Source organism: Streptomyces sp. NPDC059695, assembly GCF_042733785.1.
Taxonomy (GTDB): Bacteria; Actinomycetota; Actinomycetes; order Streptomycetales; family Streptomycetaceae; genus Streptomyces.
Genome location: NZ_JBHWFF010000033.1, coordinates 8,589 through 59,928, shown reverse-complemented (window position 1 = coordinate 59,928; position 51,340 = coordinate 8,589). Strand labels below are relative to the sequence as shown.

Here is a 51,340-nt window from a genome sequence, read left to right as displayed (position 1 = left end):
CCAGCAACCCCGCATTCACCCCCCCCCTTTATCCCCCCCCCCCCGGGCGGGGCCCCCCCCCCGGGGGGGGGGCCCGCACCGGCTTTTCCCTTGTCGTCACTGGTTCGGTACTCGTTCGGCGGCACAGTCGTGCGCCGTCCGGTGCAACGGCGTACGCCCCTGCGAGGGACAGGTCGAGCGGCAGATTCACTCGAACGGAGGCGTGGCGCTCCGTAGTTCTGCGGTTGCGGAGGGCTATACCCGCAGGCACCGTCAGAGGGCAGTTGTCCGACGCATAAGGAAAAGGAACACATATGCGTCCCCTGGCCACACGCCGTCTCTCCGCCCTGGCGATATCCGCCGCCCTCGCTCTCGGCACGGCGGGACCCGCCTTCGCCGGCGAACACCACCCGCCCACCGCGGCCGAACGGGCCGCGCGCACGCCCCTTCCGGACGCCACCGCCCCGCCCGCGCGGGCCGACGCGCCCGGCGAACCCGGCTCGGTGAACGCCTCCGTGACCGAACTCGTCACGGCCGCGCTCACGTCCGGCTCCGGCCGGCCGTCCGCGGCCGACGTCGAGGCCTTCAAGGCCGAGATCGCCGCGGCGGTCGAGGAGGCGAAGGCCACCGCCCCGGCGCCCCTCCCGGACACCCCCGCACCGGACACCCCCGTGCCTGCTCCCTCGGCCGACCTCCCGGTGGCACCGCCCGCGGGCGTCGCGGACGGCGCCCTCGCGGGCGTCGGGAAGGCGGTCACCGCCCTGCTCGCCGCCGTCGGCTCCGGAGCCGGCGGCGGAGTCGTCCCGCAGGTCACCTCCACCCTGACCTCGCTGGTCGACCTGGCCGTCGCCGCCGTGCTCGGCAGCGGGCCGCCCGCACCGGGCCTGGCCGGACTGCCCGCCCTCCCGGCGCTCCCGGCCGCCGTGCCCGAGCTGCCGGTCACCGCGCCGGAGCTGCCCGTCGCCCCGCCCGTCGCGGCGTCCGACCTGCCGGTCAAGCCCCCGCTGCCCGTCCGGTAGTACCCCGCGCGTCCGCACCGGCCCGGTGTCCCCCGGGCCGGTGCGGACGTGTGCGATCGGCAAATAGCACCGGCCCGCATCGATCGGGTGCAGTACCGAGAAATCCTTCCTCCCGGAGTTTCCGGGGCGCCCACTCCTCGTTACAGAAGCAGAACGATGTACAGGATTCGGCCAAGAACCCTGTACAGAACGTGACTTGAAAGTACAGAGGAAGGATTCACTCCATGAAGCCCACCAAGGTCGCCGCGGTCGTCGCCGGTTCGCTGATGGCCCTGGGCGCTGCCGCGCCCGCCATGGCCGCCGAGGCGATGACCCCCACCAGCCTCAACGGTGGACTCGAAGCGATCGCCGCCAACGGGCTGAAGAGCGACATGCTGAGCAGCACCACGGACGGCTCCCCGGTCCAGACCGTCACCAAGGCGGCGGACCAGCTGAACACCGCCACCAAGGGCGCCCCGCTGCTCGGCGGCCTCCCGGTCCCCGGCGGTCTTCCGCTGGGTGGCTGACACTCCCTCAGCAGCACAGCCCGAACGGGCATTTGCGGAGGCCTTCGCGGCACCGCTCCTCACGGTCGGCTGATCGAATGATTTTCTGATCAGCTGCCGTGTGGCCCCGGAACCACACCGGGCGCCGACCCATACCCTCAGGCCGATCCCATAGGAACGTCGGTGCGGATCAGGCCGGTCGGAGCGAGGGGGGATCCTCGCCGGTCTCTCCCTTTCTCCAGAGGAAGAGCGGTATGCGGTCCATCATCAGCAGGAAAGTACTCACCGCGGCGGCAGCGACCGGCATCCTGTCGCTGAGCGGCGGTTTCGCCCTGGCCGCGAACGCCCACCCCGGTACGGGCGACGGGCCCGGCTCCGGCGCGGCCGGTCAGGTGCAGGCGCCCCTTCCCGCGGACGTCTGCGGCAAGAGCGCGGAGCTCGGCGACTTCGTCGCGTCGGCCGTCGGCGACCTCTGTGCCCACGCGGAGGAACCCGGCGGCTACGGCGAGGAGCCGGGCGGGCCGTCGGAGCCCCCCACGCATCCGCCGACGCACCCGCCCACGCATCCGCCGACCCACCCGCCGACGCATCCGCCGACGACGAAGCCTCCGACGCATCCGCCGACGACGAAGCCCCCGACGCATCCGCCGACGACGAAGCCCCCCACGCACCCGCCCACGACGAAGCCTCCGACGCACCCGCCGACGACGCCTCCCCCGCACACCACGCCCCCGCCCCACACGACGCCGCCGGGCCACCCGGGCGGGCCGGGCGACTGTGAGGACTCGGGCTACGGCGAGGACTGCGAGCAGCCCTCGCACCCGCCGACCACGCCGCCGCCGACCACCACGCCTCCCACCCACACCACCCCCCCGGGTCACCCGGGCGGGCCCGGTGACTGTGAGGACTCGGGCTACGGCGAGGACTGCGAGCACCCGACGACGCCCGGTCACCCCGGCCAGCCGCAGCTTCCCGAGACCGGCAGCAGCGAGCCCGTCCTCATGGGCGCGGCCGCGGTCAGCGCCGCCCTGATCATCGGCGGCACCGTCGTCTACCTCCGCGGCGGACGGATCGCCCGCCGGCACTGACCCCGCACGCCGGCGCCGCGTCAACCAGGGCCCTCGCCTTCACCGGTGAGGGCCCTCCGCGTTGCTGCACACGGGTTAGTCCCGCGACGTTTCGGCCGAGAGACTCGTTCTCCTCACATGACTCTGCGTTCTCACGCGGGCATGGGTCTCCTCATGACCGCACTCGCCTCCGCCGCCCTGGCCTCTCCCGCCGCCGCCGTCGAGGCACCGGTGACCGTCCCGCTCCAGGGCCTGGAGCCGGTCCTGCCGATGGACGCGCCGACCGTGGCGACCGGCGTTCCCGTACCGATGCCCGGCGCGCCCACCGGCTTCCAGAAGGGCCTCGGCACGCTCCCGGACGTGGCCCTGCCCAGCGTCCCGTTCACCGGCACCCTGCCGGAGACCGTCGTCGACGCGCCGCTGCCCGAGGTCCTCAAGGGCAGTGAGCCCGGCCGCGCCCTGTTCAGCAGCCCCCATTCGGAGATGCGGACGGCCACCCCCGGGGCCGTCGTGGGCAACCCGGTGGAGGCCCCGCGCGGCAACGGGCTCGCCGGTCTGCCGGGTCTCGCGGAGCCCCGGCTCGGACTCCTCACCCCGGTGCTCGGCGGAGCCCTCGACCCCCAGCTGGGTCTGGCGCCGGACGCGGGCTGACCCGTACCGGTCCGCTCATTCGTACGACCATTGACCGGGCGGGTGAAGACACGATTCTTCCCCGCCACCCCAAGGGCTCCCGGTCGTTGCAAGAGAAGGCTTGTCGCATGGCCGCGGCCCGCGGGCCGAAGGTGTTCCGTCGCATCCGGCGGCGGACGCGTTCGGCTCGCGGGCCATTTTCTGATTTCCCTTCGTCCCGTTCGGCCCAAAGGCCGTGACCCGATCCGGGGACCGGCGTTGAACGGAAGTGACGGCCGTGATCCCTGCGGTCGCTTTCCAGTCCAAGGAGTTCTTGATGTCTCGCATCGCGAAGGCTGCCGCTGTTCTCGCCGGCACGGGTGCCGTTGCCCTCAGCGGAGCCGGCCTGGCCGTCGCCGACTCGGGCGCCGAGGCCGTCGCCGCCCACTCGCCCGGTGTCGCCTCCGGCAACGTCGTCCAGGTCCCGGTCCACGTCCCGGTCAACCTCTGCGGCAACACCGTCAACGTCATCGGTCTGCTGAACCCGGCGTTCGGCAACACCTGCATCAACGCCGACGGCGGGCACGGCGACGGCGGCTACGGCGGCTGATCCCCCTCGCTCCCCACGGATGTCCCCCCGGCCGCCGGCCGGGGGGACATCCGTGTGCGGGGCTCAGGCGTACCGGTAGATCCTGCTGTGGTCGAATATCGACGCCGGGGTCACGCCCCAGGGCGCCATCGGCTCGTGGCGGGCGGCGACCTTGCGGTACTGCGCGTCGCCGAGCGGCGGGGGCTCCGCCGGCAGATAGGCGGCCCCGGGGTTGCGCTGCTGCCAGCGCGACCAGACCAGGTCGACGAACGAGTGGTGCAGCCAGAAGACCGGGTCGTTCACCGAGCCGCCGCCGAGCATCAGTCCGCCGACCCACCGGTGCACCCGGTTGTGGATCCGGAACCGTTCGTTGCCCCGGCCGGGAGCCCAGCCCTCCAGGGCGTTGCGGAAGCCGGTGGCGCTCGTCGAGTTCCAGGGGGCCGCGTCGTACACCCGCTCGCGCATCACCGTGTCGAGCTGGGCCGGTGTGGGGAGCGTGATCGGGTCCTGGGGGCGGCCGAAGTCCCTGGTCAGATAGCGCGCGTCGGTCATCGACTGGGTGATCGTCCACCGCCCGGTGGACGCCGCGAAGGGGCCCGTCATCACCTGGAGGTCGGCCCGGCGGCCGTTGCCCCCCATGAAGTCCTCCCGCCAGATCGAGGAGGCCGGGGAGTTGTCCCGGGTCCAGTCCCAGTAGGGGACGGAGACCGTCGGGTCGATCCGGCGCAGCGCCGTCTCGAACTCCAGCAGGAACTTCCGGTGCCAGGGCAGGAAGCTCGGCGTCATGTGGGCGATCCGGAGCCTCCCCCCGCCGTCGGCCGTGTAGTGGTCGATGTGGGTGCGGACGAAGCGGTCGTACGCGCCGGTCCGCTTCAGCTCCAGGACGGCGGCGACGAATCTGCGGCGCTCGGCGCCGGTCAGATCACGCTGGTTCTTACGCGTGTACACCACGCGGGCTCCCTCCCGTCGGGTCGGTGGGGACGCCGTGGGCGGCCGCGAGCGGGGAGAGCCGGGCGGTGCCCAGCTCGTCCACGGCCGCACGGGTGGCCGCCAGGGGCGTCGGGCAGGACTCGTAGTGGTCGATCGGGCTGACCCAGCCGCCGTCGGCGCAGCGCATCAGGTGCAGCGGCCGGCCGTCGACGAGGGCCGTCGGCTCGCCGCCGGGGCCGGAGAAGCCCAGGAGGCGCCGGCCCCGGTACATCTCGTCGAAGGCGTGCGGGTCGCGCGTACCCCCCGATGCGGACGGGCCCGGTTCAGGCCGGGCCGCGACACGGCCGAGCGCACCACCCGTGAAGGCGGTGACGGCCAGGGCGAACAGGGACCGCAGTGCGACGCGGCGCGGGACGATCATCAGTGATCTCCTGGTGGTCGGCTTATGCCCTTAGGGCACAACGATGAAAACCCGGGTTCGTTGCGCCGGATATGCCAGCGGCGTGAATGTCGGCCGTTCGAGTGAATTCGGCGCGGGGAAAGGGTGGTTGGAGGTCTAGCATCCGGATTCATGACCACTTCCAACGTCGTCTCCTCGGCGCGCAGCGCCTCTCCGCTGGGAACTCTCACGGTGATTCCGTGGTCCAGCGAGCCCTCCGCCGACTCGGCGGGGACGCCCTTCCTGATGGCGTATTCGCTCGGCGACGGCCGGGACGGGCCGGAGGCCGGTCAGCAGGCGATGCGCGCGGCCCTGGAGTCCATGGGCCTCTCCGTCGGCGACCGCCTCTTCGACCTGGAGAAGGACGCCGGGATCAAGGCCTCGCTGCTCGTCGAGGGCGGATCGGCCGTGCTCACGCTGCCCTTCCTGAAGGTGCAGTGCCCGGTGCCCGACGAGTGGCAGGCGGCGGCCCGCGAGCAGGGCAAGGTCTACTTCATCTGCTCCGTGCGGCCCTGGTCCGAGGGCGTGCCCGGGCAGCCCGTCGACGAGGCGCGGCTGAGGGCCTTCGTCTCGGACGAGGAGATGCTCGCCGACAGCGCCCACGTCCTGCTGCCGGTCCGCCGCATCCAGGGCTGAGCGGGAAGGGGCGGCGTCATGGCGACGGTGGGCGTACGGGGCGGGGTGCCGGGCCAGCGGCAGGACGAGACCGCACGGGAGACCGGCGGGCCGATCGGCGCGAGCCGGGCCCTCGCCTGGCTGCTGCTCGTCACCGGGTCGGCGGGCGTGCTCGCCGGCTGGGTGATCACGATCGACAAGTTCCTGCTCCTGGAGGACCCCGGTTTCCAGCCCGGGTGCAGCCTGAACCCGGTCGTGTCCTGCGGCAACATCATGAAGAGCGAGCAGGCGGCGGTGTTCGGTTTCCCGAACCCGATGCTCGGTCTCGTCACGTACGCCGTCGTCGTCGCCGTCGGGGCCGGGCTGCTCGCCGGGGCCCGGTACCGGGGCTGGTTCTGGCTCGGCCTGAACGCCGGGACGCTCTTCGGGGTCGGCTTCTGCACCTGGCTGATGTACCAGTCGCTGTACGAGATCAACGCGCTCTGCCTGTGGTGCTGCCTCGCGTGGGTCGCGACCATCCTCATGTTCTGGTACGTCACCGCGCACAACGTCAGGGAGCGCGTGCTGCCCGCTCCGGCCGGGCTGCGGACCTTCCTCGGCGAGTTCACCTTCGCCCTGCCCGTCCTGCACATCGGGATCATCGGGATGCTGATCCTGACCCGCTGGTGGGACTTCTGGACCGGCTGACGTGCGCCGGACGTCCTCCCGGCTCTCCCGGGTCACCTGGCCGCGGGCCGCACTCACCGTGCTGCTCGCGGCCGTCGCCGTCCTCCTCCTCGTCCCCGACGGGCTCGTGCCCGGCGGCCGGCACGCCGCGGAGCGGACCGTGCCGGAGACGGCGCCCCGGCCGCTGACGGGCGTGCCGTCGGGGTTCTTCACCGGCTCCGACGAGGCCGGGGTGCGGCGGATCGCGCAGGTGCAGCAATGGCTGGGCGGTGAATCCCTGACGGTCGGTCACACGTATCTGCCGGGCGACCGCTGGTCCAACATCGAGGGGCATCCGGCGCTCTTCGGCCCGTGGGCGCGCTGGAAGGCCGGGCGGCCCGGGCGCCTCTTCGTGCTGAACGTGCCGCTGCTCGACCGCAACGAGGCCGGACTGCCCGACGCCGAGGTGCGGGCGGGGCTGCGGCGCGGCGCCGGCGGCGCGTACGACGGGCACTTCAGGACCCTCGGGGAGCGGCTCGTGGCGCACGGGCTCGGCGACGCGGTCCTGGTGCTCGGCTGGGAGATGAACGGCACCACGTACAGCCATCGCTGCGGCCCGGACCCGACGGCCTGGAAGGCGTACTGGCGGCGGGTGGTGGAGGCGCTGCGGGGGGTGCCGGGGCAGCGGTTCCGCTTCGACTTCACGCCGAGCCGGGGGCTCGACGCGATCGCCTGGCCGCTCTGCTACCCGGGCGACGACGTCGTCGACATCATCGGGATGGACGCCTACGACCAGCCCGCCGGGCTCTCCTTCGAGGAGCAGGTGGACGAGGAGTACGGGCTCGCGCACCAGGTGCGCTTCGCGGCGGCGCACGGGAAGCCCGTCTCGTACCCGGAGTGGGGGCTGTTCAGGAACGGCGACAACCCGGCGTACGTGCGGGGGATGCTCGACTGGTTCGCGGCGCACCGGCCGGTGTACCAGACCGTCACCGACTACTGCCCGCACGGGGTGTGGGAGTGCGGGGACCATCCGGAGTCGGCACGGATCGTCCGGGGTGCGCTGGGGGCTCCCGGCCGGTCCTGAGGACGCCGGTGGCCCTACGGGTCCGTCAGGCCGGTCTTCAGGGTGTCGACCGTGCGGTTCAGGAGGGCCACGAGGTCGTCGCCGCGGCCGTGCTCGGCCCAGTGGACGGTCGCCTCGCGCAGCGCTCCGAGCACCGCCGCCGTGAAGATCCGCACCTCCAGGCCGTCCGCGTCCCGGCCGGTGCGGTCGGCGATCGCGCGGGCGAGCCGGCGGCCGGTCGCGGCGGTGGTCTCGGTGAGGCGGGCGCGTACGGCGGGGATCTCCACCATGAGCCGGGCGCGCAGCCGGGTCTCCTCGGGTTCCTCGGCGAGGGCCGTGCGGACTGCTTCGACGACGACCGCCCGGAGCGATTCGAGCGGTTCCTCGGCGGCGGGGCGGGCGCGCAGACGGGCTTCGAGGAGGTCGTCGTCCTCGTCGGTGAGGAGGATGTCCTCCCGGACCGGGAAGTAGCGCGCGACGGTGGACGGGGAGACCTCGGCGGCCTCGGCGATCCGATCGGTGGTGGCGGCGTCCCAGCCGTGCTCGGCGGCGAGCCGGTACGCGGCTCCGCGGATCGCCGCGCGGGTCTTCGCCTTCTTGCGTTCGCGCAGGCCGGGTAGGTCGGTCATGACCTTCATGGTCCCAGGTCAGGCGTGCTGGTACGCCACCAGGGAGATGCCGACGTAGTGGACGATGAAGGCCGCGAGGGTCAGCGAGTGGAAGACCTCGTGGAAGCCGAACCAGCGCGGGGAGGGGTTCGGGCGCTTGATGCCGTAGATGACGCCGCCCGCGCTGTAGAGCAGTCCGCCGACGATCACGAGCACGAGGACGGCGATGCCGCCGGTGCGCATGAAGTCCGGCAGGAAGAAGACGGCGGCCCAGCCCATCGCGATGTAGCAGGGCGTGTACAGCCAGCGAGGGGCGCCGACCCAGAAGACGCGGAAGGCGATGCCGGCGGCGGCCGCGGCCCAGACCGCCCACATGAGCGGCTTCGCGGTGGAGTCGGGGAGCAGCAGCAGGCTGAGCGGGGTGTACGTGCCCGCGATGATCAGGAAGATGTTGGCGTGGTCGAGGCGCCGGAGCACGGCCTCGCCGCGCGGGCCCCAGTCGCCGCGGTGGTAGAGCGCGCTGATGCCGAAGAGCAGGCAGGCGGTGAGGACGTAGATCCCGCAGGCGATGCGGGCGCGGGGCGAGTCGGAGAACGTGACGAGCACGAGGCCCGCGACGATCACGGCGGGGAACATGCCCGCGTGCAGCCATCCCCTGAGCCGGGGCTTCGTCGGGAGCGGCAGGGAGCGCTCGGTCGGGGTCACTTCCGGCGTGGCTGCAGTCATGGAAAAGATCCTAGCTACGCACCCGTAGGTACCCGGACATGAGTGGCGATGCTCACGTGTGCACCCCCCTGGACATATGGGCGAATCCGTCGGATGATCAAATGAGTGCGGTCGGCACCGGATGAGCAGCTACGACGCATCCGGGTCGCAGCCCCCACGGGGCATACAGCGAATACACCCCTCAACAAGGAGCAATCGTGGCGCGCGACAACGCGGCTCCCCTTCCCACCCAGCACCAGGAGCTCGTCTCCTGGGTGAACGAGATCGCCGAGATCACCCAGCCGGACAACATCGTCTGGTGCGACGGATCCGAGGCCGAGTACGAGCGCCTGTGCGAGGAGCTCGTCGCCAAGGGGACCTTCAAGAAGCTCGACCCGGTGAAGCGCCCGAACTCGTACTACGCCGCCTCCGACCCGTCCGACGTCGCGCGCGTCGAGGACCGGACCTTCATCTGCTCCGAGAAGGAGGAGGACGCGGGCCCGACCAACCACTGGAAGGCCCCCGCGGAGATGAAGGACATCTTCGCCGGTGAGAAGGGCATCTTCCGCGGCTCCATGCGCGGCCGCACCATGTACGTCGTGCCCTTCTGCATGGGCCCGGTCGGCTCCCCGCTCTCCGCCATCGGCGTCGAGATCACCGACTCCGCGTACGTCGCCGTCTCCATGCGCACCATGACCCGCATGGGACAGGCCGTCCTCGACGAGCTCGGCACCGACGGCTTCTTCGTCAAGGCCGTCCACACCCTCGGCGCTCCCCTGGAGGAGGGCCAGGAGGACGTGCCGTGGCCCTGCAACTCCACCAAGTACATCTCGCACTTCCCCGAGAGCCGCGAGATCTGGTCGTACGGCTCGGGCTACGGCGGCAACGCCCTGCTCGGCAAGAAGTGCTACGCGCTCCGCATCGCCTCCGTCATGGCACGTGACGAGGGCTGGCTGGCCGAGCACATGCTCATCCTCAAGCTCACCCCGCCCCAGGGCGAGGCGAAGTACGTCGCGGCCGCCTTCCCGTCCGCCTGCGGCAAGACCAACCTGGCCATGCTGGAGCCCACGATCTCCGGCTGGACCGTCGAGACCATCGGCGACGACATCGCCTGGATGCGCTTCGGCGAGGACGGTCGCCTCTACGCGATCAACCCCGAGGCCGGCTTCTTCGGCGTCGCGCCCGGCACCGGCGAGCACACCAACGCCAACGCCATGAAGACCCTCTGGGGCAACTCCGTCTTCACGAACGTCGCGCTCACCGACGACGGCGACGTGTGGTGGGAGGGGATGACCGAGACGGCCCCCGCGCACCTCACGGACTGGAAGGGCAACGACTGGACGCCGGAGTCCGAGACCCCGGCCGCCCACCCCAACGCCCGCTTCACCGTCCCGGCCGGCCAGTGCCCGACGATCGCCCCGGAGTGGGAGGACACCAAGGGCGTCCCGATCTCCGCGATCCTCTTCGGCGGCCGCCGCGCCTCCGCGGTCCCGCTGGTCACCGAGTCCTTCGACTGGAACCACGGCGTCTTCCTCGGCGCGAACGTCGCCTCCGAGAAGACCGCCGCCGCCGAGGGCAAGGTCGGCGAGCTGCGCCGCGACCCCTTCGCCATGCTGCCGTTCTGCGGCTACAACATGGGCGACTACATGGCCCACTGGGTCAAGGTGGGCGCGGACGCCGACCAGGCGAAGCTCCCGAAGATCTACTACGTGAACTGGTTCCGCAAGAACGACGCGGGCAAGTTCGTCTGGCCCGGCTTCGGCGAGAACAGCCGCGTCCTGAAGTGGATCGTCGAGCGCCTCGACGGCAAGGCCGAGGGCGTCGAGACCCCGATCGGCATCCTGCCGACCGCCGGGTCCCTCGACACCGAGGGCCTCGACCTGCCGGCCGAGGACCTGGAGTTCCTCCTCAAGGTCGACCGTGACGTGTGGCGCGAAGAGGCCGCCCTCGTCCCGGACCACCTGAACACCTTCGGCGACCACACGCCGAAGGAGCTGTGGGACCAGTACCACGCGCTCGTGGAGCGCCTGGGCTAGTCCCCTCCGAACTCGTGGTGGGCTGCCCCGAAACACCGCCCTGACCAGTGGGGTCACGACGGTCCATCACGACGCAACCGGCCCCCGGAGCCCCCTCAGGCACCGGGGGCCGGCGCATGTCCGGCTACAGGACCGGCTGGTTCGCCTCGACGGTCGCGATCGCACGGCGGCAGGCGTCACGGAACGCCTCGAACTGCCCGTTCGACTTGTCCCAGGTCGCCGCGCGCCGCGAGCGGGAGCTGTAGTCGCCGAAGAGGCTCTGGCGCAGCTCCGTCGTCATCTCGATCTGGGCGCCCTTGCGGAGCATCGTGAGGTTGCACGGGTTGGTGACGTGGCTGCCGTTGAAGTCCTGGAGGCGGTTCGCGTACCGGGAGTCGAAGGCGTCGACCACCGGGAAGCCCGCCCTGTCGATCTCGTACACCAGCGCCGCGCGGAACTCCGCGTTGAGCCCGCCGACGACGGCGAGGCGCGGGTCGCTGCTCGGCGGCCAGATCATGAGCTCGGGCATGCCCAGCTGGTCGTACTGGCAGCCGTGCAGCGACAGCACGTTGAGGTGGCTCGCGGCGAGCGACAGCGCCACGTGGTCGTCGCAGTTCCTCGACGTGACGTGCAGCGCCTTGTTGCCCGTGGAGAGCAGCCCCTCGAACAGGAAGTAGTCGTACGTGGCCGGGAGGAGCGCCGGCGCGGTCGGCGTGATGTCGCCCGGGTCGTAGCCGGCGATGCCCAGGGCGAGTTCGCTCGTGCCGATCTCGATGCCGCCGCCGTGCAGCGCGAGGATCGCGGTGCGCGGGTACCCGGCCTTCGTGGCCAGGTCGAAGTCGGCGGCCTGGTGTCTCCGGAAGCGGCGGCCGTAGGTGGTGCCCTCGACGAGCGCCGGATCCTTGTACAGGGCGGTGTTCGAGGCGTACTCGCCCGGGTCGGCGGCGGCGGCGGCCGGCGCGGCGGCGGCGAGCTGGCCGACGAGCGGGGCGCCCCCCGTGGCGGCCGCGGCGAGAGCGGTCAGAACGGTGCGGCGGGACGCGGGACGCGGTGAAGATGTCATGTCCGCAACCTAGTTGATCTTGGCGTGCCGCCGCCGGGAATCATCTCTCCTCCACGTACCGGGTGTGGGTCTCCTGCCGGATCGCCTCCGCCTCCCGCAGCGCGGCCGCGATCGCCGTCATCTCCTCGTGGAGCGCGGTCAGCTGGCGTTCGAGGTGGCCCTCGGGAGCCTCGGCGCCCGGGGTGAAGCGCGACCACCACCGGGTCCGCACGAAGGCGTCCACGGCCTCCGGGACGTCCTGGCGGACCGCGCGGGCCAGGACGTGGAGGTGGTCGGGGTCGCTCACCCAGCCCGGTTCGAGCAGCGCCTCCACGAGGGTGGCGAGCTCGGTGAGCCGGTCCCGGAAACCCGGCGGCAGGTCCACCTCGGCCAGGTAGTCGCGCAGGGTCGTGAAGTCGGACCGCAGGGCGTCGAGCTGCTCGTCCGCGCTCGGGAAGCGCGGGGTGTCGGGGCGCTCGGGCGGGGCGATCAGCGCGCCCGCCGCGTACAGGCCCGCGACCACCAGCGGCCAGAGCCCGCCCGCCGCGCCGGTGAGCGCGATCCCGACGCCGGCCAGGGCGCAGACGCTGCCGGTGAGGTTCTTGCGGGACTCGACGTACCCGAGCAGACGGCTACTGGTACCCACGGATCTCCTCGAACGCGCCGTCGAGCGAACCCCGGGTGGCGTCGAAGAGCTTGCCCCCCGTCAGGCTCGCGATGTGGTCGAGCTCGCCCCGGTCCGAGTCCCCGAAGAGGATCGGGAAGACCGGCGTGCGCTGCTGCCCGGCCGGGAGCGAGCGGAAGAAGGTGTCGAAGGCGGCCGCCGGGTCGCCGTCGGTGTTCTCCCCGTCCGTCATCAGGACGACCGAGGTGAACGTGTCGTCCCCCGGGGTCCTGCCGAGGAAGCGGTACGCCTCCTGGACGCTGGTGTAGATCGCGGTGCCGCCGGACGCCGAGAGCCGCTGGGAGTCGGCGCGGATCGCGTCGAGCGCCGCCTTCGGCGAGGCCGGGTCGACCGTGTGCGTACGGACCTCGCCCTGCTTCACCGAGGAGCCGAAGGGCATCAGGGTCACCTCCTCGCGGTCCCGGAAGTCACCGGTCAGCTCGGCGAGCGCCGCCTTCAGGCGGTCGAGCCGCTCGCCGCCCATGGAGCCCGAGGTGTCGAGCACGTAGACCGTCCGGGACGGCCTGCGCAGGGTGTTGTCGTACGCGTCCAGCAGACCGTCGGCGACGGCCCGGCTGCCCGGGAACGGCAGCTCCCTGCGCTGGTCGCGGGCGAGCGCGGGGGCCGGCCGCACCCCGGCGACCACCGGGCGGCGCAGGGTCGTCTCGGTGATCCTCCGCTGGGCGTCCGGGGTGCGCAGCCAGGTGGTGAGCCGGGCCGCCGCCTCCTTGGCCTCGGGGCGGGCGGAGGTGAGCAGGGTGAGCGGGTAGTCGGCGGTCACGACGCCGTCCGACGGCCGGATCACGGTCAGCTTCTCGGGCGCCGACAGCAGCACGGACTCGTAGTTCACGAGGGCGTCGACGTCGGTGCGGCGGGCATAGGCCGTGGCGAGCCAGCCCGAGGAGCCCGAGGTCAGCTTCTGGCCCGCGAAGAACTCCTTGAGCTTCGGCGTGGCCCCGGCGACGTCCCGCTCGGTGAGGGCGGACTGCGCGCCGGAGAGCCCGGAGGCGACCGAGACGAGCGCCGAGAAACCGGAGTTGGAGCGCTTCGGGTCCGTCATGCCGTACGTCAGCTTCCCGTCGGCGACCGCCCGGTGCAGCTGCGACCAGGTCACCTTCGCCGGGTCCCAGCCGAGCCGGGCGACGGCGGCGGGCCGCACCCCGAGCGCCACCGGCGAGGTCATCACCGGTGTCTCGTTGGTGATCTTCTTCGCCGTGTCCGGGCGGAGCCGGAGGTAGTCGTTGGAGGAGAGCCAGACCGCGTCGTACGCCTGGTCCGCCTCGCCGGACGCGATGCGTTCGACGGCGTCCAGGGTGCCGGCGTAGGTGGGGCGGACGGTGATCCCGGTCGCCTTCGCGGCCTCGTCGAGGACCGGGCCCATGTCGGCGAGCTCGGAGGAGGCGAGCACCCGGAGGGTGCCGGTCCGGAACTCGGTGCTGTGGTCGTCGGGGCGGTCGTCGCCGCCGCCGGAGCAGGCGGTGGCGAGGAGGACGAGGGCGAGGGCGGAGACCGCGTGGGTCCAGGTGCGGGTTCTCATGCGGGGCCGCCACCCTCCGGGGCGCCGGTGCGGCGGCTGCGCTCCAGGTGGGCGCTCGCCTCCTGGAGCTCGGACGTCAGCGAGGCGACCGTGGCCGCCATGGACTCCGTCGCCCGCGCCTTGTACGTGTCGATGGCGTCGAGCGTCCGGTAGATCTGCTGGAAGGCGGTACGGAGCGTCTCCTCGCCCACCGCCGGGTTCGCCGCAAGGACCTGGATCTCCCCGGCCTGGCCCTCCAGCATGGCGGCGTTGCGCCGGATGATGTCCTCCGTCGTCGAGCGCAGCACGGTCACCTGCTCGGTGACCTTGCGCTGGTTCTCCAGCGCCGAGGCCAGCATGACCGCGATCCGCAGCGCCGACAGGGTCGTCGTCGCCGCCCGGTCCACGCCCTTGATCAGTTCGTCGTTGTTCCGGCGGACCACGTCCATCGCCAGGTATCCCTGGGCGCAGACGGCGAGCTGGGTCAGCAGGTCCTGGTGCTTCTGGCGGACCGGGAAGAGCAGGTCGGCGCGGAGCGTGTCCGCCTGCGCGGGGTCCGGGGTGAGCGCGATGCGCTCCTCCACGGCCGCGTCGAGGGCGTCGGCGAGCACCGCGTACTCCTGGAGCTTGCCCATGGTCTCCCACAGCCGGGCCCGCTCCGTCAGCAACGCGGCGTTGTCGCGGCTCAGTTCGTCCTGGCCGCTGCGCAGCGCGCCGACGATCCGGTTGAGGGTGGCCTGGGAGGAGGCGTACGCGGCGACGTGGTCGCGCAGCCTGTTGCCGCCGGGCAGCTTCGACAGCAGGCCCTTGAGGCCCTTGGCGGGCGTGTCCCGGGGATCCAGGTCCTCGACCGTGCGCCGGAGTTCGACGAGGGAGGAGCCGACCCGGCTCTGCGCGCCGCCGCCCTCGCCGAGGGAGCGGACCGTGCGGTCCAGCATCCGGTTCGACTGCTGCGCGGCGGTGCGCATCTCGCCCGTGCCGAGCGCCGCGATCTCACCGACGCGGCCGGCGAACTCCGGGGAGCGCGGGTCGAGTCCGGAGAGCGAGCCGACGTACTCGACGGCCCGGCGGGACATCTCCGTACGGACCGACTCGTCCAGCGGCACCAGACCGGAGGCCTGCTCGGCGCGGACCGCCGGCACGGGCTCGGGCGGGGTGAGGACGAGCGGGGTGTCGTGCTCGGGCGGTGTCAGGGCCATCGTCCTTCTCGGATCCTCGGGCGTGGTCATGCGGTGTCCCCCTGGTCGCGGGCCCGCAGCGCCATCGCGTGCAGCACCTTGCCGGTGGGCACGGGCGCCTGGCGGACTCCGGTCAGCGTCTGGTTGAGGTAGGCGGTGTGGCCTTCGGTCGCGGCGGTGAACTCGCTCGCCGCGCCCTGCGGGCGGAAGCCGTGGCGGACCGCGAGCCGGCGCAGCTCGGGGTCGGTGGAGAGGAGTTCACCGAGGGTCCGGCCGTTCTCGGTGAGCGGTACGAGCGTGTGGTCGCTGTTGACCGTGGTGTCCGGGTAGAGGACGACCAGGTCGCCCATGGGCCGCCCGGCGAGCAGCTGGGAGGCGACCTGCGACTCGTACACGAGGACGAGCGGGTTGCCGACGCCGCTGACGAAGTCCCGGAAGGGCGCGTCCGAGCCGGACTGCTGCGCGCCCTGGACCTGGATCAGTTTCCGCATCAGCGGTGCGGTGCGGGTGACCGCGGCCTTGTCGCCGGCGACCCGCCCGCCGTCGGCGACGTAACTCGCGGCGGCGAGGTAGAGGGCGCCGGAGCTGGAGGCCACCGGGTCGGTGGAGGTGATGAAGAGGGTGCCGCTCAGCTCCGCGTGTCCGGCGGAGCCCCTGAGCTGCTGCCAGGTGCGGTCGGCGCGGGCCGCCGCCAGGTAGGCGTCCATCTTCAGGGTGCCGCTCGTGCCGCGCGGGCCGAGGGTCGCCAGGCCGTTGCCGGCGAGGACCTGGGCGGCGGCGCTGTGCGCGACGACGACGAGCGGCGAGTAGAAGGGCCGCAGCGGGGCCGAGAGTGCCTTGTCCTCCGCGGTCACCTGGGCCTTGGCGCGCAGCGCGTCGGCCGGTGCCTTGGAGGAGGGGAAGGCGAAGTCGTAGCCGCCGAGGGGCAGTTCCTCCATGTCCCAGGACCCGGAGGTCTCGGTGTTCACGGTGAAGCCCTTGGCGGCCAGGGCCTTCACGACCAGGGGATCGGCGAAGAACTCGGCCTTCTCCGATCCGATGACTCCTCGCACGGTCTTCGTTGCCGTGCCGGTGTCCTTGTCGCCGCCCGTCACGAGGACGGCGGCCACGCCGCCGAGGAGCAGGACGGCCAGGACGATTCCCAGGATGCGTCTCACGCGGGCAGCGTGCTCGCGGAAACCCACATTCCAGGGGGAGTCAGGTGTACGGGGGGTGAAGGAGCGATCCCGGTACCGAACCGGAGGGGCGCCCGCCGTATCCCGGTGGTTCGGGTGGCTCCGACGCCCGGGTGGTGGGCGCCCGGGCCGCGTGGTTCGTGCCACGCGGCCCGGGGCCGTCAGGGGGCGGCGACCGCCGCCAGGGTGGGCTCCCCGGCCAGCGCCGCGGTGTGCGCGTCCATCCGCCCGGCGGCGAGGATCGCGGCGGCCGTGTCGGCCCGGGAGGCGGCGACGACCAGTGCGCGGCCGGCGAGGGCGTGCGCCTTGCGGTGCAGGTCCTGCGCGGGCGAGCCGCTCAGTCCGGCGTGCCGCGCGGGCGGGGCGCCGCGCAGCCGTGCCACCTGCCGGGCGATGAGCTCGCCGGCCTCCGTGTCGCCCAGCTCGTCGGTGACGGCGAGCAGGGCGGCGAGGTGTCCGGCGAGCTGGATGTCCAGCTCCTCCTCGCGGGAGCGGTGCGGATACGCGTCCTGGGCGTCGTCGGCCATCCGGTGGACCGACTTGGTGCGGATCGGTTCGTACATGGGGATGGCCTCCTGCGGTTGCTCTGCGGCCATCCTAGCTTAGATCCGGTCTAAAGTTGAGTGTCGTCTCGTTCGGGGGTCAGGGCTGGCTGTAGCCGTCCAGGAACCGGCCGATCCGCGTCACCGCGTCCGCCAGGTCCGCGGCCGCCGGCAGCGTCACGACCCGGAAGTGGTCGGGCTCGTGCCAGTTGAAGCCCGTCCCGTGCACCACCATGATCTTCTCGGCCCGCAGCAGGTCCAGGACCATCTGCCGGTCGTCCTTGATCTTGTAGACGTTCGGGTCGAGGCGCGGGAAGAGGTACAGCGCGCCCTTCGGCTTCACGCACGTCACGCCCGGGATCTGCGTCAGCAGCTCGTACGCCGTGTCCCGCTGCTCCAGGAGACGCCCGCCCGGCAGCACCAGGTCCTCGATCGACTGCCGGCCCTGGAGCGCCGCGGCCACCGCGTGCTGCGCCGGCATGTTCGCGCAGAGCCGCATGTTCGCGAGGATCGTGAGGCCCTCGATGTACGAGGACGCGTGGTGCTTCGGGCCGCAGACCGCGAGCCAGCCGGAGCGGAAGCCGGCCACCCGGTAGTTCTTGCTCATCCCGTTGAACGTGAGCACGAGGAGATCGGGGGCGATCGCGGCGGTCGGGGTGTGCGTGGTGCCGTCGTAGAGGATCTTGTCGTAGATCTCGTCCGAGCAGACCACCAGGTCGTGACGCCGGGCGATCTCCGTCAGCGAGCGGAGCATCTCGTCGTCGTAGACGGCGCCCGTCGGGTTGTTCGGGTTGATGATCACGATCGCCTTGGTGCGGTCGGTGATCTTCCGCTCGATGTCCGCGAGGTCCGGCATCCAGTCGGACTGCTCGTCGCAGCGGTAGTGCACGGCCGTACCGCCCGCGAGCGAGACCGACGCCGTCCACAGCGGATAGTCCGGGGCCGGGACGAGGACCTCGTCGCCGTCGTCGAGCAGGGCCTGCATCGACATCTGGATCAGCTCGGAGACGCCGTTGCCCAGGTAGATGTCCTCGACGGAGAGCGGGATGCCCTTCGTCTCGTAGTGGCTCATCACCGCCCGGCGGGCCGAGAGCAGCCCCTTCGCGTCGCCGTACCCGTGCGCCTCGGAGAGGTTGCGGAGCACGTCCTCCAGGATGGCGGGCGGACACTCGAAGCCGAAGGCGGCCGGATTTCCGGTGTTCAGCTTGAGGATGCGATGACCCGCGGCCTCAAGCCGCATCGCCTCTTCGAGCACCGGACCCCGGATTTCGTAACAGACGTTGGCGAGCTTCGTGGACTGGATCACCTGCATGACGAGAGCTTACGGCGGGGGCGTCCGCGACGCGGCGTGTTTTGGGACACGTCGGACAGCGCCGCACGTGGGGCGGGGTGTGACCCGGATCGCATCAGCCGTGTCGTGCTCCCTACAATCCCGGCCATGAGCCACCACGACCCCGGCGCCGCCGGACCCCGGCGCGCCCGCCGCCGCCACGCCCCCGCCCGCCGGGGCCGGGGAGCGCTGTGGCTGCTCGCCGGGGGCGGCGCCACGGTCCTCGGACTCGCCGCCGCGCTGCTCGCCGGCGGCCTCGGCACCGGCGGCGGCACGCGGTCCCCCGCCGAGGGCGGGGCGGACGGGCCGCCCGTGATGATCCAGGCCGACCCGTCCGACGGGACGCCCGGCACCCCGGGCGAGGGAGCCTCCGGCACCTCCGCGGTCCCGGTCGGTGACGGGTCCGCGCCCGGCGGCCGTACGGGCACGCCGTCCGTGAAGACCACGGCCACCGCTGCTCCCTCCGGGTCCACGCCCCCCGTCCCGGACGCCCCGCGGACGTCCCCGCCCGCCGCCACGGCCTCGCCCACCGCCCCGGACGCCGAACGGCCGGGGAAGCCGGGGAAGGGACGGGGAGCCGGCAAGCGGCCGAGGTAGCGGCGTCCGCCGCGGGTCCCGGGGCCGGTTCCGGTCCCGGGACCGGGGGCCGCCCGGGCCGCGGCGGCCGACCCCGTCCGGCGTGCGCGGTGAGCCCGCCGCCGGCCCGGTCCGGGGACGTCCCTCCGGTCTCGAATCGGGGGACCCGGGGTCGCCGGGATAGGTTGGCCCGTCATGTGGTCTTTCAGTGCTTCCGGATGCCGGTGGCTGGGTGCGGGTGGGGCGCTCGCCGTCGCCGTCGGCGGCTGGGCCGCCGGAACACTGCCCGTCCGCGGGGGAGGAGCGCTGTGGGAGCCGCGCGGCTCCGCGCTCACCGTCGTCGGCGCCGTCCTCGCGTACCTCGGTCTGACCCTGCTCGTCGCCGCCTGGTGGCGCTACGGCGTCCTCCTCGCCCGGGGCCTGCGGGACGGGGTCCTCGCGACCCTCGCCTGCTGGACCGCGCCGCTGCTCCTCGCCCCGCCCCTGCACAGCGCCGACGTCTACAGCTACATCGCCCAGGGCGCGATGGTCCTCGAAGGCCACGACGTGTACGGCTCCGGGCCCTCCGTCCTCGGCCCCGGCGACCTCGGGTGGGACGCCGCGGCGAGCGTCGGCGGGAACTGGACCGACACCCCCGCGCCGTACGGACCCGCCTTCCTCCTCCTCGCCGCCGCCGTCGTGAAGGTGACCGGCGGGGCCGTCGTGCCCGCCGTCCTCGGCCTGCGCCTGATCGCCGTCGGCGCGCTCGCCCTGACGGTCTGGGCGGTCCGGGGGCTCGGCGGCGGGCCCGGCGGCCGGGACGGCGCGCTCTGGCTCGCCGCCCTCAACCCGCTGCTCCTGATCCACGTCGTCGGCGGCATGCACAACGACGGGCTGATGATCGGCCTCATGCTCGGCGGTGTCCTGCTCGCCACCCGGGGGCGGTGGGTGCTGGGCTCCGTCCTCGTCGGCCTCGCGATGATGGTCAAGTCCCCCGCGGCCGTCGCCCTGCTCTTCATCGGCGTGCTGCTCGCGCGCGGCGGCGGCGCGCGGGCCTTCCTGAAGGGCCTCGTCCTGCCCGGAGCCGTCGCGGGGGCCGTCGCGGCGGGGGCGTCGCTCCTCGCCGGGACCGGGTTCGGGTGGCTGCGGACGCAGAGCGTCGCCGCGGCCATCCACACCCCGCTGTCCCTCACGAGCGACCTCGGGCTCGCCCTCGGGCTGCTGTCCGGGGGCGAGGCGGAGCCCGTGAAGAGCGTCGTCCAGAAGCTGGGGCTCGTCGCGGCCCTCGCGGTCGTCGCGGTGCTCGCGTGGCGCGCGTACCGGGGCCGTCTCGACCCCGTCCTCGGCCTCGGGCTCTCCCTCGTCGCGCTCGTCGCGCTCTCGCCGATGGTCCAGCCCTGGTACCTGCTGTGGGGGACGGTCGTCGTCGCGGCGGCCGCCTGGCGCGGCCGGGCCGGCCAGGTCCTGGCCGTGCTGTCGGCCGCGCTCGTCTACGAGACGCAGCCCTCGGGGCACACGCCGTGGTACGGCTTCGTGCTGGCGGGACTCGTCCTGGCGGCGGGTCTGGTGTGGGTGCGGCGGGAGCCGTGGGCCGCCGGCCCCCTGCCGCGTCCGCCCGTGCCGCCCCAGCGCACCCGCGCCGCGCGGGAGGCGACGAGGGCCGCCGACTCAGCGGAGCTGCGTCCTCCGCACTGACCGGCCCGCCAGGACGTCCGTCCGGCGGCCGTCCTCCATGACGAACCTGCCGTCGACCAGGACGTGCGGGATGCCCACCGGAAGGGTGCGGGGGTTCTCGTACGTCGCCCCCGACGCGACCGTCGCCGGGTCGAAGAGGACCAGGTCCGCCACGTACCCCTCCCGCACCAGGCCCCGGTCCGGGAGCCGGAGCCGGGCCGCGGGCCGGGAGGTGAGGTGGGCGACGCACTCCTCCAGGGACAGCACGCCGAGCTCGCGCACGTACCGCCCCAGGTACTCGGGGAACGTGCCGTACGCGCGCGGGTGCGGCTTCAGCCCCTGGAGGATGCCGTCCGAGCCGCCCGTGTGCACCCGGTGGCGCATGATCGTCCGGACGTTCTCCTCATGGCCCACGTGCTGGAGGATCGTGGTGCCGAGCCGGTCCTCGACCAGCAGCCGGCGTGCGCTCGCCCAGCCGTCGAGCCGGCGGCCCACGTGGTCCGTCAGGGCCGGGTCCGTCACGCCCGAGACCTCGATCGTGGCCCAGTCGACCGGCACGCCGTGGCAGCCGTCCGAGCCGAGCTCCTCCAGGTGGTGCCGGATCCGCTCCGCCGTCGCGCCGTCGCGCAGCCGGGCCAGGGCGGCCTCCGGACCGCCCTCGCTCGCCCAGCTCGGCAGCAGCGCGAGCAGCGTCGTACTGCCCGGCGTGTACGGGTACGTGTCGAGGGAGAGGTCGGCGCCCGCGTCGAGGGCCGCGTCGAGGAGGGCCAGGAGCTCGCGGGCCCTGCCCTCGTTCACGCCGAAGTTCATGGTGGCGTGGGCCAGGTGCAGGGCGCAGCCCGCCTCCCGGGTCAGCGCCACCATCTCCTGGTACGCGCGGAGCGCCCCCGCCCCGTACGAGCGGTGGTGCGGGCAGTAGTAGCCGCCGTACTCCGCGACCACCCGGCACAGCTCGGTGAGCTCGGCGTCCGGCGCGTACATCCCCGGGGTGTAGGTGAGACCGGACGACATGCCGACCGCGCCCTGCTCCAGGCCCTCGGCGACCAGCCGCCGCATGCGGTCGAGCTCGGCCGCCGTCGCCGGGCGGTCCTCCCAGCCCATCGCGTACATGCGGACCGTGCCCTGGGGGACGAGGTACGCGGCGTTCACGGCGATGCCCCGGTCGAGCCGGTCCAGGTACTCGCCGACCGTGCGCCAGTCGAAGTCGACGGTCGTGTCCCCGGGCGCACCGCCGTTCCAGCCCGTGATCGCCCGGCGGACCTCGGCGAGCGTGCGGTCGTCCACCGGCGCGTACGACAGGCCGTCCTGGCCCAGCACCTCCAGGGTCACGCCCTGCGCGGCCTTCGCGCTGTGGTCCGGGTCGCGGAGCAGCGCGAGGTCGCTGTGGGCGTGCATGTCGATGAAACCGGGGGAGAGGACGAGGCCCTCGGCGTCCAGCACCCGGCGGGCGGTCGGGCGCTGACAGCCCGCCGCCGCGGCCTCCTTGACGATCGAGGCGATCCGGCCGCCCTCGATCGCGACGTCGGCCCGGTAGGAGTCGCCGCCGCTGCCGTCGACGACCTCCGCGTCACGGAAGACGAGGTCCATGTCCCTGCCCCCTCTGCCGGTCAGAAGAACGTGCGGATGTGGTCGACCACCGTGCCGTCCGCCTCGACGACCGGGATCAGCTGCCACTTGTCGAAGATCGTGCAGGGGTGGGACAGGCCCATCCCCACCCAGTCGCCGACCTCCAGGTCCGCGCCCGGCCCGGTCGCGAGCCAGGCGTGCTGGTCGGAGAGGCCCGTCACGGTGATGCCCTCGGCGGGGCGGATCCCGCCGGTGCGGCCGTCCCGGACCACCTGGGCCTCGGGGAGGTGCAGGTCGTGGGCGGCGTCCCGCTTGCCCGCGTTGGTGAAGGCCTGCTCGGCGGTGGGACGGGACACGACCTGGGACCAGAGACGGAAGGCGGGCTGGAGCGCGCCCTCCTCGGGGATCCGGTTGAAGGGGGTGCGGTCGCGGTACTGGCCGTCGTCGTGGGAGACGTACGCGCCGGAGCGCAGCAGCTTCAGGACGGGGAGGGAGAGGCCGGGGATCTCCGCGAAGACCTCGGCGACCGTGTCGAACCACTCGCTGCCGCCCGCGCTCACGACGATCTCGCCGACGGCCGGGTCGAAGCGGCCGGCCTTGTCGAAGTCGGCGGCGAGCGCGACGAGCCGGTGCAGCCACTCCCGCACCCGGCCGGCGTCGGCGCCCGGCATCGTGCCCTCGTACCCGGCGACGCCGACGAGCCGCAGGGTGGGGACGGCGGCGACCGCGTCGGCGACGGCGGCGCACTCCGCCTCGGTCCGCACGCCCGTCCGCCCCGCCGCGCCGGCGGCCAGCTCGACGACCACGTCCACGGGGCGGGACGCGCCCGCCGCGCGCAGGGCCTCGTCCATCAGCTCGACGCCGCGCACGGAGTCGACGTAGCAGACGAGGCGGAAGTCCGGGTCGGCGTCGAGTTCCGCGGCGAACCAGCGGAGGGCGACGGCGTCGACGAGCTCGTTCGCGAGGAAGATCCGGGCGATGCCGTGGGCGCGGTAGACGCGGGCCTGGTGCGGGACGGCGGCGGTGATGCCCCAGGCGCCGTGCTCCAGCTGGCGGTGGAAGAGCTGGGGGGCCATGGAGGTCTTGCCGTGCGGGGCGAACGCGAGGCCGTGGCGCTCGGCGTAGGTCTCCAGGAGGCGGAGGTTGTGCTCGACGGACTCGGCGGAGAGGGCGAGGACCGGGGTGGTGTAGCCGCCGGTGAAGAGGTTGCGCCGCTGGGCGGAGAGCTCGCCGACGGTCAGGCCCTCGGCGTCCGGGGGCAGCGCCTTGAAGCGGTGGTCGACGCGCTCGTTCGCCAGGTCGGGCATGAGGCCTCCTCATCGTGTGCGTTGCGGGATGTGCAACGCTCATTGCGCACAGTGCTCAGGGCTGTCTAACATCCGGGCCGAGGCCGGGTCAATGGACCCGTACGAGTCTGAGGGAGCCCGAGAGTGAGCGGACCCACGCCCGTGGACGGGCCCGTGGACCAGGCCCCCGACGTCGTCTGCCTCGGTGAGTCCATGGTCACCTTCCTGCCCTCGCGCCCGGGCCGCCTCGCCGACGTCCCCTCCTTCACCCGCGCGATCGGCGGCGCCGAGTCCAACGTCGCCTGCGCCCTGGCCGCCGCCGGGCACCGCGTCCGCTGGGTCGGCCGCGTCGGCCGGGACGGCTTCGGCGACCACCTCGTCTCCACCCTCGGCGGCCACGGCGTCGACGTCACCGCCGTCGGCCGCGACCCGCACCGGCCGACCGGCGTCTACTTCCGCACCGACCAGGACCGTGCCACCGACGCGCACGAGGTCGTCTACTACCGGGCCGGCTCGGCCGCCTCCGCGATGTCGCCGGCGACCGTCCCGTACGCCTCCGTCGGCGACGCCCGGATCCTCCACCTCACCGGCATCACGGCGGCGCTGTCCGCGGACTGCCTGGCGCTGATGCGGGAGCTCACGGCTCCTCGGCCCGGACGGCCCCTGGTGTCGTTCGACGTCAACCACCGGGCGGGGCTGTGGCGGGACGGCGCGGCCGCCGAGGTGCTCCTCGGCCTTGCCCGGGACGCGGACGTCGTCTTCGTCGGAGCGGACGAGGCGGAGCGTCTGTGGGGGACGGCGGACCCGGCGGCGATCCGGTCGCTTCTGAGGGAGCCGGCGGTGCTCGTGGTGAAGCGGGGCGGGGAGGACGCGGTGGCGTTCGAGCGCCGCGCGGGGGAAACGGCCCGGTGCGGCGGCCCCGCGCCCGGCACCGGTTTCGCACCCGTTCACGGCGCCGCCCCGCGCACCGCCCCCGACACCGTCACCCGCGCACCCGCCCCCCGCGTCGCCCCCGTCTCGCCCGTCGGGGCCGGGGACGCCTTCGCCGCCGGGTTCCTCTCCGCGACCCTCCGGGGGCTCGGGACGGTCGCGCGGCTCCGGCACGGGCATCTCGCGGCCGCCGCCGTGCTCACCGTCCCCGGGGACTTCGCCGCGCCGCCCCGCCGCGGCCACGCCGACCGCCTCGTGGCGCTCGACGCCGCGGCCTGGGGCACACTTCACCTCGGCCCCGGCTGGACGGGGGACGACCAGGAGGTACGTACGCCATGAGCCAGACCGTCGACCGGGCGCTCAGCATCCTGCCGCTGCTCGCCCAGGGGCCCGCCGACCTCGGCCAGGTCGCCGAGCGGCTAGGCGTCCACAAGTCCACGGCCCTGCGGCTGCTGCGCACGCTCCACGAGCACGGGCTCGTCCACCGGCAGCAGGACCAGCGCTACCGCCTCGGCGCCCGGCTCTTCGCGCTCGCGCAGGAGGCCGTCGAGAACCTCGACGTCCGCGAGATCGCCCACCCCTACCTCACCGCCCTCAACGAGCGGATCGGGCACACGATCCACCTCGCGGTGTACGAGGAGGGCGAGGTCGTCTACATCGACAAGGTCGAGAGCCGCTACCCCGTCCGCATGTACTCGCGCATCGGCAAGCCCGTCGCGATCACCGTCGCCGCCGTCGCGAAGCTGCTCCTCGCCGACCTGCCCGAGACCGAGCGGCGCGCCGTCGCCGTCAAGCTCGACTACCCCCCGTACACGCCCCGTTCGACGCCGAACGCCGCCGCGTTCCTGAAGGAGCTGGCGACCGTGCGCGAACAGGGCTGGGCCACCGACCTCGGTGGCCACGAGGAGTCCATCAACTGCGTCGGCGCCCCCATCCGCGGTGCCGACGGGCGCGTCGTCGCCGCCATGTCGGTCTCGGCGCCCAATGTGGTCGTCACCGCCGAGGAACTCCTCACCCTCCTCCCGCAGGTGCGCGACACCGCGGACGCCATCAGCCGCGAGTACTCCGGCACCGCCCCGACGAAGGAAGCCAGCGCATGACCGAGAAGACCGCCCTCACGCCCGCCACCCACACCGCCCCGCCCGCGAAGTTCTCGCACGGCGTGCGGAAGGGCAACATCCTCCAGGTCGCCGGCCAGGTCGGTTTCCTCCCCGCCGTCGAGGGCCAGGCCCCGACGGTCGCGGGCCCGACCCTGCGCGACCAGACCCTCCAGACCTTCGCCAACGTCAAGGCGATCCTGGAGGAGGGCGGCGCGACCTGGGACGACGTGATGATGATGCGCGTCTACCTCACGGACGTGGACCACTTCGCCGAGATGAACGCGATCTACAACCAGTACTTCCAGGAGGAGGGCCTCAAGGCCCCCGCCTCCGCCCGCACCACCGTCTACGTCGGTCTCCCGGCCGGGCTCCTCATCGAGATCGACGCGCTCGCCGTCCTCGGCTGAGCCGGGACGCGCGAGGTGCCCCGGCGGTGGTCCGCCGGGGCACCCGCGTCATGCCGTACGGAGCGTCAGGCCGCGCAGTACTGGGCCTGCTTGCCGATCGAGCGGTACATGCAGTCGGCGTTCTCCAGGAGCTGGAGGACGGCCTCGCGGTTGCGGCTCGTCTCGCGGTCGATGACCTCGTCGGGCGGGTAGAAGCCGCCGCCGCCGTTCGACGGGTACATCTCGAAGGTGTACGCGAAGATCTTCTGCGTGCCCCACAGGTAGTCGTCGATCGAGCCGTCCGTGATGTACAGGTCGCTGGACTGCTCGGGCGTGTACCCGTTGCTCGCCGCCATCGAGCGGCCGATCGTCGCGAAGGCGTCGCGGTCGTCCTGCGTCATGCCGGTGGCGGTGTCGGCCGTGGTCCAGCCGAAGGGCCAGAGGACCAGCTCGCTGTACGTGTGGAAGTCGATGGCCGCCTTGATCTGCTGCTTGCCGCCGACCACCCGGGACCGGACGAAGTCGGACACGACCTTCACCTCGGGAGCGGACTCGGGCGCCGCGCCCCGGTAGGTCTCGGAGCTCTTCGAGCCGGAGGAGCCGCCGCAGCAGCCCCACTTGAAGTCCCAGTTCCGGTTCAGGTCCGTGCCGATGTAGGAGGAGCCGGAGTTGGGCTGCCGGTTCTTGCGCCAGCTGCGGTAGGAGCCGCTCGCGATGTCGTACTCGCCGCCGTCCGGGTTGAGGTCCGGGACGATCCAGATCTCGCGGCCGTTCACCATGCTCGTGATCCGCGGGTCGCTGCCGTAGCCGGCGCCGAGCTCGCGCAGGAGGTAGAGCGCCATCTCGACGGTGAGGTGCTCGCGGGCGTGCTGGTGGTGGGTGAAGAGGACCTCGGGCTCGTTCTCGTCGGTGGCGACGTTGTCGCTGACCTTGATGGCGACGATGTCCCGGCCCTGGTACGTCTTCCCGATGACCCGCCTGCTCATGATCGAGGGGTAGGCGGCGAGGCGCTGGTCGATCTCCGCGGTCATCTCCGCGTAGTTGTGGTACTTCGCGTCGGCGGAGGGGAAGTCGGCCGGGCCGAGCGCCTTGTCGGCCTCGGTGGCGCGGTTCGGCGGGCCGGGCAGGGCGACCGGCCTGTAGCCGAGGGCCTTGAGCCGGGCGAGCTGCTCGGTGTTGGCGCTGACGACGACCGAGCGGGCGTCGACCTCGTCGATCGAGACGCCGGTGGCGGTCAGCGCGGTGCGGGCGGCCGGGGTGGACGGTCCGGCGATCTCGTACTGCCGGATCACCTCCTCGGCGCCGGACGCGATGCGGGCGGCGGTCGGCGCCGGGTCGGCCCCGGCGGGCGTGCTGAGCGCGGAGAGGGGCGCCGCGAGGGCGAACGCCACGAGGGCCGCGAGGGTGGCGGTCCTTCTGCCGCGGGTGGGACGTCGCATGCTGTCTCCTGGGTGGGGAGTGTGGGGGAGTGCGACCAAGTCGTGCGGGTGTCCGGGCACATGGTCCGGCTATGTCATGGACCGGTCAAGGTGTGGAGTTCGGCCATACTGTCCCGCGTGGGGACCCTCATCGGTAGATACGTCATCGAGCACAAGCTAGGCGAAGGCGGCATGGGCACCGTCTATCTGGCCCGATCGCGTGGCGGGCGCGCCGTCGCCGTCAAGGTCGCCCGGCCGGAACTCGCCTCCGACCCGGCCTTCCGCGCCCGCTTCCGCGCCGAGGTCGCGGCGGCCCGGCAGGTCGGCGGATTCCACACCGCCCAGGTCGTCGACGCGGACCCCGAGGCGGAGGCCCCCTGGCTCGCCACCGCCTACGTCCCGGGCCCCACCCTCTCCGCGCTCGTCACCGCCGAGGGCCCCCTGGGCGAGGCGCGGCTGCGCGCGCTCGGGGCCGCGCTCGCCGAGGCCCTGGAGGCCATCCACGCCTGCGGGCTCGTCCACCGCGACCTCAAGCCCGGCAACATCGTCATGGCCCCCGACGGACCGCGCGTCCTCGACTTCGGCATCGCGCGCGCCCTGGAGTCGACCCGGCTCACCGCCACCGGCAGCGCCTTCGGCACCCCCGGGTACCTCGCCCCCGAGCAGGCCCTCGGCGAGGAGGTCACCGGCGCGGCCGACGTGTTCGCGCTGGGCGCCGTCCTGGTGGCCGCGGCGGGCGGGCGGCCCTTCGGGGACGGGACGCCGATGGGGCTCATGTACCGGTCCGTGCACGAGGCCCCCGACCTCGGCGCCGTACCGGAGGCGCTGCGCGGGATCGTGGGGCGCTGCCTCGCCAAGGATCCCGCCGAACGGCCCACGCCGGACGCCCTGATGGACGAGCTGGCGGGGACCCCCGGCGACTCCGCTCCCGCGCCCCCGTCGGTCCCGGACCCCCGGGTGGCGCAGGGGCCCGTCGACGCGGGGCCGCCCGCGCCCGGCTCCGGCGGGGTCCAGGACGCCGTGCCCGCGCCCGGCTCCGGTGGGGTCCAGGACGCCCTACACGTGCCCGCGCCCGCGCCCGTGCTCGTACAGGCGCCCGCGCCCGTACCCGTACCGCATCCCGCCTACCGTTCCGTCCCGCCGCCGCCCCTCGCCCCGCCGCCGCCCGCGCCGGACTTCGCCGCCGCCGACCGGAACTCGGGCGTCGCCGTCGACGGGTCCGGCGTGTCCCTGCACTTCTTCGGCGAGGAGGCGGACTTCCTCTGGAGCGAGATCGGGGCCGTACGGTACGAGCGCGTCCGGCGCGACCGGGTGCTGCGCGTCGCCGTCACCCTCTACGACGGCTCGGTCTGGGACTGCGAGGTCGACGGGCGCCGGGCCGGCCGGGTCGACGAGTGGATCCGCCTGCTCGACCCGGTGCTGCGCCACTACCTGCCCGCCTGACGGAACGGCGCAGCGCCGCCGGGGGAGCGGCGGCGCTGCGCTGGCTTCGGGGGCTTCCGAGACCTCCGGGGGCACCCCGGGTTCCGCTACGGCAGGCCGTGCACGTGCGGGCCCACCGCGTTCGACCAGGCGTTGCCGGCCGTCGCGTCCCAGTTGGTCGACCAGGTCATGGCGCCGCGCAGCGACGGCCAGGTCTGGGCCGGCTTGAAGGTGCCGCAGCCGGTGCCCTTGGTGAGGCAGTCGAGCGCGTTCTTCACGATCTGCGGGTCGACGTAGCCGCTGCCCGCGCCCCGCGTGGAGGCCGGGACGCCCAGGCCGACCTGCGACGGGGCGAGGCCGCCCTGGAGCTGGATGCAGGCGAGCGCGGTGAGGAAGTCCACCGAGCCCTGGCTGTAGACCTTGCCGTCGCAGCCGAGCATCGAACCGCTGTTGTAGTACTGGGTGTTGACCACCGTGAGGATGTCCTTCACGGCGAGCGCGGTCTTGAAGTACTCCGAGCTCGTGTTCTGCATGTCGATGGTCTGCGGGGCCATCGTCAGGACCATCGAGGAGCCCGCCTTGGCGGAGAGCTGGCGCAGCGCCTTGGTGAGGTACGTGGCGTTGACGCCGTGCTCCAGGTCGATGTCGACGCCGTTGAAGCCGTACTCCTGCATCAGGGCGTACGCGCTGTCGGCGAAGGCGGTCGCGGTGGCGTCGCTGTTGATCGTGACGTTGCCCTTCTCGCCGCCGACCGAGAGGATCACGGACTTGCCGGCCGCCTTCTTGGCGGCGACGTCGGCCTTGAAGTCGGCGGCCGAGGCGTAGCCGACGGCCGGGTCGAGGTTGAAGGTGATCTGGCCGGGCGTGGCCGTCGAGTCGGCGAACGAGACCGCGATGATGTCGTACGCGGCCTGGACGTCCCGCAGCTTCTGCTTCGCGGCGCCGTTGTCGAAGTTCTGCCAGTAGCCGGTGACGGCGTGCTTGGGCACGGCCGGGCCGGGGCCCGGGTCGGTGGCCTTGGAGGTGCGGGCCGACACGGCGGCGGACTTCGCGGACTCGCCCGCGGAGTTCGTCGCGGAGACCTGGAACTGGTACGCGGTGTCGGCGGTGAGCCCGGTGACGGTGGCCGAGGTGCCGCTCACCGTCTGCGGGGTGGCGCCGTCCAGGTAGACCTTGTAGGCCGTGGCGCCGTTGACCGCGCCCCAGCTCAGGGCCACGGAGCTCGTGGTGACCGTGCCGGCGGAGAGACCGGCCGGGGTGGACGGGACGACCGGGTCGGGGTCCTGGCCGCCGCCCCCGTCGGGCCCGAAGACGCTCACGTCGTCCACGAGGTAGGGGGAGGTGCCGTACCAGCCGTGGGTGTAGATCTCCACCGAGGTGGTGCTCGCGCCGGTGGTGAAGGTGGTGGTGAGCTGCTTCCAGGAGGGGCTGTCCGGCGTCCAGGTGGAGACGGTGCCGGTGCCGGTCCCGGTGTTGTTCGCGCCGAGGTAGGCGTAGCCGCCCTGGACCCAGGCGCTCAGCGTGTAGGTCGAGTTGGGCTTCACGGCGACGGTCTGCACGCATTTCGCGTTGTCGAGGCCGGCCGGGGCGGCCCGCAGGGCGCCGGTGCCGGTGCGGACCGGCGAGGAGACGGCGGAGCCGCTCCCGGCGGAGCAGGCCCAGTTGGCGAGGCCGTTCTCGAATCCGGCGTTCTTGGCGACGTTGACGTCCGCCGCCTGTGCGGTGCCGGCTCCGCCGACGAGGACGAGCCCGGAGCCGACGGCGAGCGCGAGGGCTCCGGCGAGCCGGCGCCGTCCGGTCGGGCGGGTGGTGGTGCGGTCCACGTGCATCCTCCGGTGGGGGAGTTGGGGATGTGGAGGTGCCGTACGTCGTCGTACGGAGGGGAGGTGCGGGTACGGGGGTACCGGCGGTGGCCACCGCTGTCGCAACAAGTTGGTCCAGACCAATCGCGTTGTCAATACCTCCGGCACCGGAGGGAGTTCGCCCAGGGCGGCGCGGACGGCGCCAGGGCCCGAGGTCAGAGCGCAAATTAGTGGTGACAGCTTGGCGGATTGTCTGTTCACCACCCCGGGAGACGTGGATAAGGTGCAGAGACGGCGGCACCCTGCGGTGACGCCGCGAACGCGGTAAGTGATCCGCGGCCCCCGGGACGCCGGAGGCCGGAGGGGACGGGGGGTCCGACGTGGCTACAGCGATCGCCGTCACCAGCACCGACCTGGTGCTGCCGCCGGCCGACCCCCACACCCCCCAGGCGGCCGTCCTCCCGCCCCCCGAGGCCCGCTCGCTCGACGCCTCCCTCGCGGACATGCAGCAGCTCCTCGCCCGCCACGGACACGTGGTCGTCGTCTGCCCCACCTCCGCGCCGCCCGCCGTCGAGCACCGCCTGCGCGCCGTCCGCGCCCTCCTGGAGAGCGACCGGATCGCCCTGGTCGCGACCGACCTGCCGCCGCTCGGCGCGGCCGTCCTCGTCCGCCAGCTGCGCCAGCTCGCCGGCTGCGACTTCAGCCCCGGAGTCCTCGCCTCCGCCGCCCGGCTGCTCGCCCACTACATCTACGCCGGCGCCGTCCTCGGCTCCGTCTCCCGCCTCGACCGCGTCCCCGTCAGCCTCGGCTCGCACCTCAAGGGCTGGCTCCCCGGCGCCCACTTCGCCGTCCTCGCCGGACCCACGCCCCAGCTCGTACGGCTCGGCGCCGGGGAGGAGCGCCTCGCCGGACCGGAGTTCGGCACCGAACTCCTCCTCGCCCGCGGCCAGCTCCAGACCGACTGGCCCACCAGCACCCTCGTCCCCGCGTGGCGGATCCCCGGACCCGTGCACGAGACGCCCCTGCCCGCGTCCTCGCCCGGCTGGTGGGGCACCGGCAAGCTCGTCGAGTTCGCCGCGTACCTGCCGGACCTGTCCGTCCTCCACCAGCTCGTCTCCTCCGTACGCCGGGAGGCCTGCCACTGGTGCGGGATGGAGCTCATCGGCGACCGCTGCGGCTTCTGCGCCGCGCCGCTGCCCCCGGCGGCCCCGTCACCACCGCCCGACCACGGCGGCGCGTACGCCCTCGGGCCGGGGACGCGCCCGGGCCCGCACGCCCTCGGCCCCGCGGCGCCGTCCGGTGCACACGCCCGCGCCCTGGGGCCCGGCACCGGTTCCGCCCGCGCCGCGCTGCCGTGAGCGGTCCCGTGCCCGCCCGCCCCCGCCCCCGCCCCACGTCTCCGATCGAGGAAGTACGGTCATGAACTCCCGTCAGCGCCGCGGCGTGATCCTGCTGCTGCTCTCCGTCCTGTGCGCCCTCGGCGCCTTCGCCGGCGTGCTCGCCGTCATCAGCGACGTGAACTCGAAGGTCGGCCCGGAGACCACGGCGTACCGGCTCAGCAGGGACGTGGCTCCCTACAAGCCCCTGAGCGCGAACCAGTTCGAGAAGATCACCATGCCGAAGCGCTGGCTCTCCGCCACCGCCGTCACGGACCTCCGCCAGATCGAGGGCAAGATCGCCGTCACCACGCTCAAGGCCGGTTCCCTGCTCCAGAGCGACATGATCGTCGAACGGCCCCGGCTGAAGCCGGGGGAGCAGGAGATCGCGATCATGATCGACGCCGCCACCGGCGTCGCCGGCAAGATCAACACCGGCTCCACCGTCAACATCTACGCCACCTTCGCCGGCGAGAAGAAGGGCGACCCCGACCAGTCCCGGATGATCGTCGCCGGCGCCCGCGTCCTCGACGTCGGCCGCCTCACCCCCGCCGCCGAGAGCAACGACCGGGCCGGCCGGGCCACCTCCACCGTCCCCATCACCTTCGCGCTCTCCACCCTCGACACCCAGCGCGTCGCGTACGCCGAGTCCTTCGCCGCACACGTACGCCTCGCCCTCGTCGCCCCGTCCGCGGACGGCAGCCCGGGCGGCACCCCGGCCGACAAGGGCGACCGCACCTACACGCTCGACAAGGACAAGTGAGGCCGGTATGACCACCAGGATCCTGCCGGCCGTCGGCGACCCCGACGCGGCCCGGTCCGTCAGCACGCTGCTCAGCCAGCTCCCCGACGCCGAACCCGCCCCGCCGGTCGCCGACTCCACCCAGCTCGTCGACAGCCTCGCCCGCCTCGCCGCCGCCTCCGTCGACGAACTCCCCGAGGTCGTCCTCGTCCACGAGCGGATCGGCCCCGTCCCCGCGCTCGAACTCGTCCGCGAGGTCGCCCTCCGCTTCCCCGCCGTCGGCGTCGTCCTCATCACCGCCGACGCCAGCCCCGTCCTCTTCGCCGCCGCCATGGACTCCGGCGCCCGCGGCATCGTCACCCTGCCCCTCGGCTACGAGGAGCTCGCCAGCCGCGTCCAGGCCGCCGCCCAGTGGTCCCTGGGCGTCCGCCGCCACCTCGGCGGCGGCGCCGAGCGCATCACCGGCCCCGGCGGCACCGTCGTCACCGTCAGCGGCGCCAAGGGCGGCGTCGGCGCCACCGTCACCGCCGTCCACCTCGCCCTCGCCGCCCAGGCCTCCGGGCGCAGCGTCGCCCTCGTCGACATGGACCTCCAGAGCGGCGACATCGCCTCCTACCTCGACGTCCAGTTCCGCCGCTCCGTCGCCGACCTCGCCACCATCGCCGACATCTCGCCCCGCGTCCTCCAGGACGCCGTCTTCGTCCACGAGACCGGCCTCTCGCTGCTCCTCGCCCCGGCGGAGGGCGAGCGCGGCGAGGAGGTCACCGACCGTGCCGCCCGCCAGGTCGTCAGCGCCCTGCGCGGGCGCCACGAGGTCGTCGTCCTCGACTGCGGCTCCCGCCTCGACAGCGCCAACGCCGCCGCGATCGAGATGGCCGACACCGCCCTCCTCGTCACCACGCCGGACGTGGTCGCCGTCCGCGCCGCCAAGCGGACCGTACGGATGTGGGAACGGCTCCAGGTCCGCAAGGCCGAGGAGACCGTCACCCTCGTCAACCGCCACCACCGCTCCACCGAGATCCAGCCGCCGCTCGTCCAGAAGATCACCGGCACGCGGACGGCGGGCGTCGCCGTCCCGGCCCAGTACAAGGAGCTCCAGGCCGTCGTCGACGCCGGCCGCCTCCACGAACTCGACGCCAGGTCGACCGTCAAGCAGGCCCTGTGGAGCCTCGCCGGCGAACTGGGCCTGGTCCAGACGGCCGGACAGCCCGGCAAGGAGCTCGCCCGCGCGGGCGACCGGGGCTCCCTGGGCCTGCGCCGCCGCACCGGGGGACGCTGAACGATGAGCGCGCACCGGGACGACGACAGGGGGCAGGTGGCGGTGGAGTTCCTCGGCATGGTGCCGCTGATCCTGCTCACCCTGGCCCTGCTGTGGCAGGTCGTCCTGGTCGGCTACACGTACACCCTGGCGGGGAACGCGGCGGACGAGGCGGCGCGGGCCGGTGCCGTCGGCGACGACTGCGAGGAGGCGGGCAGGCGGCACCTGGACGGGGCCTGGCTGGACGGGGCCCGGGTGAGCTGCCCGACGGGCGACGGGATGGTGACCGCGGTCGTCAGCCTCGAAGTCCCGGCACTGGTCCCGGGAGTGGGCGGCCTCTTCCGGGTGGACGGCAAGGCGGGCGCGATCTCGGAGGTTCCCGCACCATGAGCGAACGACCAGGCGGGAAGCCCCGCGACCGCGGCCAGGCCGCCATCGAGTACCTCGGGTTCCTGCCCATCCTGCTGCTCGTCGGGCTCGCGGGCCTCCAGCTCGGCGTCGCCGCGTACGCGGCCCAGCAGGCCGGCACGGCGGCACGCGCGGCCGCACGGGCGGCGAGCAGCGACGCGGAGGACGGGCCCGACCCCGTCGCGGCCGGCTTCGCCGCCGCCTCCTGGGCCACCGACGTGAAGGTCGACCCGTCCGGAGGGGAGGCCGTTGCCACCGTGACCGTACGCATCCCCTCGGTCGTCCCCTTCTGGAGCTTCGACCCCGTACGGAAGACCGCCACCATGCCGATGCCCGAGTCGCCCGAGGAGGACCTGCCATGAGCCTGCGCGCCCGGATCAACGCCCCCGAGGAGAGCGGTGCCGCGGCCGCTCGGGAGGACGGGCACCTCGTCGCCGCCTTCCGGGCGAAGCTCCTGGAGGAGATCGACCTCACCGAGATGTCCGCGCTCGCGGCGGCCGAGCGCCGGGCCCGCCTGGAGCGCGTCCTCGGCCACATCATCAGCCGCGAGGGCCCGGTCCTCTCCACGGCCGAGCGCTCCCAGCTGATCCGCCGCGTCGTCGACGAGGCCCTCGGGCTCGGCGTCCTCGAACCGCTCCTCGAAGACGCCTCCATCACCGAGATCATGGTCAACGGCCCCGACCAGATCTTCATCGAGCGCGGCGGCCGGGTCGAACTCCTCCCGCTCCGCTTCGCCTCCCACGAGCAGCTCATGCAGACCATCGAGCGGATCGTCTCCACCGTCAACCGGCGCGTCGACGAGTCGAACCCGATGGTCGACGCCAGGCTCCCCTCCGGCGAGCGCGTCAACGTGATCATCCCGCCGCTCTCCCTCACCGGCGCGACCCTCACCATCCGCCGCTTCCCCCGCGCCTACACGCTCCACGAGATGATCGGCCTCGGCTCCCTCGACGAGCAGATGCTGCTCCTGCTCTCCGGGCTCGTACAGGCCAAGTTCAACCTGATCGTCTCGGGCGCCACCGGCACCGGGAAGACCACCCTCCTCAACGCCCTCTCCGGCCTCGTCCCGGACGGCGAGCGGATCATCACCATCGAGGACTCGGCCGAGCTCCAGCTCCAGCAGTCCCACGTCATCCGCCTGGAGGCCCGCCCGCCGAACATCGAGGGCCGGGGCGCCATCTCCATCCGGGACCTCGTCCGCAACTCCCTGCGCATGCGCCCCGACCGCATCATCGTCGGCGAGGTCCGCGGCGGCGAGACGCTCGACATGCTCCAGGCCATGTCCACCGGCCACGACGGCTCGCTCGCCACCGTCCACGCGAACTCGGCCGAGGACGCCCTGATGCGGCTCCAGACCCTCGCGTCGATGTCCGAGGTGAAGGTGCCGTTCGAGGCGCTCCGCGACCAGATCAACAGCGCGGTCGACGTCCTGGTGCAGCTGACCCGCCACCCGGACGGCACCCGCCGAGTCACCGAGATCTCCGTCCTCGCCTCGCACGGCAGGGAGCGCTTCCTGCTGGCCACGGTCTGCCGCTTCCAGGCCGAACCGGTCGCGGCGGACGGGCGGGTGTACGGGCGGTTCACCTACCACCCCCTGCCCCGGCGCGTCGCCGAGCGCCTGTACCTGGCGGGGCAGCCCATCCCGCAGGCCTTCGGCGTGGCCGCGACGGACGCCCATCTGGCCACCCGAGAGGCGGAGTGATGACCGAGGACCCGACCTGGCGACCGGGCGACGGCGAGACGGCCGAGGACCCCACCTGGCGACCGGGGGAGCGGCGATGACCGACGACCCGACGCGGCGACCCGAGGCGGGCCGATGACGACCGACCCCTTCTGGCTGACGACCGGCGTGGCGCTGCTCGCCTGCGTGCTGGGCGTCGTCGGCGTCCAGCTGTACGCGAGCGGCGCCCGCCGCCACGCGGCCCTCGTCGCCCGCCTCGACGAGAGCGGCGCACCGGAGGCCGCGACCGGCCGCCGCAGGCGCCGCTTCCGGGGCGTCGACCGGCGCGTGCGGAAGACCGCCCTCGGCCGGAAGCTGGAGCTGCGGATCGCGGCGACCGGACTCGACGTCACACCGGGCGAGTTCACGATGGCGCTCGCGGCGACGGTGACAGTGCTCTGGATCGTGGGACAGGCCGCGCTGTCCCCGTTCTTCGGCCCGATCTGCGGACTGCTCGGCATCTGGGTCGCGATGGGCTACCTCAACTGGCAGCGGCAGAAGCGCATCGAGCGGTTCATCAACCAGCTGCCCGAGCTCTCCCGGATCCTGGCCAACGCCACCCAGGCCGGGCTCGCCCTGCGCATGGCCCTCAGCCTCGCCGCCGACGAGATGGAGGCACCGGCCGGGGACGAACTGGAGAAGGTGGCGCAGCAACTGGCCGTGGGCACCTCCCTGGACGACGCCCTGGGGGAACTGGCCGAGCGCCTCCCCTCCCGCGAACTCGTCGTCCTCGTCACCACCCTCGTCCTCGCGAACCGGGCCGGCGGCACCGTCGTCTCCTCCCTGCGCAACCTCACGGAGACCCTGGAGGAGCGCAAGGAGACCCGGCGGGAGGTCCGCACCCAGCTCTCGCAGGTGAGCATGACCGCGTACTCCGTCCCGGTCATCGGCGTCGGCTCGCTGCTGCTCATCGACAACATGCAGCCCGGCGCGCTCGACCGCATGACCGCCTCCGGCCTTGGGCAGGCCGCGGTCGTCGCGGCGTTCGCGCTGTACGTGGTCGGCTTCGCCGCCATCCGCCGCTTCTCGAAGATCGACGTGTAGGGGACACCGCAGTGGACCTCCTCCTGTCCCTCCTGGCAGGCCTCGCCGTCGCGGGCTTCGCGTACGGCCTGCGGCTCTACCGGGCCGACGCCAAGCTCCCCGACGACCTCAGACTCGCGCTGGAGGTCGGCGGCACCCGCACCGGAGCCGTCGACTCGGCGGTCGACCGGCTGGGGATGCGGTGGTCGCCGGCGGTGCTGCGCCTGATGGGCCCGAAGCGGGTGAACGCGGTCCGGCGCCGCATCGACCTCGCGGGCAACCCCGGCGGCCTGACGATCGACCGGTACGGGGCGAGGCGAGCGGTCTACGGCTTCCTGGGCGGGCTCGGCGGCCTCGTGATGCTGAGCAAGGGCTCGTACGTGACGGCGCTGCTGCTCCTGGCCTTCGGGGCGTTCTGGACGGAGGTCGGGATCTGGTCGGCGGTCCGCATCCGCAAGGACCAGATCGAACGCACGCTGCCGGACTTCCTGGACGTCCTGGCCGTCGTGGTCAGCGCAGGCCTGGGCTTCCGGCAGGCCCTGGAACGGGTCGCCGAGAAGTACGAGGGCCCCTGGTCCGACGAACTCCGCATCACCCTGCGGCAGATGGACATGGGCGTGAGTCGCCGCCAGGCCTTCGACGAACTGCGCCGCCGGAACGACTCGGAACAGGTGGCCCAGTTCGTGACGGCGCTGCAGCAGGGGGAGGAGCTGGGGGCGCCGATCGTGGACACCCTGATCCAGATCGCCAACGACATGCGGCGCACGGACGCGCAGAACGCCCGGCGGAAGGCCGCGAAGGCGGTGCCGAAGGCGACGATGGTGATCACGACGCTGATGGTCCCGGCGACGATGATCCTGCTGGGCGCGGGACTGTTCCTGGGGACGGGGACGGACTTCGGGTCGGTGACGGGGGAGTGACCGGCTGACGGGGTGCGGTGACATATTCCGGGGAAAGGACTTCGCGGGCGCAACCCGATGTGCCAGAGTGCGGACAGAGTGTGAGGGGGGTGGACGTGATGGACCGGACTCTGCATCAGGCCCACCCGCCGAACGGGCCCTGTCCGCCGACCCGCCCGTCGGCGTACGGTACCCAAGCGCAGGCGTCCGAACGCGGAGGGGACCACGATGAACGACGCGATGCTGAAGGCCCTGACCAAGGCACGCATGCAGCTTGCGGCCTGGACGGACCGCCGAACGCGGGACCGGGGCCAGACGGCGGTGGAGTACCTGGGGATCATCGTGGTGGTGGTGGCGATCGTGATCGCGATCACCGGTACGGACATCGGGAACTCGATCAAGAACGCCATCACTCAGAAGATCGCCGATCTGACGGGGAAGTAAGACGGCGCAGGCCGCAGGGTGATAGAGGCCAGGCATTTCCCGTCTACATCGCGGTCGTTGCCGGACTCCTTTTCCTGGCATTCGCCTACTTTCTGGTCGGGCAGGCCGCTTTGACGCGGAGCAGTGCCCAGACCGCTGCGGATGCGGCCGCGCTCGCAGCGGCACAGGATGCCCGGGAGCAGTTGAGGGCTGGCTGGATCGAAGTGATCCTCGATCCGGACCAGTGGGATGGGTTCCTCGAGGGCGGGGCCTACGACGAAGGCTCCGCGTGCCAGCAGGCAGCGGCCTTTGCGGCTCGGAACGAGGCATCGCTCGACTCATGTGAGCCACTCGCCACTGGTGAGCACGGTTTCCAGACGGCGGTGACTACGACAGGCGAAGAGTCGCGCCACGCCAAAGCGACTGCTGAAGCAGTCGTCGAACCGCGTTGCACCTTCGAGCCGCCGGAACCCACCCGGGATCCGTTGGAACCTACCCGGGATCCGTCGGAACCGTCTCCAGATCCGTCGGAGAGTACGGATCCGGCTCCGCCGGACGTCGGCCTCATATGCGGTGGCGAGCCGTGGGTGATTGATCGTGACAGGCCGAGTCTCCCTGCTGCCACAGATCTCTTCAGAGTCCGACTGTCGGACTGAGCCGCGACGAGCAAAGGAAGCACGTTTCATGAACGCGCGCTACGCAAGGAAGACCCGCAGAGGGGCGGTCGTCGTCGCGATCACGTCGGTGGCGCTCGTCGTGGCCGGCTGCGGCGCTGAGGACAAGCCTCCTACGGACAAACCTGGTTCTACGACGATTGCTCCGTCCAAAGGTGGGACGGCCTCGCAGGACACGCAAGCGACTGAGGAGCCCACCGAGACGCTTGCCGTGCTCACGGGGAATGACGGCGTTCAGCTTGTCATCTCCTCCGCAGTGCGGGACGCGGGGGGATTCCTCACCGTCAAGGGTGCGTTGAAGAACACGTCCTCACGGTCCATTGCGCTCCCTGGCCAGATTCGCGGTGCCGAGACCGAGGTCATGAAGCACGGCAACTCTCTGGGAGGGGCCACGCTCATCGACTCCGTAGGCAAGAAGCGTTACTACGTCTTGCGAGATACCGATGGCCGACCGTTGACCACTACTGGTCTTGACATCCTCCCTGCGGGGAAGACGGCCGCAGTGTTCCTGCAATTCCCCGCACCCCCCGCCTCCACCACCGAAGTCTCCTTCCAGCTCCCCACCTTCGAACCCGCCACCCTCAAGCTCTCCTGAGGCGACGCCATGAAGACGATGACTCACCGCCGCCTCGCCGCCCTCGTTCTCGCTTCCGTCGTGCTCTGGCCCGTGTCCTCCGCCTACGCCGACGATCCGCCCGGGGCCGCCGGGACCTCCTCGCCCGCTCCCGTCATCGATGCCGGCTCGCCCGGGCTCATGCTGCCCGACGGTGCCACCCTCGCCCCCGCCAAGGTCCTCGACATCAAGCAGATCGTCGAGGACGAGGGCGGGCAGGAGCGTCGGCAGGACACCAACGTCGACGTGACGTTCGCGCTGCAGGCCGAGGTGCTGTTCCCGAAGAACAGCGCCAAGCTCACCCCCGCCGCCACCTCCCGTATCGCCGCCATCGCCGCCGAGATCGAGAAGATGGGCTCCGGCCGGGTGCGGGTCTTCGGGTTCACCGACAACCTGGGGACGTACGAGCACGGGCTCAAGCTGTCGAAGGAGCGGGCCGTCGCCGTGCAGCAGGTCCTCGCCCGTGCCCTCGACCCCGGGACGACCTTCGACATCCGCGGGTACAGCGAGGACTACCCGATCGCCGACAACCGCACCGAGGAGGGACGGAAGAAGAACCGGCGGGTCGAGATCTCCTTCCCCCGGACCTCCGCACCCCCGTCCTAGAGGACCAGCGCCGCCCGGATCGTCGCGGTCATGCGGTCCGGGTGGCGGAACACCTCCCGCGCCGTGAAGCGCAGCACCCGCAGGACCTCCGGGCAGGACTGCAGCGCGTTGAACCGGGCGACGTCCCGTTCGTGGGCGCGGCGGGTGCCGTGGAAGGCGTAGCCCTCGACCTCGACCGCCAGGCCCGCCCTCCGGAACAGGAAGTCCGGGCGCAGGGGCCGGCCCTCCGCCGTGAGGAGCGTCGGCTGGCACTCGGGGGCCAGCCCCGCGTCACCCATCCGCAGCCGGGCCACCGTCTCCGCCGGGGACCCCGACGCCGGTTCGGCGAGCCGCAGCCAGGTGCGGGCGCGGGCCGCGCCCCGGCGGGGTGCGGCGAGTTCCGCGGCGAGCTCCTCCTGCCGGACGAGGGCCTCCCGGCGCACGCCCCCGACCGCCCGGCGCGCGAGGGCGGAGTCCGCGACGACCACCGCCTCCTCCCGGGTCGCGGAGGCCCGTATCAGGTCGCCGACGGTACGGGCCGGGGTCGTGGTGCGCAGACCCCGTCTGAGTGACCGGTCCCCGTCCGTGAGGAAGGCGCTGGTGTGGATCCGTATGCCGTGGCCGCGTGCCGACCCGGCCGAGCGGGGCGCCGTGAAGTCGAGGTGCTCCGGCGCCGGCTCGCCGCCCAGCACCTCGATGCGGTGCAGCCGCGCCGCCGTCCCGTGGCTGCACACCAGCTCCGGGCGCAGGAACTGGAGGGCCGTCGCCCTCAGCCGCCAGTCCACGTCTCTCCCGGGGGCGGCCCAGGCGCCCCGGCAGATCCGCTGCCAGCCGTCGCGGCGCAGCCGTCCGGACAGCCGGCCCGGCGGCCAGCCCGCCGCGACCGCCCAGACCGTCAGGAGGACCCCGCCCCTGGCGAGGATCGCCAACTCGTACATACGCCCAACGATCCACGGAAGAGGGACACTTCGCACCCCCTGTGGAAAACCCGGCGAAAGACGTCGCCAGGAAAGCGTAAATCCGTCGAGACGTACCCCGCGGGCAGGAGCATTCTGGACAGATGACGGCGAGCCCGAACCTCACTTCCGGCGTCCAGTTGGTCAGTGATCTCGTCACCCGCATCCCCGAGTTCCGGGGCGTGTACGAGACCCACGTCTTCCATCAGGGCGGCGTCCTGCCCCACGTCTTCTTCTGGGACGTCGTCCAGGACACCGTCCGGTCCTTCCTCGGCGAGGCCCCCGGCGCCGCCGACTGGCGCAGCACCCTCGCCTTCCTGGAGGAGCAGAGCGCCCGCGGTGTCCTCGGCATCGACGAGGTCATCGTCACGTCCTTCCTGGGCGACCTGCCCTCGCCGCAGGAGCCCGGGCACGCGATCGTCGAGCAGCTCGGCCCCCTCATGGCCGCGAAGTTCGTCCGGATAAGGCCCCTCGGCTGAGCCGGCGGGGCTCCGGGGCCGGCGGGCCCGGGCGGCGAGGCCCCTCGGCGGAGGCCGTCGGGCCCCCGGGATAATCGGGCGCATGTCCCCGCCCCTCCCCCCGTCCGTCCGCCGGCCCGACCGCGCCACCCTCGCCGCCCTCGGCGGCTACGCCGCCACCCGTGTCATCGGCCTCGTCGTCCTCGCCGTCGCCGCCGCGGTGACGGGCGAGGACGGGCTGCACCGGCTCAAGGGGCGCTGGGACTCCGTCTGGTACGTCCGCGTCGCCGAGCACGGGTACGGGTACCAGGCCACCCTGCCGAACGGTGACGTCCACTCCGACCTGGCCTTCTTCCCGCTCCTCCCGGCCCTGGAGCGCGGCCTCTCCGCCGTCCTCCCCGTCGACGCCGCCACCGCAGGGCTCCTCGTCTCCTGGACCGCCGGGCTCGCCGCCGCCTGGGGGATCCACCGCTGCGGCACCCACATCGCGGGGCCACGCGTGGGCGTGCTCCTCGCCGTCCTGTGGGGCGTGTACCCGACGGCGTTCGTCCAGTCGATGGCGTACACCGAGACCCTGTTCACCGCGCTCGCCGCCTGGTCGCTGTACGCGGTGCTGCGCGGGCGCTGGATCCTGGCGGGTGCCCTGTGCGCGGTCGCCGGGCTGACCCGGCCGACGGCCGCCGCGCTGATCGCCGCCCTCGGCGTCACGGCCCTCGTTGGCCTCGTACGGGAACGGCGGCTGCCCGCCCGGACGGTGGCCGGGGTGCTGATCGCCCCGCTGGGCTGGCTCGCGTACATCGCCTATGTAGGAGTCCGCGAGGGCAGCCCGACCGCCTACTTCGACGTCCAGGCGGCCTGGGGCAACTCCATCGACGGCGGCGTCGCCCTGGCGCGGTTCATCGCGGGCCTGCCGTGGCCCGCCGCCCTCGGCCTGTGCGCGGCGCTCGGGCTGCTCGGCTGGCTGGTCGCGCTGTGCGTGCGGCAGCGCCAGCCGCTGCCGGTGCTGGTGTACACGGTCGGGGTGGTGTTCGTGTCGCTCGTGGGCGCCGCGTACTTCGGCTCCCGGCCGCGTCTGATGATGCCCGCGTTCGGGCTGCTGCTCCCGCCCGCCGCGGCCCTCGCGCGCGTGCGGACCCGCACGGCCGTGCCGGTCCTCGCGGGTCTCGCGCTCGCCTCCGCCGCGTACGGGGCGTTCACCCTGCTCGGTTCGGGACCTCCGTGAGGTCCACGCGCACGCGTACCCCCGGTGCGAGGCCCCAACCCGCCATCGCGCCCGCCTCCGCCTCCAGGACGTGCCGGCCGCGCGGCCGGATCATGCCGAGCCGTCCCGGGCGCATCGTGACCACGGACCTGACCGTGAACGAGCCGTCCAGATGGGCCACGTCGATCGGGAACCGCATGCCGAAGGTGTGGACGCTGTTCGTACGGACGATGAGCAGCGCCCCCGCGATCCCGTCCCGGCCGAGGAGCCCCCGCCGCCGGGCCCGGTAGGAGGCCGCCACCTCCAGCGGGACCTCCAGCCCGGCCACCTCCAGCGGGGCCTCCAGCCCGGCCACCTCCAGCGGGGCCTCCAGCCCGGCCACCTCCAGCGGGACCTCCAGCGCCGCCACCTCCAGCGGGACCTCCCGCGCGGCCACCGTCAACGTCCCCGTGCCGTCCGTCCACTTCCCCATACGGCAGACCGTAGCGGCCTCGGCGCCTAGGGTCTCGTCCGTGGACGTCACGCTGATCGCCGTCGCCGCCCTGTGGGGGGCCGCCGTGGGGCTGCTCGTGCCCCGGGCCGCCTACCGGTTCTCGGTGGAGCCGGAGGAGCCGTGGCGGGACCGCTGCCCCGCCGGGCACGTCCTCACCGGGCCCGGGCGCGGCTGGCTCGGCGGCCCCGGGCGGCGGGCCTGCGCGACCACCGCGAGCCCGCTGGTCGCGCCCGCGCTCACCGCCCTGGCCTGCGCCGCGCTCGCCGCCGCCACCGGGGGGCCCCGGCCCGAGCTCGCGGTCTGGCTGCTCGGCGCGCCGTTCGCGGTGCTCCTCGCCACGGTGGACGCGCGCGTGCACCGGCTTCCGGACGGTCTGACCCTGCCGCTCGCCGCCGCCGTCCCGCTGCTCCTCGGCGTCGCCGAGCTCCTTCCGTACGGAGCCGGATCCTGGTCCCACGCGCTCCTCGGCGGGCTCGTCCTCGGCGGCGCGTACCTGGTGCTCCACGCGGTCAACCCGGGCCAGCTCGGCCTCGGCGACGTGAAGCTGGCCGTCCCGCTGGGCGCCGCGCTCGGCTGGTACGGCTGGGGCGTGCTCTTCGCCGGGGCCTTCGCGGGCTTCCTCCTCGGCGCGGTCTACGGCCTCGGGCTCGTCCTGCTGCGCCGGGCCGACCGCTCCTCGGCGATCCCCTTCGGCCCCTTCATGCTCGGCGGCCTCCTGCTCGGCCTCCTCCTCGGCGCGTTCACCACCCCGGCCTGAGACCCCGCCCCGCCATCGCCGCACCTGCGGACGGGCGGCTGCGGGCCGAGCCGGAGGCCGCGACGCGCACGGACGGTGACGAGGAGGTCGCGCGGCGGGGCGGATCGCGGTGCTGCCTCGCCGCTCAGGCGGCTGACCTGCCGGGAAGCCGGTCCGCCCGGGTCCCCGCGTCAACGCCGCGCACCGGCCGGACGGTCCCCCGTGGGAGGGACGGAACCCCGCCGCCACGCCGGGGCGCAAACCCGCCACAGGCCCCCGGAGCCCTTGTGCCGCCTGGGATCCGGCGCATCGGGCGCGGTTCGTCCGGCGCGCGTGGCGCGCAGGACGACTAACGAAGGGTTATGGTGGAAACCCCCCCTCGGGCCGGTCCGTATCCCCCCCACGGACCGGCCCGTTTTTCTTCTCCGGAGCCCCGCGGGGACCGTCAGCCCCGACCGGCCCAGATGTTCGTGCCGGCGGTGTCCACGGCGAACGAGTCGATCTCCTTGAGCTCCTCGTCCGTGAGCGGCGCGCCCGCGAGCGCGGCCACGTTCTCCTCCAGCTGGGCGACGCTGGACGCGCCGATCAGCGCCGAGGTCATCCGCTCGTCGCGCAGCACCCACGACAGCGCCAGCTGGGCGAGGGACTGCCCGCGCCGCTCGGCGATGTCCGCGAGACCGCGCAGGCGCCGCAGCACCTCCTCGGAGAGCAGGTTCGGGTCGAGGGACTTGCCCTGGGTGGCCCGGGAGCCCTCCGGGATGCCCTTCAGGTACTTGTTGGTCAGCAGCCCCTGCGCGAGCGGGACGAAGGAGATGCAGCCCATGCCGGCCGCCTCCAGGGTGTCCAGGAGGGCGTCCTCCTCGGTCCACCGGTTGATCATGGAGTACGAGGGCTGGTGGATGAGCGGGCGGACACCCATCTCCTGGAGGATCCGCGCGGCCTCGGCGGTCTGCTCGCTGTTGTACGAGGAGACGCCGACGTACAGCGCCTTGCCCTGCTGGACGGCGGAGGCCAGGGCCCCCATCGTCTCCTCCAGCGGGGTGTGGGGGTCGAAGCGGTGCGAGTAGAAGATGTCGACGTAGTCGAGGCCCATCCGGTTCAGGGAGGCGTCGAGCGAGGACAGCAGGTACTTGCGGGAGCCCCACTCGCCGTACGGGCCGGGGTGCATCTCGTAGCCGGCCTTGGTCGAGATGATCAGCTCGTCGCGGTAGGGCGCGAAGTCCTGGGCGAAGAGCTTGCCGAAGTTCAGCTCGGCGGAGCCGGGCGGCGGTCCGTAGTTGTTCGCCAGGTCGAAGTGCGTGACGCCGAGGTCGAAGGCGCGGCGCAGGATCGCGCGCTGGGTGCCGAGGGCCTTGTCGTCGCCGAAGTTGTGCCAGAGGCCGAGCGAGACGGCCGGGAGCTTGAGGCCGCTGCGGCCGGTGCGGCGGTACTCCATGGCGTCGTAGCGGTCCGCGGAGGCGCGGTACAGGGGGGAATCAGTCACGTATCTCTGCTTATCACGGACTTGTGACAGTCCCGGGCTGGGAGCCCGTCGCCCGTGCGCAGTAGTGTGGCGGCTTCGGGGGCCGACACTGCATGGAGGGGTAAAGAACAGTGAACCTGCGCGACCTGGTGTACGGGCTCTACGCACGCCGGGTGGAAGGCCGCCTCGACCACACCCAGGTGCCCAAGCACATCGGGGTCATCCTCGACGGGAACCGTCGCTGGGCCAAGGCGTCCGGCGGGACCCCCGAGCAGGGACACAAGGCCGGCGCGGACAAGATCCAGGAGCTGCTCGGCTGGTGCGCCGAGACGGACGTCGAGGTCGTCACCCTCTGGATGCTCTCCACGGACAACCTGAACCGCCCCGAGGAGCAGCTCGTCCCGCTGCTCGGCATCATCGAGAACGCGGTGCGTTCGCTGGCCGCCGACGGCCGCTGGCGGGTCCACCACGTCGGCACGATGGACCTGCTGCCCGCTCGCACCCAGACGGTGCTGAAGGAGGCCGAGCAGGCCACCCACGGCAACACGGGGATACTCGTGAACGTCGCGGTGGGCTACGGCGGCCGGCAGGAGATCGCGGACGCGGTCCGCTCGCTGCTCCTGGAGCACGCGGAGCGGGGGACGAGCTTCGAGGAGCTCGCCGAGATCGTCGACGTCGAGCACATCTCGGAGCACCTCTACACGCGCGGCCAGCCCGACCCGGACCTGGTGATCCGGACCAGCGGCGAGCAGCGTCTGTCCGGGTTCATGCTGTGGCAGAGCGCCCACTCCGAGTACTACTTCTGCGAGGTCCACTGGCCGGCCTTCCGGAAGGTCGACTTCCTGCGGGCGCTGCGGGACTACGCGGCCCGGCACCGGCGCTACGGCTCCTGATCGTCCACGGACACCCCTCCGGACATTCCCGGTCGGAACCGATCACCTCATGTTCATGAACACGTCGTCATATGCCATGGCATGGCAGTGGCTGTTCGAGGGCATATCCCTGGTGAAGTGAGCGGCACGGAGACCGCCACCCGGGAGGCCCCTTGCACCAGGACGACCGTGCGGGACACGTACGGGAGAAGCGGAGGGCCGTGGTTCGGCCCGCGCATCGCGGCCTGAGCCCGGTCCCATTCCGCAGCGACACCGGTTCCGTCGCACCCCGACCTCACAGGGGTCTTCCGAGGGGGTCTGTCCTTCCGTGGTGACCAGCACGAAGCGCCGCCTTTCCGACCGGCGCACCTATGTTCTCGACACCAGCGTCCTGCTGGCCGACCCCAACGCCGTCTCGCGCTTCGAGGAGCACGAGGTGGTGCTCCCGATCGTCGTCGTGACGGAGCTGGAGGCCAAGCGGCACCATCCCGAGCTCGGGTACTTCGCCCGGCAGGCTCTGCGCCTGCTCGACGACTTCCGGGTCCGGTACGGACGCCTCGACGCCCCCCTCCCCGTCGGGGAGCTGGGCGGCACCCTGCGTGTCGAACTCAACCATTCCGACCCCGGCGTACTGCCCGCCGGCTACAGGTTGGGGGACAACGACTCACGGATCCTCGCGGTCGCGCGCAACCTCCAGGCCGAGGGGTACGACGTCACGGTCGTCTCCAAGGACCTGCCGCTGCGCATCAAGGCCTCCTCGGTGGGCCTGCTCGCCGAGGAGTACCGCGCCGAGCTCGCCATCACGGACGCCAACGGCTGGACCGGGATGTCCGAGCTGGCGCTCTCCGGCGAGCAGGTGGACCTGCTCTTCGAGCAGAGCACGCTCCACGTCCCCGAGGCCGCGGAGCTTCCGGTCCACACGGGCCTGGTGCTCCAGTCCGAGCGCGGCAAGGCGCTCGGCCGCGTCACCCCCGAGGGGAACGTGCGACTCGTCAGGGGCGACCGGGAGGCCTTCGGGCTGCACGGCCGCAGCGCCGAGCAGCGGATCGCGCTGGACCTGCTCCTCGACCCGGACGTCGGCATCATCTCCATGGGCGGCCGGGCCGGCACCGGCAAGTCCGCGCTCGCGCTCTGCGCGGGCCTGGAGGCGGTCCTGGAGCGCCGTCAGCACCAGAAGGTGATGGTCTTCCGCCCGCTGTACGCGGTCGGCGGCCAGGAGCTCGGGTACCTGCCGGGCAGCGAGTCCGAGAAGATGAGCCCGTGGGCCCAGGCCGTCTTCGACACGCTGTCCTCGGTCGCGAGCCGCGAGGTCATCGAGGAGGTGCTCGGGCGCGGGATGCTGGAGGTCCTGCCGCTCACCCACATCCGCGGCCGCTCGCTCCACGACGCCTTCGTCATCGTGGACGAGGCACAGTCCCTGGAGCGGAACGTCCTGTTGACCGTTCTGTCCCGGATCGGGGCGAATTCGCGGGTGGTCCTCACCCATGACGTCGCCCAGCGCGACAACCTCCGGGTCGGCCGGTACGACGGAGTCGTCGCCGTCGTCGAGAAGCTGAAGGGGCATCCGCTCTTCGCCCACGTCACGCTCACCCGCTCCGAGCGCTCGCAGATCGCCGCGCTCGTGACGGAGATGCTGGAGGACGGACAGATCTGACCGATTCGTACCCGTCCGTACGGGTACGCCAGTTGGCGCCGCCCGGCAAAGCGCAGGAGCTTAGCCGGGCGGCGCCCTGCTGTCCCGTGGATCCGTCAAAACACCTGCGTCCGCCGAGGTGTGAGCTTTCACACGCAACACGGAATTGCCCTGCGGCCTCGCCGTCCGGCAGAGTCTTGCTTCCGTCAGGCCCCGCATACGGCACAGGTGCACCCTCAGGGGTGCGCACAAGCACCACACAACTCCACAGCCGTCGACCGTATGCCGCCCACAGCACCACGGGCCCGTGTCTTCTGTGACCCCGTACGTCGGAGACCAGTGCCAGGGGCAAGATTTCGCTCGCGTGGTCACCTGTGCGGGCGTGCTGGAAGGAAACCGTGTGAGCCGGATCTCGGTCCGGGGATTCGCGGTGGCTTCGGCCACTGCGGTCACCACCGTCGGCGCTGTCGTGGGTGTTGCCTCGGGCAACGCCGCCCAGGCCTCGGACGACAACTTCGAAGCCACCGCGGCCGACACCACGCTGCTCGCGGACATTCCCGCGGGCGAGCAGGCCCAGGTACAGGTCTCGTCCCTCTCGGAGCAGGCCGACGTCCAGGCCGCCGCGGCCGACTCGGCCGCGAAGAAGACCGCCGAGGAGACGGCCCGCCTCCGCGCCGCCAAGGACGCCGAGGCGAAGAAGGAGGCGGCCGACAAGGCCGCCGCCGAGGAGAAGGCCGAGAAGGAGCGCAAGGAGAAGGAGGCGCAGGAGCGCGCGAGCCGCTCCGCCGCCCGCGACGCGACGTCCTTCGCCGCGCAGGGCTCCTACAGCGTCTCCGAGATCAAGTCGATGGCCCGCCAGATGATGGGCTCCGACCAGTTCCAGTGCTTCAGCAACATCGTGGACCACGAGTCCGGCTGGAACTACCGCGCCTCCAACCCGTCTTCCGGCGCCTACGGCCTGGTCCAGGCCCTCCCGGGCTCCAAGATGGCCTCGGCCGGTGCCGACTGGCAGACCAACCCCGCCACCCAGATCAAGTGGGGCCTCAGCTACATGGACGGCCGCTACGGCAGCCCGTGCGGCGCCTGGTCGTTCTGGCAGGCCAACCGCTGGTACTAGTACCGCGCTCAACCTCCGGGAGCCCCTCACCGTCCTACGGTGGGGGGCCTCTTGCGTGTAGGTTCGCGACGAGGAATGAGCAGGGAAGCGGGGGGAAGAGGAAAGAGATGTCCAGAGTGCCAGGGTGGCTGGGCCGGCTCGGCGAGAGCCTGAGCCGGATGGGTGAGCGCCTCGACGAGCGCAGGGCCGAGGCCGAGCGGGAGGACCCGCTCGGGCCCCCGTACGTCCACGACCTCCCGTACGAGCCCGTGCCCGCGCCCGCCCCCGTGCGGGCCGACGCCGACACCGACCCCGACACCGCCGCGCCGCTCCCCGAGGCCGGGGCCGGCGCTCCGGACGGCGCCCCCGGCGAGCCCGGCCGCTCCGTCCCCGCGCCCCCCTCGTACGCACCGGCGGTCGCCGCCCGCCCCGACCCCGTCGCCGCCATCCCCTGGGGCATGCGCGTGGCCGCCGAGGCGAGTTGGCGGCTCCTCGTCCTCGCCGGGACGGTCTGGGTCCTGATGAAGGTGATCAGCTCCGTACAGCTGGTCGTCCTCGCCTTCGTCGCCGCGCTCCTCGTCACCGCCCTGCTCCAGCCCACCGTGGCCATGCTGCGCCGCAAGGGCCTGCCCCGCGGGCTCGCCACCGCCGTCACCGCCGTCTCCGGCTTCGTCGTCATGGGCCTGGTCGGCTGGTTCGTGGTCTGGCAGGTGATGGACAACATCGACAACCTGTCCGACCAGGTCAAGAACGGCATCGAGGAGCTCAAGCGAGGACTCCTCAACAGCCCCTTCCACGTCACCGAGCAGCAGATCAACGGCATCGCGAAGAACCTCAGCGACTCCGTCGGCGCCAACGCCGAACAGATCACCCAGGTCGGACTCCAGGGCGTCACCGTCGTCGTCGAGGCGATGACGGGCATCCTGCTCGCCATGTTCTCGACGCTCTTCCTGCTCTACGACGGGAAGAAGGTCTGGGAGTGGACCCTCAAGCTGGTGCCCGCCCAGGCCCGGCCGGGCGTCGCCGGCGCCGGTCCGCGCGCCTGGCGCACCCTCACCGCCTATGTGCGCGGCACGGTCCTCGTCGCCCTCATCGACGCCGTCTTCATCGGCCTCGGACTCTGGTTCCTCGACGTGCCGATGGCCGTGCCGCTGGCCGTGTTCATCTTCCTCTTCGCCTTCATCCCGCTGGTCGGCGCCGTGATCTCCGGTGCCCTCGCGGTCGTCGTCGCGCTCGTCACCAACGGCCTCTTCACCGCGCTGATGGTGCTCGTCGTCGTCCTCGCCGTGCAGCAGATCGAGGGTCACGTCCTCCAGCCCTTCATCCTCGGCCGGGCGGTCCGCGTCCACCCGCTCGCGGTCGTCCTCGCGGTCGCCGCCGGCGGCCTGACCGCCGGCATCGGCGGCGCCGTCGTCGCCGTCCCGCTGGTCGCCGTCGCCAACACGGTGGTCGGCTACCTGCGCGCGTACAGCACGGAACAGGCGCTCCGCAGCGCCCCCGAGCCCCGGGGCGCGACCGCCTTCGCCGTGGCACCGGTCCCGGCGCCGGGCGCCGCCGAGGGGGCGAAGCGGTGATATCCGAGCCGGAACTCGTGGGCGGCGAGGAGTTCGACGTCCACGAGGTGGTCAGCGACGTCCCGCCGCCGCGCCCGCCCCGGGCCCGCCGCCCCTGGCTGTGGGCGCTCGGCGGCGCGGTCCTCGCCTCGGCCCTGTGGGGCGGAGGGCTCTACGCGTACGCGCAGAAGAAGGATCCGGGCCCGGACCTCGGCGGGTACGCCGCGCCGGCGAAGCTCTGCGAGAAGGCCGGGCTGAAGGCGCTCGGCGGGATCCTCGGCAAGCGCTCCGAGGACGGCGTCGGGCCCGAGATGGACGATCCCGCCGTGTACCAGACGTCCTGCTCGATGACGTACGGCGACCAGGACGCCGGGTACGCCGCCCAGCTCACGTACACCCTGCACAAGGTGACGGACCCCGGGCCCGAGTTCGCGGCGCGGGCGAAGTACTCCGACCTCGCGACGCCGATCGGCGGCCTCGGGGAGCAGGCCTTCTTCAGCGACCGCGGCGGCGACGGCGGGGAGCTCCGGGTCCTCGACGGCCAGGCCGAGTTCGAGCTGCAGATCTACCGGCAGTACAGCACCGACGAGCAGGGCAACCCGCTCGGCGAGGCGAAGGTCGTCGACCTCTCCGGGATCGACGTCCCGATGACCCAGGACCTGCTGGCCCTCATGGAGGCGCTCAGGAGGTGACGGGGAAGGGGGGGGGGGGGGGGGGGGGGGGGGGGGGGGGCGGGGGGGCGCGCCCCCCCCCCCGCCCCCGCGGCGCGGCGCCCGCGCGGGGGGGGGGGGCGCGCGGCCGTCGC

At 72.9% G+C, this 51,340-nt stretch carries 52 protein-coding genes and 1 pseudogene; 35 read left to right on the top strand and 18 right to left on the bottom strand.

Annotated elements, in window-relative coordinates:
• The first annotated feature begins 293 nt into the window (after window positions 1-293).
• The 5 genes from ACFV2S_RS31010 to ACFV2S_RS30990 all read left to right on the top strand — a co-directional run bounded on the left by ACFV2S_RS31010 (window position 294) and on the right by ACFV2S_RS30990 (window position 3,769).
• Window positions 294-998, top strand: coding sequence for a hypothetical protein (locus tag ACFV2S_RS31010; RefSeq protein WP_385566448.1), 705 nt, complete (start codon window positions 294-296; stop codon window positions 996-998).
• A 224-nt stretch (window positions 999-1,222) separates the two neighbouring features.
• Entirely contained in the window at window positions 1,223-1,504 is a 282-nt protein-coding gene (locus ACFV2S_RS31005) for a hypothetical protein (protein WP_382864910.1), read from the top strand.
• A gap of 233 nt (window positions 1,505-1,737) precedes the next feature.
• Window positions 1,738-2,571, top strand: coding sequence for a hypothetical protein (locus ACFV2S_RS31000; RefSeq protein WP_385566442.1), 834 nt, complete (start codon window positions 1,738-1,740; stop codon window positions 2,569-2,571).
• Between the two features lie 117 nt (window positions 2,572-2,688).
• A complete protein-coding gene (locus ACFV2S_RS30995) occupies window positions 2,689-3,201 on the top strand; it encodes a hypothetical protein (RefSeq protein ID WP_383802152.1) in 513 nt (170 codons plus the stop codon).
• A gap of 295 nt (window positions 3,202-3,496) precedes the next feature.
• Window positions 3,497-3,769, top strand: coding sequence for a chaplin (locus ACFV2S_RS30990; RefSeq protein WP_383802154.1), 273 nt, complete (start codon window positions 3,497-3,499; stop codon window positions 3,767-3,769).
• Window positions 3,770-3,832: 63 nt separating this feature from the next.
• Here ACFV2S_RS30990 and ACFV2S_RS30985 read toward each other — a convergent pair whose 3' ends face one another.
• On the bottom strand, window positions 3,833-4,699 hold the full coding sequence (locus tag ACFV2S_RS30985) for a tyrosinase family protein (RefSeq protein ID WP_385566433.1): 867 nt from the start codon (window positions 4,697-4,699) through the stop codon (window positions 3,833-3,835).
• Entirely contained in the window at window positions 4,683-5,099 is a 417-nt protein-coding gene (locus ACFV2S_RS30980; protein ID WP_383792295.1) for a tyrosinase family oxidase copper chaperone, read from the bottom strand. The genes ACFV2S_RS30985 and ACFV2S_RS30980 overlap by 17 nt, the downstream gene beginning before the upstream one ends.
• 150 nt (window positions 5,100-5,249) lie before the next feature.
• Between ACFV2S_RS30980 and ACFV2S_RS30975 the strand changes: the two genes are divergently transcribed.
• Genes ACFV2S_RS30975 through ACFV2S_RS30965 form a run of 3 tightly spaced genes read left to right on the top strand, consistent with a single transcriptional unit; the run spans window position 5,250 to window position 7,461 of the window.
• Window positions 5,250-5,753, top strand: coding sequence for a DUF5949 family protein (locus tag ACFV2S_RS30975; RefSeq protein WP_385566428.1), 504 nt, complete (start codon window positions 5,250-5,252; stop codon window positions 5,751-5,753).
• Between the two features lie 18 nt (window positions 5,754-5,771).
• Window positions 5,772-6,419 carry a vitamin K epoxide reductase family protein gene (locus ACFV2S_RS30970; RefSeq protein ID WP_385566424.1) on the top strand — a complete coding sequence of 216 codons (648 nt, stop codon included), beginning with the start codon at window positions 5,772-5,774 and terminating at the stop codon, window positions 6,417-6,419.
• A 1-nt stretch (window position 6,420) separates the two neighbouring features.
• Window positions 6,421-7,461, top strand: a complete 1,041-nt coding sequence (locus ACFV2S_RS30965; RefSeq protein WP_385566420.1) for a glycoside hydrolase family 26 protein — start codon at window positions 6,421-6,423, stop codon at window positions 7,459-7,461.
• A gap of 14 nt (window positions 7,462-7,475) precedes the next feature.
• Here the strand turns inward: ACFV2S_RS30965 and ACFV2S_RS30960 are convergent, their stop codons facing one another.
• Both ACFV2S_RS30960 and ACFV2S_RS30955 read right to left on the bottom strand, forming a co-directional pair.
• Window positions 7,476-8,069, bottom strand: coding sequence for a TetR family transcriptional regulator (locus ACFV2S_RS30960; RefSeq protein ID WP_385566415.1), 594 nt, complete (start codon window positions 8,067-8,069; stop codon window positions 7,476-7,478).
• Between the two features lie 18 nt (window positions 8,070-8,087).
• Window positions 8,088-8,774, bottom strand: coding sequence for a hemolysin III family protein (locus ACFV2S_RS30955; protein ID WP_383792310.1), 687 nt, complete (start codon window positions 8,772-8,774; stop codon window positions 8,088-8,090).
• A 197-nt stretch (window positions 8,775-8,971) separates the two neighbouring features.
• Here ACFV2S_RS30955 and ACFV2S_RS30950 point away from each other — a divergent pair, with 197 nt between their 5' ends.
• Entirely contained in the window at window positions 8,972-10,789 is a 1,818-nt protein-coding gene (locus tag ACFV2S_RS30950) for a phosphoenolpyruvate carboxykinase (GTP) (RefSeq protein ID WP_385566410.1), read from the top strand.
• Between the two features lie 124 nt (window positions 10,790-10,913).
• Here the strand turns inward: ACFV2S_RS30950 and ACFV2S_RS30945 are convergent, their stop codons facing one another.
• The 7 genes from ACFV2S_RS30945 to ACFV2S_RS30915 all read right to left on the bottom strand — a co-directional run bounded on the left by ACFV2S_RS30945 (window position 10,914) and on the right by ACFV2S_RS30915 (window position 18,197).
• Entirely contained in the window at window positions 10,914-11,831 is a 918-nt protein-coding gene (locus ACFV2S_RS30945) for a poly-gamma-glutamate hydrolase family protein (RefSeq protein WP_385566407.1), read from the bottom strand.
• Between the two features lie 40 nt (window positions 11,832-11,871).
• Entirely contained in the window at window positions 11,872-12,456 is a 585-nt protein-coding gene (locus ACFV2S_RS30940; protein WP_385566404.1) for a hypothetical protein, read from the bottom strand.
• The gene (locus ACFV2S_RS30935) at window positions 12,443-14,011 is read right to left on the bottom strand and encodes a substrate-binding domain-containing protein (protein ID WP_385566401.1); all 1,569 of its coding nucleotides are present in this window, start codon (window positions 14,009-14,011) and stop codon (window positions 12,443-12,445) included. The genes ACFV2S_RS30940 and ACFV2S_RS30935 overlap by 14 nt, the downstream gene beginning before the upstream one ends.
• The gene (locus ACFV2S_RS30930) at window positions 14,008-15,219 is read right to left on the bottom strand and encodes a toxic anion resistance protein (protein ID WP_385566398.1); all 1,212 of its coding nucleotides are present in this window, start codon (window positions 15,217-15,219) and stop codon (window positions 14,008-14,010) included. Before ACFV2S_RS30930 ends, ACFV2S_RS30935 begins: the two co-directional genes overlap by 4 nt.
• Entirely contained in the window at window positions 15,216-16,352 is a 1,137-nt protein-coding gene (locus ACFV2S_RS30925; RefSeq protein ID WP_385566395.1) for a hypothetical protein, read from the bottom strand. Before ACFV2S_RS30925 ends, ACFV2S_RS30930 begins: the two co-directional genes overlap by 4 nt.
• A gap of 152 nt (window positions 16,353-16,504) precedes the next feature.
• Window positions 16,505-16,906, bottom strand: a complete 402-nt coding sequence (locus tag ACFV2S_RS30920) for a hypothetical protein (protein WP_385566391.1) — start codon at window positions 16,904-16,906, stop codon at window positions 16,505-16,507.
• 79 nt (window positions 16,907-16,985) lie between these two features.
• Complete coding sequence (locus tag ACFV2S_RS30915; RefSeq protein ID WP_383792329.1) at window positions 16,986-18,197, bottom strand: pyridoxal phosphate-dependent aminotransferase; 1,212 nt, start codon at window positions 18,195-18,197, stop codon at window positions 16,986-16,988.
• 126 nt (window positions 18,198-18,323) lie between these two features.
• On the opposite strand from ACFV2S_RS30915, the gene ACFV2S_RS30910 reads away from it, so the two are divergent.
• Both ACFV2S_RS30910 and mptB read left to right on the top strand, forming a co-directional pair.
• Complete coding sequence (locus ACFV2S_RS30910) at window positions 18,324-18,812, top strand: hypothetical protein (protein ID WP_385566386.1); 489 nt, start codon at window positions 18,324-18,326, stop codon at window positions 18,810-18,812.
• Window positions 18,813-18,986: 174 nt separating this feature from the next.
• Window positions 18,987-20,465 (top strand): polyprenol phosphomannose-dependent alpha 1,6 mannosyltransferase MptB, encoded by a 1,479-nt coding sequence (mptB, locus tag ACFV2S_RS30905; RefSeq protein WP_385566382.1) that lies wholly within the window; start codon window positions 18,987-18,989, stop codon window positions 20,463-20,465.
• Here mptB and ACFV2S_RS30900 read toward each other — a convergent pair.
• A complete protein-coding gene (locus ACFV2S_RS30900) occupies window positions 20,439-22,031 on the bottom strand; it encodes an amidohydrolase family protein (RefSeq protein ID WP_385566378.1) in 1,593 nt (530 codons plus the stop codon). The genes mptB and ACFV2S_RS30900 overlap by 27 nt on opposite strands.
• Before the next feature lie 20 nt (window positions 22,032-22,051).
• Window positions 22,052-23,317, bottom strand: coding sequence for an alanine racemase (locus ACFV2S_RS30895; protein ID WP_385566374.1), 1,266 nt, complete (start codon window positions 23,315-23,317; stop codon window positions 22,052-22,054).
• A gap of 123 nt (window positions 23,318-23,440) precedes the next feature.
• Between ACFV2S_RS30895 and ACFV2S_RS30890 the strand changes: the two genes are divergently transcribed.
• Genes ACFV2S_RS30890 through ACFV2S_RS30880 form a run of 3 tightly spaced genes read left to right on the top strand, consistent with a single transcriptional unit; the run spans window position 23,441 to window position 25,733 of the window.
• Window positions 23,441-24,565 carry a sugar kinase gene (locus tag ACFV2S_RS30890; RefSeq protein WP_385566370.1) on the top strand — a complete coding sequence of 375 codons (1,125 nt, stop codon included), beginning with the start codon at window positions 23,441-23,443 and terminating at the stop codon, window positions 24,563-24,565.
• Window positions 24,562-25,326: an IclR family transcriptional regulator gene (locus ACFV2S_RS30885; RefSeq protein WP_385566365.1), complete on the top strand. Its 765-nt coding sequence runs from the start codon at window positions 24,562-24,564 to the stop codon at window positions 25,324-25,326. Before ACFV2S_RS30890 ends, ACFV2S_RS30885 begins: the two co-directional genes overlap by 4 nt.
• On the top strand, window positions 25,323-25,733 hold the full coding sequence (locus ACFV2S_RS30880) for a RidA family protein (protein ID WP_383792349.1): 411 nt from the start codon (window positions 25,323-25,325) through the stop codon (window positions 25,731-25,733). The genes ACFV2S_RS30885 and ACFV2S_RS30880 overlap by 4 nt, the downstream gene beginning before the upstream one ends.
• Before the next feature lie 65 nt (window positions 25,734-25,798).
• Here ACFV2S_RS30880 and ACFV2S_RS30875 read toward each other — a convergent pair whose 3' ends face one another.
• Window positions 25,799-27,151 carry a M14 family metallopeptidase gene (locus ACFV2S_RS30875; RefSeq protein ID WP_385566361.1) on the bottom strand — a complete coding sequence of 451 codons (1,353 nt, stop codon included), beginning with the start codon at window positions 27,149-27,151 and terminating at the stop codon, window positions 25,799-25,801.
• Window positions 27,152-27,268: 117 nt separating this feature from the next.
• Between ACFV2S_RS30875 and ACFV2S_RS30870 the strand changes: the two genes are divergently transcribed.
• On the top strand, window positions 27,269-28,573 hold the full coding sequence (locus ACFV2S_RS30870) for a serine/threonine-protein kinase (RefSeq protein WP_385566357.1): 1,305 nt from the start codon (window positions 27,269-27,271) through the stop codon (window positions 28,571-28,573).
• 86 nt (window positions 28,574-28,659) lie between these two features.
• Here the strand turns inward: ACFV2S_RS30870 and ACFV2S_RS30865 are convergent, their stop codons facing one another.
• The gene (locus ACFV2S_RS30865; RefSeq protein ID WP_385566353.1) at window positions 28,660-30,381 is read right to left on the bottom strand and encodes a chitinase; all 1,722 of its coding nucleotides are present in this window, start codon (window positions 30,379-30,381) and stop codon (window positions 28,660-28,662) included.
• Between the two features lie 353 nt (window positions 30,382-30,734).
• Here ACFV2S_RS30865 and ACFV2S_RS30860 point away from each other — a divergent pair, with 353 nt between their 5' ends.
• The 12 genes and pseudogenes from ACFV2S_RS30860 (at window position 30,735) to ACFV2S_RS30805 (ending at window position 40,096) form a co-directional block, all read left to right on the top strand.
• Entirely contained in the window at window positions 30,735-31,712 is a 978-nt protein-coding gene (locus ACFV2S_RS30860) for a hypothetical protein (protein WP_385566349.1), read from the top strand.
• A gap of 61 nt (window positions 31,713-31,773) precedes the next feature.
• On the top strand, window positions 31,774-32,493 hold the full coding sequence (gene cpaB, locus ACFV2S_RS30855; RefSeq protein ID WP_385566344.1) for a Flp pilus assembly protein CpaB: 720 nt from the start codon (window positions 31,774-31,776) through the stop codon (window positions 32,491-32,493).
• Window positions 32,494-32,500: 7 nt separating this feature from the next.
• Entirely contained in the window at window positions 32,501-33,751 is a 1,251-nt protein-coding gene (locus tag ACFV2S_RS30850; protein ID WP_385566340.1) for a CpaE family protein, read from the top strand.
• Window positions 33,752-33,754: 3 nt separating this feature from the next.
• Complete coding sequence (locus tag ACFV2S_RS30845) at window positions 33,755-34,120, top strand: TadE/TadG family type IV pilus assembly protein (protein ID WP_385566337.1); 366 nt, start codon at window positions 33,755-33,757, stop codon at window positions 34,118-34,120.
• Entirely contained in the window at window positions 34,117-34,500 is a 384-nt protein-coding gene (locus tag ACFV2S_RS30840; protein WP_385566332.1) for a TadE/TadG family type IV pilus assembly protein, read from the top strand. Before ACFV2S_RS30845 ends, ACFV2S_RS30840 begins: the two co-directional genes overlap by 4 nt.
• Entirely contained in the window at window positions 34,497-35,840 is a 1,344-nt protein-coding gene (locus ACFV2S_RS30835; protein WP_383790040.1) for a CpaF family protein, read from the top strand. The genes ACFV2S_RS30840 and ACFV2S_RS30835 overlap by 4 nt, the downstream gene beginning before the upstream one ends.
• Before the next feature lie 114 nt (window positions 35,841-35,954).
• On the top strand, window positions 35,955-36,902 hold the full coding sequence (locus ACFV2S_RS30830; RefSeq protein ID WP_385566325.1) for a type II secretion system F family protein: 948 nt from the start codon (window positions 35,955-35,957) through the stop codon (window positions 36,900-36,902).
• Window positions 36,903-36,913: 11 nt separating this feature from the next.
• On the top strand, window positions 36,914-37,801 hold the full coding sequence (locus tag ACFV2S_RS30825; RefSeq protein WP_382865006.1) for a DUF5936 domain-containing protein: 888 nt from the start codon (window positions 36,914-36,916) through the stop codon (window positions 37,799-37,801).
• 207 nt (window positions 37,802-38,008) lie between these two features.
• The gene (locus ACFV2S_RS30820; protein ID WP_385566320.1) at window positions 38,009-38,224 is read left to right on the top strand and encodes a Flp family type IVb pilin; all 216 of its coding nucleotides are present in this window, start codon (window positions 38,009-38,011) and stop codon (window positions 38,222-38,224) included.
• A 38-nt stretch (window positions 38,225-38,262) separates the two neighbouring features.
• Window positions 38,263-38,859 (top strand): annotated as a pseudogene (locus tag ACFV2S_RS30815) (pilus assembly protein TadG-related protein); the annotation flags it as partial.
• 28 nt (window positions 38,860-38,887) lie between these two features.
• Complete coding sequence (locus ACFV2S_RS30810; protein ID WP_385566316.1) at window positions 38,888-39,472, top strand: hypothetical protein; 585 nt, start codon at window positions 38,888-38,890, stop codon at window positions 39,470-39,472.
• A gap of 9 nt (window positions 39,473-39,481) precedes the next feature.
• Window positions 39,482-40,096 (top strand): OmpA family protein, encoded by a 615-nt coding sequence (locus ACFV2S_RS30805; protein ID WP_385566313.1) that lies wholly within the window; start codon window positions 39,482-39,484, stop codon window positions 40,094-40,096.
• Here the strand turns inward: ACFV2S_RS30805 and ACFV2S_RS30800 are convergent.
• The gene (locus ACFV2S_RS30800; RefSeq protein WP_385566309.1) at window positions 40,093-41,013 is read right to left on the bottom strand and encodes a hypothetical protein; all 921 of its coding nucleotides are present in this window, start codon (window positions 41,011-41,013) and stop codon (window positions 40,093-40,095) included. The genes ACFV2S_RS30805 and ACFV2S_RS30800 overlap by 4 nt on opposite strands.
• A 122-nt stretch (window positions 41,014-41,135) precedes the next feature.
• On the opposite strand from ACFV2S_RS30800, the gene ACFV2S_RS30795 reads away from it, so the two are divergent.
• Together ACFV2S_RS30795 and ACFV2S_RS30790 are read left to right on the top strand one after the other, a co-directional pair.
• On the top strand, window positions 41,136-41,510 hold the full coding sequence (locus ACFV2S_RS30795) for a hypothetical protein (protein ID WP_385566306.1): 375 nt from the start codon (window positions 41,136-41,138) through the stop codon (window positions 41,508-41,510).
• 82 nt (window positions 41,511-41,592) lie between these two features.
• A complete protein-coding gene (locus ACFV2S_RS30790; protein WP_385566303.1) occupies window positions 41,593-42,711 on the top strand; it encodes a hypothetical protein in 1,119 nt (372 codons plus the stop codon).
• On the opposite strand, the gene ACFV2S_RS30785 is transcribed toward ACFV2S_RS30790, so the two are convergent.
• A complete protein-coding gene (locus ACFV2S_RS30785) occupies window positions 42,683-43,063 on the bottom strand; it encodes a DUF192 domain-containing protein (protein WP_385566472.1) in 381 nt (126 codons plus the stop codon). The genes ACFV2S_RS30790 and ACFV2S_RS30785 overlap by 29 nt on opposite strands.
• Window positions 43,064-43,202: 139 nt before the next feature.
• Here ACFV2S_RS30785 and ACFV2S_RS30780 point away from each other — a divergent pair, with 139 nt between their 5' ends.
• Entirely contained in the window at window positions 43,203-43,940 is a 738-nt protein-coding gene (locus ACFV2S_RS30780; RefSeq protein ID WP_385566299.1) for a prepilin peptidase, read from the top strand.
• Between the two features lie 424 nt (window positions 43,941-44,364).
• Here ACFV2S_RS30780 and mgrA read toward each other — a convergent pair whose 3' ends face one another.
• Window positions 44,365-45,402, bottom strand: a complete 1,038-nt coding sequence (mgrA, locus tag ACFV2S_RS30775; protein ID WP_385566295.1) for an L-glyceraldehyde 3-phosphate reductase — start codon at window positions 45,400-45,402, stop codon at window positions 44,365-44,367.
• Window positions 45,403-45,512: 110 nt separating this feature from the next.
• Between mgrA and ACFV2S_RS30770 the strand changes: the two genes are divergently transcribed.
• From ACFV2S_RS30770 to ACFV2S_RS30750, 5 genes are all read left to right on the top strand, one after another.
• Window positions 45,513-46,274, top strand: a complete 762-nt coding sequence (locus tag ACFV2S_RS30770; protein WP_382865035.1) for an isoprenyl transferase — start codon at window positions 45,513-45,515, stop codon at window positions 46,272-46,274.
• 307 nt (window positions 46,275-46,581) lie between these two features.
• Window positions 46,582-47,907, top strand: coding sequence for a PhoH family protein (locus tag ACFV2S_RS30765; RefSeq protein WP_383790007.1), 1,326 nt, complete (start codon window positions 46,582-46,584; stop codon window positions 47,905-47,907).
• A gap of 379 nt (window positions 47,908-48,286) precedes the next feature.
• Complete coding sequence (locus ACFV2S_RS30760) at window positions 48,287-49,003, top strand: lytic transglycosylase domain-containing protein (protein ID WP_383790004.1); 717 nt, start codon at window positions 48,287-48,289, stop codon at window positions 49,001-49,003.
• Between the two features lie 107 nt (window positions 49,004-49,110).
• Window positions 49,111-50,556, top strand: a complete 1,446-nt coding sequence (locus ACFV2S_RS30755) for an AI-2E family transporter (protein WP_385566286.1) — start codon at window positions 49,111-49,113, stop codon at window positions 50,554-50,556.
• Entirely contained in the window at window positions 50,553-51,227 is a 675-nt protein-coding gene (locus ACFV2S_RS30750) for a hypothetical protein (protein WP_385566282.1), read from the top strand. Before ACFV2S_RS30755 ends, ACFV2S_RS30750 begins: the two co-directional genes overlap by 4 nt.
• Window positions 51,228-51,340: the final 113 nt, after the last annotated feature.

Coding starts and splice junctions, on each gene's coding strand:
- ACFV2S_RS31010 (WP_385566448.1), top strand. CDS start 294: ATGCGTCCCCTGGCCACACGCCGTCTCTCCGCCCTGGCGATATCCGCC.
- ACFV2S_RS31005 (WP_382864910.1), top strand. CDS start 1,223: ATGAAGCCCACCAAGGTCGCCGCGGTCGTCGCCGGTTCGCTGATGGCC.
- ACFV2S_RS31000 (WP_385566442.1), top strand. CDS start 1,738: ATGCGGTCCATCATCAGCAGGAAAGTACTCACCGCGGCGGCAGCGACC.
- ACFV2S_RS30995 (WP_383802152.1), top strand. CDS start 2,689: ATGACTCTGCGTTCTCACGCGGGCATGGGTCTCCTCATGACCGCACTC.
- ACFV2S_RS30990 (WP_383802154.1), top strand. CDS start 3,497: ATGTCTCGCATCGCGAAGGCTGCCGCTGTTCTCGCCGGCACGGGTGCC.
- ACFV2S_RS30980 (WP_383792295.1), bottom strand. CDS start 5,099: ATGATCGTCCCGCGCCGCGTCGCACTGCGGTCCCTGTTCGCCCTGGCC.
- ACFV2S_RS30975 (WP_385566428.1), top strand. CDS start 5,250: ATGACCACTTCCAACGTCGTCTCCTCGGCGCGCAGCGCCTCTCCGCTG.
- ACFV2S_RS30970 (WP_385566424.1), top strand. CDS start 5,772: ATGGCGACGGTGGGCGTACGGGGCGGGGTGCCGGGCCAGCGGCAGGAC.
- ACFV2S_RS30960 (WP_385566415.1), bottom strand. CDS start 8,069: ATGACCGACCTACCCGGCCTGCGCGAACGCAAGAAGGCGAAGACCCGC.
- ACFV2S_RS30955 (WP_383792310.1), bottom strand. CDS start 8,774: ATGACTGCAGCCACGCCGGAAGTGACCCCGACCGAGCGCTCCCTGCCG.
- ACFV2S_RS30945 (WP_385566407.1), bottom strand. CDS start 11,831: ATGACATCTTCACCGCGTCCCGCGTCCCGCCGCACCGTTCTGACCGCT.
- ACFV2S_RS30935 (WP_385566401.1), bottom strand. CDS start 14,011: ATGAGAACCCGCACCTGGACCCACGCGGTCTCCGCCCTCGCCCTCGTC.
- ACFV2S_RS30930 (WP_385566398.1), bottom strand. CDS start 15,219: ATGACCACGCCCGAGGATCCGAGAAGGACGATGGCCCTGACACCGCCC.
- ACFV2S_RS30920 (WP_385566391.1), bottom strand. CDS start 16,906: ATGTACGAACCGATCCGCACCAAGTCGGTCCACCGGATGGCCGACGAC.
- ACFV2S_RS30915 (WP_383792329.1), bottom strand. CDS start 18,197: ATGCAGGTGATCCAGTCCACGAAGCTCGCCAACGTCTGTTACGAAATC.
- ACFV2S_RS30910 (WP_385566386.1), top strand. CDS start 18,324: ATGAGCCACCACGACCCCGGCGCCGCCGGACCCCGGCGCGCCCGCCGC.
- mptB (WP_385566382.1), top strand. CDS start 18,987: ATGTGGTCTTTCAGTGCTTCCGGATGCCGGTGGCTGGGTGCGGGTGGG.
- ACFV2S_RS30900 (WP_385566378.1), bottom strand. CDS start 22,031: ATGGACCTCGTCTTCCGTGACGCGGAGGTCGTCGACGGCAGCGGCGGC.
- ACFV2S_RS30895 (WP_385566374.1), bottom strand. CDS start 23,317: ATGCCCGACCTGGCGAACGAGCGCGTCGACCACCGCTTCAAGGCGCTG.
- ACFV2S_RS30885 (WP_385566365.1), top strand. CDS start 24,562: ATGAGCCAGACCGTCGACCGGGCGCTCAGCATCCTGCCGCTGCTCGCC.
- ACFV2S_RS30880 (WP_383792349.1), top strand. CDS start 25,323: ATGACCGAGAAGACCGCCCTCACGCCCGCCACCCACACCGCCCCGCCC.
- ACFV2S_RS30875 (WP_385566361.1), bottom strand. CDS start 27,151: ATGCGACGTCCCACCCGCGGCAGAAGGACCGCCACCCTCGCGGCCCTC.
- ACFV2S_RS30865 (WP_385566353.1), bottom strand. CDS start 30,381: ATGCACGTGGACCGCACCACCACCCGCCCGACCGGACGGCGCCGGCTC.
- cpaB (WP_385566344.1), top strand. CDS start 31,774: ATGAACTCCCGTCAGCGCCGCGGCGTGATCCTGCTGCTGCTCTCCGTC.
- ACFV2S_RS30850 (WP_385566340.1), top strand. CDS start 32,501: ATGACCACCAGGATCCTGCCGGCCGTCGGCGACCCCGACGCGGCCCGG.
- ACFV2S_RS30845 (WP_385566337.1), top strand. CDS start 33,755: ATGAGCGCGCACCGGGACGACGACAGGGGGCAGGTGGCGGTGGAGTTC.
- ACFV2S_RS30840 (WP_385566332.1), top strand. CDS start 34,117: ATGAGCGAACGACCAGGCGGGAAGCCCCGCGACCGCGGCCAGGCCGCC.
- ACFV2S_RS30835 (WP_383790040.1), top strand. CDS start 34,497: ATGAGCCTGCGCGCCCGGATCAACGCCCCCGAGGAGAGCGGTGCCGCG.
- ACFV2S_RS30830 (WP_385566325.1), top strand. CDS start 35,955: ATGACGACCGACCCCTTCTGGCTGACGACCGGCGTGGCGCTGCTCGCC.
- ACFV2S_RS30820 (WP_385566320.1), top strand. CDS start 38,009: ATGAACGACGCGATGCTGAAGGCCCTGACCAAGGCACGCATGCAGCTT.
- ACFV2S_RS30810 (WP_385566316.1), top strand. CDS start 38,888: ATGAACGCGCGCTACGCAAGGAAGACCCGCAGAGGGGCGGTCGTCGTC.
- ACFV2S_RS30805 (WP_385566313.1), top strand. CDS start 39,482: ATGAAGACGATGACTCACCGCCGCCTCGCCGCCCTCGTTCTCGCTTCC.
- ACFV2S_RS30800 (WP_385566309.1), bottom strand. CDS start 41,013: ATGTACGAGTTGGCGATCCTCGCCAGGGGCGGGGTCCTCCTGACGGTC.
- ACFV2S_RS30795 (WP_385566306.1), top strand. CDS start 41,136: ATGACGGCGAGCCCGAACCTCACTTCCGGCGTCCAGTTGGTCAGTGAT.
- ACFV2S_RS30790 (WP_385566303.1), top strand. CDS start 41,593: ATGTCCCCGCCCCTCCCCCCGTCCGTCCGCCGGCCCGACCGCGCCACC.
- ACFV2S_RS30755 (WP_385566286.1), top strand. CDS start 49,111: ATGTCCAGAGTGCCAGGGTGGCTGGGCCGGCTCGGCGAGAGCCTGAGC.